The organism is Providencia sp. PROV267, assembly GCF_028477825.1.
Lineage (GTDB): Bacteria > Pseudomonadota > Gammaproteobacteria > Enterobacterales > Enterobacteriaceae > Providencia > Providencia stuartii.
Window position 1 is genome coordinate 115,344 of the sequence record NZ_JAMPLX010000007.1, and the last position, 57,671, is coordinate 173,014.

The 57,671-nt window shown below is 42.5% G+C and carries 43 protein-coding genes (1 of these 43 only partly in view); 12 read left to right on the top strand and 31 right to left on the bottom strand.

Annotated elements, in window-relative coordinates:
• Positions 1-38: 38 nt before the first annotated feature.
• Positions 39-1,112: a porin OmpA gene (gene ompA / locus PR709_RS05280; protein WP_121874529.1), complete on the top strand. Its 1,074-nt coding sequence runs from the start codon at positions 39-41 to the stop codon at positions 1,110-1,112.
• A gap of 215 nt (positions 1,113-1,327) precedes the next feature.
• On the opposite strand, the gene matP is transcribed toward ompA, so the two are convergent.
• Positions 1,328-1,792 (bottom strand): macrodomain Ter protein MatP, encoded by a 465-nt coding sequence (gene matP / locus PR709_RS05285; RefSeq protein ID WP_004918208.1) that lies wholly within the window; start codon positions 1,790-1,792, stop codon positions 1,328-1,330.
• A 162-nt stretch (positions 1,793-1,954) separates the two neighbouring features.
• Between matP and PR709_RS05290 the strand changes: the two genes are divergently transcribed.
• The 3 genes from PR709_RS05290 (at position 1,955) to fabA (ending at position 4,779) form a co-directional block, all read left to right on the top strand.
• On the top strand, positions 1,955-2,131 hold the full coding sequence (locus tag PR709_RS05290; RefSeq protein WP_014657945.1) for a GhoT/OrtT family toxin: 177 nt from the start codon (positions 1,955-1,957) through the stop codon (positions 2,129-2,131).
• 306 nt (positions 2,132-2,437) lie between these two features.
• Entirely contained in the window at positions 2,438-4,174 is a 1,737-nt protein-coding gene (locus PR709_RS05295; protein ID WP_272570793.1) for a Lon protease family protein, read from the top strand.
• A gap of 86 nt (positions 4,175-4,260) precedes the next feature.
• Positions 4,261-4,779, top strand: coding sequence for a bifunctional 3-hydroxydecanoyl-ACP dehydratase/trans-2-decenoyl-ACP isomerase (gene fabA / locus PR709_RS05300; RefSeq protein ID WP_004918201.1), 519 nt, complete (start codon positions 4,261-4,263; stop codon positions 4,777-4,779).
• A gap of 125 nt (positions 4,780-4,904) precedes the next feature.
• On the opposite strand, the gene rmf is transcribed toward fabA, so the two are convergent.
• From rmf to rlmKL, 6 genes are all read right to left on the bottom strand, one after another.
• Positions 4,905-5,075, bottom strand: a complete 171-nt coding sequence (rmf, locus tag PR709_RS05305) for a ribosome modulation factor (protein WP_014657943.1) — start codon at positions 5,073-5,075, stop codon at positions 4,905-4,907.
• A 433-nt stretch (positions 5,076-5,508) separates the two neighbouring features.
• Positions 5,509-6,066: a membrane integrity-associated transporter subunit PqiC gene (pqiC, locus tag PR709_RS05310; protein WP_004918199.1), complete on the bottom strand. Its 558-nt coding sequence runs from the start codon at positions 6,064-6,066 to the stop codon at positions 5,509-5,511.
• Complete coding sequence (pqiB, locus tag PR709_RS05315; protein WP_004918196.1) at positions 6,066-7,715, bottom strand: intermembrane transport protein PqiB; 1,650 nt, start codon at positions 7,713-7,715, stop codon at positions 6,066-6,068. The genes pqiC and pqiB overlap by 1 nt, the downstream gene beginning before the upstream one ends.
• Positions 7,712-8,986, bottom strand: a complete 1,275-nt coding sequence (pqiA, locus tag PR709_RS05320) for a membrane integrity-associated transporter subunit PqiA (protein ID WP_071599643.1) — start codon at positions 8,984-8,986, stop codon at positions 7,712-7,714. The genes pqiB and pqiA overlap by 4 nt, the downstream gene beginning before the upstream one ends.
• 35 nt (positions 8,987-9,021) lie before the next feature.
• Positions 9,022-10,929 carry an ABC transporter ATP-binding protein gene (locus tag PR709_RS05325; protein ID WP_004918188.1) on the bottom strand — a complete coding sequence of 636 codons (1,908 nt, stop codon included), beginning with the start codon at positions 10,927-10,929 and terminating at the stop codon, positions 9,022-9,024.
• Positions 10,930-10,941: 12 nt separating this feature from the next.
• Complete coding sequence (gene rlmKL / locus PR709_RS05330; protein ID WP_004918187.1) at positions 10,942-13,050, bottom strand: bifunctional 23S rRNA (guanine(2069)-N(7))-methyltransferase RlmK/23S rRNA (guanine(2445)-N(2))-methyltransferase RlmL; 2,109 nt, start codon at positions 13,048-13,050, stop codon at positions 10,942-10,944.
• Between the two features lie 99 nt (positions 13,051-13,149).
• Between rlmKL and PR709_RS05335 the strand changes: the two genes are divergently transcribed.
• The gene (locus PR709_RS05335; protein WP_040132970.1) at positions 13,150-14,265 is read left to right on the top strand and encodes a YcbX family protein; all 1,116 of its coding nucleotides are present in this window, start codon (positions 13,150-13,152) and stop codon (positions 14,263-14,265) included.
• 98 nt (positions 14,266-14,363) lie between these two features.
• Here the strand turns inward: PR709_RS05335 and PR709_RS05340 are convergent, their stop codons facing one another.
• From PR709_RS05340 to pepN, 3 genes are all read right to left on the bottom strand, one after another.
• On the bottom strand, positions 14,364-14,909 hold the full coding sequence (locus PR709_RS05340) for a cell division protein ZapC (protein ID WP_004918182.1): 546 nt from the start codon (positions 14,907-14,909) through the stop codon (positions 14,364-14,366).
• 297 nt (positions 14,910-15,206) lie between these two features.
• A complete protein-coding gene (gene pyrD / locus PR709_RS05345; protein WP_014657940.1) occupies positions 15,207-16,217 on the bottom strand; it encodes a quinone-dependent dihydroorotate dehydrogenase in 1,011 nt (336 codons plus the stop codon).
• A 405-nt stretch (positions 16,218-16,622) separates the two neighbouring features.
• Positions 16,623-19,241: an aminopeptidase N gene (gene pepN / locus PR709_RS05350; protein WP_272570795.1), complete on the bottom strand. Its 2,619-nt coding sequence runs from the start codon at positions 19,239-19,241 to the stop codon at positions 16,623-16,625.
• Between the two features lie 510 nt (positions 19,242-19,751).
• On the opposite strand from pepN, the gene pncB reads away from it, so the two are divergent.
• The 4 genes from pncB to PR709_RS05370 all read left to right on the top strand — a co-directional run bounded on the left by pncB (position 19,752) and on the right by PR709_RS05370 (position 25,891).
• A complete protein-coding gene (pncB, locus tag PR709_RS05355) occupies positions 19,752-20,966 on the top strand; it encodes a nicotinate phosphoribosyltransferase (protein WP_004918176.1) in 1,215 nt (404 codons plus the stop codon).
• 339 nt (positions 20,967-21,305) lie between these two features.
• Positions 21,306-22,706, top strand: coding sequence for an asparagine--tRNA ligase (gene asnS, locus PR709_RS05360; protein ID WP_004918174.1), 1,401 nt, complete (start codon positions 21,306-21,308; stop codon positions 22,704-22,706).
• A gap of 531 nt (positions 22,707-23,237) precedes the next feature.
• Positions 23,238-24,350, top strand: a complete 1,113-nt coding sequence (ompC, locus tag PR709_RS05365; protein ID WP_114143463.1) for a porin OmpC — start codon at positions 23,238-23,240, stop codon at positions 24,348-24,350.
• 350 nt (positions 24,351-24,700) lie between these two features.
• Positions 24,701-25,891 carry an amino acid aminotransferase gene (locus tag PR709_RS05370; RefSeq protein ID WP_076914384.1) on the top strand — a complete coding sequence of 397 codons (1,191 nt, stop codon included), beginning with the start codon at positions 24,701-24,703 and terminating at the stop codon, positions 25,889-25,891.
• 181 nt (positions 25,892-26,072) lie between these two features.
• Here PR709_RS05370 and PR709_RS05375 read toward each other — a convergent pair whose 3' ends face one another.
• The 8 genes from PR709_RS05375 to cmoM form a co-directional block, all read right to left on the bottom strand.
• Entirely contained in the window at positions 26,073-26,720 is a 648-nt protein-coding gene (locus PR709_RS05375) for an MBL fold metallo-hydrolase (protein ID WP_004918165.1), read from the bottom strand.
• Positions 26,721-26,836: 116 nt separating this feature from the next.
• Positions 26,837-27,385, bottom strand: a complete 549-nt coding sequence (locus PR709_RS05380) for a YcbK family protein (RefSeq protein WP_272570796.1) — start codon at positions 27,383-27,385, stop codon at positions 26,837-26,839.
• Positions 27,386-27,768: 383 nt separating this feature from the next.
• Entirely contained in the window at positions 27,769-29,496 is a 1,728-nt protein-coding gene (gene ldtD, locus PR709_RS05385; protein ID WP_076914383.1) for a L,D-transpeptidase, read from the bottom strand.
• Positions 29,497-29,890: 394 nt separating this feature from the next.
• Positions 29,891-30,604 (bottom strand): acid phosphatase AphA, encoded by a 714-nt coding sequence (aphA, locus tag PR709_RS05390; RefSeq protein WP_004918158.1) that lies wholly within the window; start codon positions 30,602-30,604, stop codon positions 29,891-29,893.
• 260 nt (positions 30,605-30,864) lie between these two features.
• Positions 30,865-35,310, bottom strand: coding sequence for a chromosome partition protein MukB (mukB, locus tag PR709_RS05395; RefSeq protein ID WP_004918156.1), 4,446 nt, complete (start codon positions 35,308-35,310; stop codon positions 30,865-30,867).
• Positions 35,307-36,035, bottom strand: coding sequence for a chromosome partition protein MukE (gene mukE, locus PR709_RS05400; RefSeq protein ID WP_004918154.1), 729 nt, complete (start codon positions 36,033-36,035; stop codon positions 35,307-35,309). The genes mukB and mukE overlap by 4 nt, the downstream gene beginning before the upstream one ends.
• On the bottom strand, positions 36,016-37,341 hold the full coding sequence (mukF, locus tag PR709_RS05405; protein ID WP_014657933.1) for a chromosome partition protein MukF: 1,326 nt from the start codon (positions 37,339-37,341) through the stop codon (positions 36,016-36,018). Before mukF ends, mukE begins: the two co-directional genes overlap by 20 nt.
• Positions 37,338-38,126 carry a tRNA uridine 5-oxyacetic acid(34) methyltransferase CmoM gene (cmoM, locus tag PR709_RS05410; protein ID WP_004918152.1) on the bottom strand — a complete coding sequence of 263 codons (789 nt, stop codon included), beginning with the start codon at positions 38,124-38,126 and terminating at the stop codon, positions 37,338-37,340. The genes mukF and cmoM overlap by 4 nt, the downstream gene beginning before the upstream one ends.
• A gap of 404 nt (positions 38,127-38,530) precedes the next feature.
• Between cmoM and elyC the strand changes: the two genes are divergently transcribed.
• On the top strand, positions 38,531-39,358 hold the full coding sequence (elyC, locus tag PR709_RS05415) for an envelope biogenesis factor ElyC (protein WP_004918150.1): 828 nt from the start codon (positions 38,531-38,533) through the stop codon (positions 39,356-39,358).
• Between the two features lie 71 nt (positions 39,359-39,429).
• Here elyC and kdsB read toward each other — a convergent pair whose 3' ends face one another.
• The 13 genes from kdsB to seqA form a co-directional block, all read right to left on the bottom strand.
• Positions 39,430-40,173: a 3-deoxy-manno-octulosonate cytidylyltransferase gene (kdsB, locus tag PR709_RS05420; RefSeq protein ID WP_014657931.1), complete on the bottom strand. Its 744-nt coding sequence runs from the start codon at positions 40,171-40,173 to the stop codon at positions 39,430-39,432.
• Positions 40,174-40,178: 5 nt separating this feature from the next.
• Positions 40,179-40,358 carry a Trm112 family protein gene (locus PR709_RS05425; protein WP_004918148.1) on the bottom strand — a complete coding sequence of 60 codons (180 nt, stop codon included), beginning with the start codon at positions 40,356-40,358 and terminating at the stop codon, positions 40,179-40,181.
• 145 nt (positions 40,359-40,503) lie between these two features.
• Entirely contained in the window at positions 40,504-40,719 is a 216-nt protein-coding gene (locus PR709_RS05430) for a cold-shock protein (protein ID WP_004918147.1), read from the bottom strand.
• A gap of 390 nt (positions 40,720-41,109) precedes the next feature.
• A complete protein-coding gene (lpxK, locus tag PR709_RS05435) occupies positions 41,110-42,108 on the bottom strand; it encodes a tetraacyldisaccharide 4'-kinase (RefSeq protein WP_004918145.1) in 999 nt (332 codons plus the stop codon).
• Positions 42,105-43,850 (bottom strand): lipid A ABC transporter ATP-binding protein/permease MsbA, encoded by a 1,746-nt coding sequence (msbA, locus tag PR709_RS05440; protein WP_004918144.1) that lies wholly within the window; start codon positions 43,848-43,850, stop codon positions 42,105-42,107. Before msbA ends, lpxK begins: the two co-directional genes overlap by 4 nt.
• A gap of 35 nt (positions 43,851-43,885) precedes the next feature.
• Positions 43,886-46,219 carry a DNA internalization-related competence protein ComEC/Rec2 gene (locus PR709_RS05445; RefSeq protein WP_004918143.1) on the bottom strand — a complete coding sequence of 778 codons (2,334 nt, stop codon included), beginning with the start codon at positions 46,217-46,219 and terminating at the stop codon, positions 43,886-43,888.
• Positions 46,220-46,831: 612 nt separating this feature from the next.
• Positions 46,832-47,119, bottom strand: a complete 288-nt coding sequence (gene ihfB, locus PR709_RS05450) for an integration host factor subunit beta (RefSeq protein ID WP_004918141.1) — start codon at positions 47,117-47,119, stop codon at positions 46,832-46,834.
• Positions 47,120-47,174: 55 nt separating this feature from the next.
• On the bottom strand, positions 47,175-48,848 hold the full coding sequence (gene rpsA, locus PR709_RS05455) for a 30S ribosomal protein S1 (protein WP_014657928.1): 1,674 nt from the start codon (positions 48,846-48,848) through the stop codon (positions 47,175-47,177).
• A gap of 176 nt (positions 48,849-49,024) precedes the next feature.
• The gene (gene cmk / locus PR709_RS05460; RefSeq protein ID WP_004918139.1) at positions 49,025-49,708 is read right to left on the bottom strand and encodes a (d)CMP kinase; all 684 of its coding nucleotides are present in this window, start codon (positions 49,706-49,708) and stop codon (positions 49,025-49,027) included.
• A gap of 202 nt (positions 49,709-49,910) precedes the next feature.
• On the bottom strand, positions 49,911-51,185 hold the full coding sequence (aroA, locus tag PR709_RS05465; RefSeq protein WP_004918138.1) for a 3-phosphoshikimate 1-carboxyvinyltransferase: 1,275 nt from the start codon (positions 51,183-51,185) through the stop codon (positions 49,911-49,913).
• Between the two features lie 104 nt (positions 51,186-51,289).
• On the bottom strand, positions 51,290-52,378 hold the full coding sequence (gene serC / locus PR709_RS05470; RefSeq protein WP_004918137.1) for a 3-phosphoserine/phosphohydroxythreonine transaminase: 1,089 nt from the start codon (positions 52,376-52,378) through the stop codon (positions 51,290-51,292).
• 322 nt (positions 52,379-52,700) lie between these two features.
• Positions 52,701-54,335, bottom strand: a complete 1,635-nt coding sequence (pgm, locus tag PR709_RS05475) for a phosphoglucomutase (alpha-D-glucose-1,6-bisphosphate-dependent) (RefSeq protein ID WP_004918135.1) — start codon at positions 54,333-54,335, stop codon at positions 52,701-52,703.
• Between the two features lie 61 nt (positions 54,336-54,396).
• Entirely contained in the window at positions 54,397-54,945 is a 549-nt protein-coding gene (gene seqA / locus PR709_RS05480; RefSeq protein WP_004918133.1) for a replication initiation negative regulator SeqA, read from the bottom strand.
• A gap of 310 nt (positions 54,946-55,255) precedes the next feature.
• On the opposite strand from seqA, the gene ybfF reads away from it, so the two are divergent.
• Complete coding sequence (gene ybfF, locus PR709_RS05485) at positions 55,256-56,038, top strand: esterase (RefSeq protein WP_272570798.1); 783 nt, start codon at positions 55,256-55,258, stop codon at positions 56,036-56,038.
• Positions 56,039-56,269: 231 nt separating this feature from the next.
• Positions 56,270-57,671, top strand: the 5' portion of a protein-coding gene (locus tag PR709_RS05490; protein ID WP_272570800.1) for a peptidase domain-containing ABC transporter. Its footprint extends 686 nt past the window's final position; 1,402 of the gene's 2,088 nt are visible here — the first part of the coding sequence; it begins with the start codon at positions 56,270-56,272; its stop codon lies beyond the right edge, outside the window.

The following is a 57,671-nucleotide window of genomic DNA, read 5'->3' on the forward strand; positions in this document are numbered from 1 at the left end:
AAGCCATGCCTATATTGGATGATAACGAGGCGTAAAAAATGAAAAAGACAGCTATCGCAGTAGCAGTGGCAGTAGCAGCTTTCGCAACTGTTGCGCAGGCAGCTCCAAAAGACAACACTTGGTATACCGGTGCTAAACTGGGTTGGTCTCACTATGAAGATACCAGCTTCACTCCAGTTGATCGTGAAAACACTGTAGGTAAAAGTACTGACCGTGATACTTTCGGTGCTGGTGCATACGCAGGTTACCAATACAACCAGTACATGGGCTTCGAGCTTGGTTATGACTGGTTTGGTAAAATGAAATACAAAGGTGCTGGTAACAACGGCGACCTGAAATCAATGGGTGTTTCTCTGACTACCAAACTGAGCTATCCAGTAATGGACGACTTAGACGTTTACACTCGTTTAGGTGGTATGGTATGGCGTACTGATGTTAAAGCACACCAAGCAGGTGAAGAGCGTTACAAAGAAAACGATACTGGTGTTTCTCCTGTATACGCACTGGGTGTTGAATATGCAATCACTCCAAACTGGGCAACTCGTTTAGATTACCAATGGGTTAGCAACATCGGTGATAACGACAACCTGGGCGTACGTCCTGACAACGGCATGCTGAGCGTTGGTCTGGCATACCGCTTCAACCAAGAAGCAGCACCAGTTGTTGAGCCAGCTCCAGTTGTTGAGCCAGCGCCAGTTGTTGAGAACAAGCGTTTCACTCTGCGTTCAGACGTTCTGTTCAACTTCAACAAAGCAACTCTGAAACCAGAAGGTCAGCAAGCACTGAACGAACTGTATAACGAACTGAGCAGCATCGACCCAACTCAAGGTCGCGTACTGGTAGTTGGTTTCACAGACCGTATCGGTTCACAAAACTACAACCTGCCACTGTCACAAAAACGTGCTCAGTCAGTTGTTGATTACTTAGTTGCTAAAGGCGTTCCAGCAAGCGCAATCGCTGCTGAAGGTCGTGGTAAAGAAGATCCAGTAACTGGTAACAAATGTGACAACGTTAAAGGCCGTGCAGCTCTGATCGAGTGTCTGGCTCCAGACCGTCGCGTTGAAATCGAAATTCAAGGTACAACTGAAGTTGTCACTCAACCAGGTGCTTAATTCTTAGCCCCTCGTTCGAATTTCGAACTGAATACAAAAAACCCCATTTCGATGGGGTTTTTTTTATGCTAAAAATCATCAGGTCACTAAACACAATCTGTCATTGTTACGATTAAATCAATCGTGGTCGAAAAATAATGGCGGGTTACAAAGCATTTCGTTGGGAATAAAACGATCGTGGTTGATCAACGGGCAACTTGAGATAATCGTCTCCCCTATTTCTTGGTACTTGAATTCCCTAGAATCGCCTGTAGGTCTTGCTTTAACGAACTCATTTGGCTCTCATACTTATCTTTATGCTCAGCATCTTCGATCAACTGAATGATCGTCTCTGATAATGTTTTATTGCGTTTCACTGCAAGGTTAGATAAACGCTGCCAAACAGAAAAGTTAAGGTCGATAGATTTTTTTCTGGTATGGGGATGCTCAGCATTGAAATGACGTTTACGTCTTGCTCGAATGCTTTGCTTCATACGGTTATCCAATTGTGGATTCATATGCAAAGCGATCCATTTTAAAACCTCTGTGGGCTGGTTTTCCATTTTGAGCAATAGCGCGATAGCCTCACTTTCGGCACTTCTTTCGATATACCGAGTAATTGGCTCACCACTTCGGGACTTCTTCACCAGATATTCCCATTTCCAGCCACATTCTAAATTTTCAAGCTGCTGATATTTCATATTTTTTCCTGACGAAGATCGAACCTGACCTATATTAGCAATTTTAGATGAAGATACGCAATTTAAGCACCACCGTCGACCTATTATTGACAAAGAAGATAACAACTAGGCACAAAATAGTGTACAATCAACGCTCATCTATTAACAATTTAATGAACAAGCATGTCCACATTTGAATGCATACTTCTCGTATATGGGATAGGCGGGGTGTGCTCAGCGCTTATAACACTACTCCTGACTAAAGACCCTAATATCTTTATGAGATTGCTCAGTGCGCTCTTAATTGGCTTAACATGGCCAATGTCTTTGCCTGTTGTGCTATTATTTTCTTTATTCTAACTGATTATACGACAATTATTGCTGCAAGATTGGCGCTCAAACGCTAATATAGCAACCTTGCCCTATGGGTAATAAATTGGCCTGAAAACAACATATACTCTAAATAGTTTGCAGTACAGCGAATTGCTCAAAAAATGAGCCGCCGCTAATGTACTAAAGTCTGTGAGTCGTACATATGTATGTCGTCAATAACGGGGCAGCCTACAATAAAAAGAGTATAAAATATCCAAACCAAATTCAGGCATACGCGCCCTGCTCACCGACAGGCATTTTACTTATAATCATATTAATAGCAGAAAAATTATAGTGATCAGTCAAGAACTAACATGGCAAGGCCTAATACCTGACCTAACGCCTTACCAGGCAAACTTTGTTTCTTCAGATACCCTGACTCCTGCTTCTTTGTCAGAAATCCAGCCAAGGCTATTTGATAGCATTGAGCGCTTTATCAAAGAGAATTCACGGACTCGATTTATGTTTATCAAGTCCGATGACAGTGAGCATTATCTAGCAACATTTGCTGAGGCGATCCGCCCTTTACTGACCCCATTTTCGCCCATTAATGGTGATTATCAACTCACTGAAAATAAACTTGCTTTCAAATGGTGTCCTGAAATTGAGGGGCGCTTCTCAAGCCGAGCAAATATTGCCTGTCGCCATTGGATTGAGCCGGAACAACTGTTTGGGTATATCACACCATCATTACATCCAGTGCCGGGTTTATTACATCACGTTAATGGTGGAGTATTGATATTATCGGCATCATCATTGGTCTCTCAACCCCTGATGTGGCAGCGGCTACAAAATATGATAGCTCGCCGCCAATTCGAATGGTTGCCTTTCTCCGATAATCAACCATTACCGATTGAAATTGAACCTCAGCCACTCGATATCAAGTTAATCATTGTTGGTGACCGGCTTGAGCTTGAAGAGTTTGAGTACACTCACGCAGATCTCTTTGAACATGCTATTTATGGGGAATATGAACCCATAATGTTCTTTGATAATGAAGAACAACTCGCCTTGTGGATGCGCTATATAAAATCAATTATTAATGCTAACCATCTCCCCGAAATCGCACCTGATGGTTGGCCTACGTTTATCACTCAGGCAACACGGTTTTGTGAAGATAAATTTAATCTGCCTCTTGATACACAGTGGCTAGCCCGCCGATTGACGGATGCCTCTCACTATCAGTCAGGCAACTTAATGGACGCCAATGCCTTTAATCAGGCTGTGGAAAACCGCCTATGGCGCCATAGTTTCCTGACAGAACGTTCACAAGACGATATTCTGCAAGAACAGGTTTTTATCAAAACCGAAGGCGAAGTGATAGGACAAATCAATGGATTGTCCGTCTTGCACTATCCTGGGCACCCAGAAGCGCAGGGAGAGCCTTCGCGCATTACCTGTGTCGCCCATTTAGGTGATGGGGAATTTGTCGATGTTGAACGGAAAGCCGAGCTTGGCGGCAACATTCATGCTAAAGGCATGATGATCATGCAAGCTTATTTAAATTATGAGCTAAAATTGGAGCAGCCTCAGCCATTCTCAGCCTCGATTGTTTTTGAGCAATCCTATGGTGAAGTTGATGGCGATAGCGCCTCTCTTGCCGAACTTTGTGCGTTAATTAGTGCATTAGCGCTCCAGCCTATCGATCAGCAAATCGCCGTCACCGGTGCTGTCGACCAGTTTGGTTATGTGCAGCCTATAGGTGGTGTAAACGAAAAAATCGAAGGCTTCTATGATATTTGTGCTCAGCGTGGTTTAACAGGGCAACAAGGGGTAATTATCCCAATGGCTAATGTGCGCCATCTCTGTGTCAAAGAGGCTGTTGTCAATGCCGTACAAGAGGGGCAATTCCATATTTGGCCTGTGGAGCATGTTGCTCAAGCGATCACATTACTCACTAAGCAGCCCTATTTTGAGCAGCAAGCTGAAGGTGATAACGTACACCTGTTAGCTTTAATTCAAGAACGCATCAATCAAGCAAATTCACCCGAAAAACCAAAAGTTCCATGGTTCCTAAAATGGCTTGGTTGAATAAAAAAATATCAGATCGGAGTTGTTCAGCGTACAAGTGTAAGCTATCCTGTATTCTTAAACTTAATTAAGGCTATCAGAAGAACATGGTTGATAAACGCAGTTCCTATACAAAAAGTGATTTAGAAGCTTCTGGAAGAGGCGAATTATTTGGCGAAAATGGGCCTCCATTACCTTCAGGTAATATGTTGATGATGGATCGTATCATCACCATGACTGAAGATGGTGGTACCTTCAATAAAGGCTATGTCGAAGCTGAATTGGATATCAATCCAGACTTATGGTTCTTCGGCTGCCATTTTGTTAATGACCCTGTTATGCCTGGCTGTTTAGGCCTAGATGCCATGTGGCAACTCGTTGGTTTCTACCTCGGGTGGCTCGGCGGGGAAGGCAAAGGTCGTGCTCTTGGTGTTGGTGAAGTAAAATTCACGGGCCAAGTACTTCCAACGGCTAAAAAAGTGACTTACCGTATCAATTTTAAACGTGTTATTAACCGTAAATTGATTATGGGTCTTGCCGATGGTGAGGTACTGGTTGATGGTAAAGTCATTTACGTGGCTAATGACCTAAAAGTGGGTCTATTTAAAGACACTAGTGCTTTCTGATCCCGCACCTAAGCGCTAAAAACTAAAACCTCCGCAATGGCGGAGGTTTAAAATTTGTTTGAAGTGAATTAAAAAACCGTTTATTTAGGTTCTCTAACGAATAAGTTAGGCTTTGTTCTGCCTGATTATGCAGAGAGAATCGCCCTGTCCTCCATGGCTTTACGCCAGCCTCCTAACCAGTGCGATCGTGCATCTACAGATTGGTAGGGGCACAATTCTTTGGAACGACCTGCTATACCTGCTTGATAACCTCTTGATAAAGCTCTTTCTAAACGGTCTCGCTTCTGTCTTTTCATGCCTTACTTCCCTCATTGTCTAAAATGGAAAAGAAAACAGCACCTAAGCCCTTCATAGCGTTAAGTTAAGTCACTAGTGGGATTCCGCTCACCGACCCTTTCTTGATACTTAGGGATAGCTTGCCTTGCCACTCACAGACAATTCAAACTATGTAGGGGATCATCTCATTTAGGTACACTATAGAAATACAGCCGACAGATTAGAAAATCAAGTAAAGAATTTCATATAAATGTCATAAATGCTATAAATGTGATTTATATTTTCAAATTATGACAACTCGTTGATTTTAAATAAATTAATATCAATTTTATTATATGTATTTATATTGAAATATTTTATAATTGAATGATATGCAACCAATTTTATAAAAAAATGCACCTTAGCCAATGACGGCGTAAGATGCACTTTATTGATGAAAATAGTGAATATTACTTAAGATTTATTGGCCTCTTTAGCAATCTCACTCGCAACTTGCTGCCATCCATCAGCTAGCGTACGGACTAATTCTGGATAGCCATCTTCTTTTTGTTCAAGCTGTATATCGAAGTTACGACGGATGATCTCTTTGCCACGCGACAAAGTCCAGAACCCTTGAACTAATACCTTGCCATCGTAGCGGCCATTAAAACTTGTTAGCGTAATATCCAATGTGTCCGGCGAATTCTGCAAAGGTTGTAATGAGACTAAACGCCCCGGCAACGCAGAAGACAATTCACTCACCATGGATTGTCCTAACTGTTGTTCTAATGGGCTAGCCCATAAATGGGAGCTAGCATTATTGTAACTGACATCTGACGTTTGGTAAGTAATACCATTTGATGTCAGAACATCCGCCAGCATGATGCGCTGTAACCAAATTTGATTTTGTTGCCCCATCACAACCGCACTTTGTGTTGCCGGCGATTTCACCGGCAATTGGTAATACACTTTTTCAGGGGTGCTGCTACAAGCCGCCAGCATTAAAACAAATATCGATATCAGATATCTCATTATTTTTTCACTCCTTTCGGTACAGGATCCTTAGACGGCTCAGCTTCGAATACCAAGGCATTACTCTTATTATTCAAAGTACGTAACAGTGGCTGGACTTCCCTAAGCACCTGATCTAAACGTTGCATATTATCGACCATCTTATTATATGCAGGAGACCCCGGCTGGAACCCTTGCATCGCACGGTTCATTTCATTCAACGTTTTTTGCAAGTCTTGAGGGAGTTTCTGGAACTCTTTACTTCCCATCACTTTATTTAGCTCAGCGAGCATAACTTGCGCTTCTTTGATCGTTTTTTGCCCTTCAGCCAACGTTTGAGTCGTTTGATTCAGCATAGGCTCAATCGGCATCGCATTGATTTTATCCAGCACAGAAATCACTTTTTGCTGAATTTGCGCTAAGCCACCGCTCGTCGTTGGGATGACTTTATAACCAGCCACCACAGTTGGCCCTTTATATTCAGGCACATTAGGCACAAAGTCGAGATCAACAAACAGTGCCCCTGTTAGCAAGTTCCCAGATTTTAACGATGCACGAAGCCCATCCTTCATCGCTAATTTCAACTCATTTTTCAAGTTAAAATCAGCACCAACATCTTTTGCAAAACGCTCAGGCTCAATATGAATTAATACAGGAATACGGAAATCGTTATCCAGTTTTTGGTCGAGGCCTTTGGTATAGAATGGCACTTGAGCGACCGTTCCTAGGCGAATACCACGGAACTCCACCGGTGCTCCAGGCTGTAGCCCACGTACTGAGTCAGAGAAGAACAGAACGAAATCTTGGTATTCAGTATACAGAGAGTTTTGAATACTACTTTGGTTATCAAAGAGTTTAAATTCTGTATTTTCTTTTACACCTTCCCCCGGCGCCCAGCCAGCAGGTACATCAAAGCTTACGCCTCCTGTCAGCAAGGTGGCAATAGAGCCAAGCTCAACATGGATCCCTTGCGATGACATATCAAATGCAATACCACTGTCCTTCCAAAAGCGCACATTCGTACTAATTAACTTATCATAAGGTGCGTTGATGAACAGTTGATAGCGCATATCACGCTTACTCATGTCGAAATTACTGGTTTCAACTGAGCCAACACGGTAACCTCTAAACAGTACAGGGTCGCCTGGATTGAGTTGCCCAGCGCGGTCACTCACCAAGATAACGCGGATCCCTTTCGCATCCGGTGAGGCTAAAGGCGGCGAATCAAGCAGTGTAAACTCGTTATGCTCCTTTTTAGAGTTACCCGGTTGTAATTCGATGAAAACTCCCGAAAGCAATGTGCCTAATCCTGTCACACCTTCACGGCCAATTGTCGGTTTTACGATCCAAAATGCAGAATCCGCACGTAGGAGATCTTTCATATCGCTATTTAAGCGTGCTTTGATAACAACTCGACTAAAGTTGTCATCCAGCGTCACGCTTTCAACAATACCAATATCCACACTACGGCTCTTGATTTTGGTTTTACCCGCTTCAATGCCTTCTGCATTGTAAGTAATTAATGTCACTTCAGGGCCTTGATGGCTGAAGTGATAAAATAGTATCCAAGCACCAATGAGAACAGTAACGATAGGGATCACCCAAACAGGTGACCAACTTTTCAATTTACTGATTTTGGCATTGGCCTGTGGTGTTTCTTGTTCACTCACCCGATGGCTCCTTCTTGTTCAACAACTTTTACCGCACTTTTCTTTTCACAACGATCCCATGTTAATCGAGGGTCGAAAGTCATCGCAGCAAACATCGTTAAAATCACAACGACACCAAAGAAAATAACGCCCTGTGCAGGGACGATACTCATTAATTGCCCCATTTGTACCAATGCGGCCAAAATAGTAATGACAAACACATCGATCATTGACCAACGCCCCACATACTCCACCAATTCATAAATAAAGTGCATTCGATGTGGGTCTCGGTTGCCATAACCTTGAGAGTCAAGACATAACCACGCGATACCTATCATTTTTAACGAGGGCACCATAATACTGGCGATAAAAATAATTAATGCGACAGGATAAGAGCCATCCCCCCACAATAATATCACGCCGTCCATAATCGTTGAGTCCATATCGCTACCCAACATATTGGTCGTCATCACCGGTAAGACATTCGCTGGAATATATAGGAAAAACGAGGTCAATAGCAGCGCAACTGTCCACTGTATACTTTGATGCTTACGTACGCTACCACGAGCGTAACAGCGCGGACATTGGGATTGTTCCGCCGGTAAGATAGCCGTGCACACTAGGCACAGCCTTACGTTCTGGCTGATCCCAGTTCGCCCTACTTCTAATTTATGGGCTAACTTAGGGGCTGCTTCAATTTTGTTCCACATCCAATGCCGGTCAAGGCATTGGAATGCCCTAACTTGCAAGAGGCAAAATAGACAATACGGCAAAAAGCTTAACCCAACACCAATGTCACCATAAGCAATCAGTTTTACAAAGCTAACCAGAACCCCTGCGAGGAAAATTTCCGCCATACACCAAGATTTCATTTGAAATAGGATACGGCTGATCCACACTTTGATTCTTTTTGGAACATACACTTGTAATCCCAATAGTATGATTGTCACCATACAAAAGGCAGGGATGACTAATGAAAATAACAGAAAAAAGAGGGCTAAGCTGCTGTAACGCGTTGTCGAAATAATCTCGATAATTTGAAATATAGAAATTTCATTTTCAATCCCAGCCGCACTCATTTTGACAAATGGAAACATACAAGCGACGAGCAGCATAATTAATGCGCTAAACGCATACGCTGCCGGCTGCTTGTATGGATAGCGCCACTTTGACACCAACACTGTATGACAGCGTGGGCAGGTTGCTTTAGTTCCCTGTTCTAATTCAGGTACCGCAACCAGCATGTCGCATTGTGTGCACAGCACATGTTCATGAGACTCATGAGAGCACAAGGTGATTCGCCCCTTCTTATTTCCTGAACGATAAACTAGCCATTTTTCAGTAGCTCAAGCTCTTGCCAGCGGTCGAACGCTTGCTCTAGCGCTTGTTCCTTTTCAGCTAATGTATTTAATGTTTTTTCGGTTATATCGTGAGGCTGGTTAAAGAAATCAGCATCACCAATCGCCGCTTGAAGTGCTTCAATTTCACCTTCTAGCTGTTCGAGCTTCGATGGTAATTGTTCTAATTCACGTAGTAAATGGTAGCTTATCTTATTATTTCGCTTTGTAGGTTCTTTTACCTTAGGCGATTTATCTTGCTCCGCTATTTTACTTTGTTGTGAATTTTTCAAGCTCACGGTTTGTGCTTTTTGCTGTTGGGCATCAAAATAGCCGCCAGCGTAACGGTTAATCACCCCGTTACCTTCAAAAATCCAACACTCTGTTACGCTATTATCAACAAACTCACGATCATGGCTAACCAATAAAACAGTGCCTTGATAGCTATCGACCAACTCTTCAAGCAGTTCTAGTGTTTCGACATCAAGGTCATTGGTCGGTTCATCGAGGATCAATAAGTTGCTTGGCTTTAAAAATAAGCGTGCAAGTAACAAACGATTACGCTCACCACCAGATAATGCTCGTACCGGTGTCATGGCGCGTTTGGGCGGGAACATAAAGTCTTGTAGATAACCGAGTACGTGGCGTGGTTTACCATTGACCATCACCTCTTGCTTCCCTTCTGCAAGGTTATCCATGACCGTCTTATCAGGATCGAGTGCGGCGCGGTGCTGATCAAAATAAGCGACTTCTAATTTAGTTCCACAGTGCACTCTGCCACTATCTGCTTTGAGATCACCCAACATCAATTTGAGCAGGGTTGTTTTACCGCAGCCGTTTGGCCCAACTAAAGCGATTTTGTCTCCACGTAACACTTGCGCACTAAAGTCTTTAACCAGTACTTTATCATTGATTTGGTAATTCACATTTTCCAGTTCAAAGACAATTTTCCCTGAGCGAGACGCTTCCTCAACCTGCATTTTCGCACTTCCCAGCACTTCACGGCGCTGAGAGCGTTCTACGCGCAAGGCCTTGAGTGCACGAACACGCCCTTCATTACGGGTACGTCTCGCTTTAATACCTTGTCTGATCCACGCTTCTTCTTGGGCCAGCTTGCGGTCAAATTCTGCATTTTGCATCTCTTCCACACGCAACGCTTCTTCTTTTGCCACCAAGTAATCATCATAATTGCCCGGCCATGACGACAACTTACCTCTATCCAGATCAACAATACGTGTTGCCATATTGCGAATAAATGAGCGGTCATGGGAAATAAATACGATACTACCTTGGAAATCTTTCAAAAAGTTTTCTAACCATAAAATGGTTTCGATATCCAAGTGGTTAGTCGGCTCATCAAGAAAGAGGACTTGTGGATTACTCACTAATGCACGACCAAGAGCCGCTTTACGTAGCCAGCCCCCAGACAGTGATGACAGTTGAGTATCCGCTGGCAAATCCAATTTTTTCAAGACATCACTGATACGGGCATCCAATAGCCATAAGTTACGGCTATCTAGTACTTCTTGTAATTCAGCTAATTTATTTAAATTCTTTTCACTCGGATCGGTTTCCACCAATTTAGAAACATGGTGATACTCTTTGAGGTATTCTGCCTGCTCTGCTACGCCTTCGGCAACAAAGTCAAAAATCGTCCCTTCAATATTACGGGGTGGGTCTTGCTGTAAACGAGCAACCACGAGATCTTGTTGGTAAAGCAGTTGCCCATCATCAAGAGGCTGCTCTTTAGTTAGGACGCGCATGAGTGTCGATTTACCCGCACCGTTGCGTCCAACTAAACAGACACGCTCATTTTCTTCGATATGAAGTTCCGTGTTATCCAATAAAGGGGCATCACTAAACGAAAGGTATGCACCCGATAAATTAATTAAAGCCATTGATGTTATCCTTTATGCTGCATGGCGGATCAGCCAGCAGTTATGAATCTGACGATTACGAGCAAAATCTTCTGAACGCGTTTTGGCGGTAATTTCTTCTGCTTGTAGTCCTAACGCATTCAGAGCTTCGATATCCATTTTAAAGCCACGCTTATTGTTAGAGAACATGATGGTACCACCACGACGTAACATGCGTTTTAGGTGAGTGATCAACTGAACATGGTCGCGCTGTACATCAAAAGTACCATCCATTCGCTTTGAGTTTGAGAATGTTGGCGGATCAATAAAAATCAAATCAAATTGTTCTGGGCTATTCGCCAACCAGTTTAAGCAGTCAGCTTGGATCAAGCGATGTTGGCGCCCCGTTAAGCCGTTAGCCTGTAAGTTTTTCTCTGCCCACTCAAGATAGGTACGCGACATATCAACTGACGTGGTGCTTTTCGCGCCTCCAAGCCCTGCATGAACTGTTGCGGAGCCGGTGTAGCAGAAGAGATTAAGAAAATCTGCACCACGACTCATTTGTCCTAACATGCGCCGAGCAATGCGGTGGTCTAAAAACAGCCCTGTATCAAGATAGTCGGTTAAGTTCACCAGCATCTTAGCGTTGTATTCTTGCACTAAAAAGAAATCCTCTTTTTGTGCTAGCTTTTCATATTGCTGTTTACCTTTCTGACGTTGGCGTGTTTTTAATACCAACTGGTTAGATGACAGCTGCAATACATTCATCGTCGCCGTGATCACATCAAATAAACGTTGGCGCGCTTTGCGTTCATCCACCGTTTTCGGTGGTGCATACTCCTGTACGACCACTTTGTCACGATAAACATCGATAGCCACATTATATTCTGGCAAATCTGCATCATAGATGCGGTAGCAATCAATCCCTTGCTGTTTAGCCCACTTGCTGAGTTTTTTATGGTTCTTACGTAAGCGATTAGCAAAATCAGGGGAGATTTCACCGACCGTTTCCGACGGTGTTTCTGCCAATAAATAATTTTTCTGTACGCAATCCAATGGGCCATTTTTGGCCTTAAATTCACGTTCAGAGCGTAGTTGTAAGCAACTTAACAGTTCAGGAGAGGCACTAAAAATAGATAAACGCCAACCAGGGAAACGCGCCTTCACAATACGGCCTAATTGGCTATGTAAAGCAATCAATGCAGGCTCACTTTCAAGACGTTCGCCATAAGGCGGGTTACTTAAAATGGTTCCCTTAATGCCTGTTTCAACAGGGTTTTCAAGCATAGCAGCATCGCCATGATTGAAACTCACTAATGTTTGAACGCCCGCCCTACGTGCATTAGAGCGCGCCATATCAAGCACTCGTTTATCGATATCAAAACCATAAAAACGCGATGTTGTCTCTTTTAGGCCTTGACGAAAACGCACTTGCGCTTCCGTGATCAGCTCTCGCCATAATGCAGGGTTATATTTTGACCAAGCATAGAACCCCCAGTGTTCACGGTACAAGCCAGGCGCTCTGTCTGCTGCAATCATAGCCGCTTCAATCAATAGTGTGCCGGAGCCACACATAGGATCGACCAGGGGGGTGCCCTGCTGCCAGCCTGAGCGATTGATAATCGCAGCGGCTAACGTCTCTTTTAATGGCGCTTGCCCTGCCAAATCACGATAACCACGGATATGAAGTGCATCACCACTTAAATCAAGCGCTACGCTAGCTTTCTCTTTATTCAAGTAAACATTGATACGAATATCAGGCTGCTGGCGTGCAACATCAGGCCGCTGATCTAATTTACGTACGAAGCAATCGACAATGGCATCTTTAACTTTTAAAGCACCATATTGGCTATTGCGGATCTCTTCGTTTGTACCACTAAAGTGAACTGAAAATGTGTCCTCAACTGAGAATACCTCAGTCCAATCGATAGCTTGTACACCAAGGTATAAATCTAAGTCGCTATAAACATCAAATTCATTCAATGGTAATAAGATACGGGATGCCAGCCTACTCCAGAGTAGACTCTGATACATCACCCGTTCATCAGCCTGAAAATAGACGCCCCCTTGTGCAACTCGGCACTGACTAGCGCCCAGAGCTTCCAATTCCGATTTCAATAGTTCTTCTAGGCCACGAGCTGTGCTGGCAAACAGAGAATTCATAGTATTTTTTACCAATTTGGATGAAAAATTGTTGCGCATTATAGCTAATCTTATGGACTTGTCATAAAGTTGCTCAGCAACAATTATAAGGATTAAATAATGATTACGCTTTCACGCCTTTATACGCACCCAGTCAAATCAATGAGAGGGATACGCCTGTCTCATGCATACGCCGATACCAGTGGGCTAATATTTGATCGCAATTTTATGGTAACAACGCTGGAAGGTAAATTTATCACGGCAAGAAAATACCCTCAGATGTTACTATTTACACCAGCAATGTTAAATAATGGGCTTTATCTCAAAGCACCCGATGGTGAAAGTGTGACGGTATTGTATCAGGACTTTGATGAGAATCAGAGTCCAACTGAAGTCTGGGGCAATCATTTTCATGCACTCATTGCGCCTGAATCAGTCAATACTTGGCTAAGTCGTTATTTTGATGAGCCTGTTCAACTACGCTGGTTAAGTCCTCACTTGTCACGTCGCGTCAAAACCATGCCCGATGTGCCTATGTCGTTTGCCGATGGCTACCCCTTCTTATTAATTAATGAAGCTTCGGTACAAGAGCTACAAAGGCGTTGCCCCGCCAGCATTAAGCTCGAGCAATTTCGCGGTAATTTGATTATCACCGGTGCCCAACCTTTCGAAGAAGATACATGGAAAACGATTCAGATTGGCGATGTCGTTTTTAGCTTAGACAGACCATGTAGCCGCTGTATTCTAACGACTGTTAGCCCTGAAAAAGGCATTAAACATCCACACAGCGAACCATTAGCAACCCTACAAACCTTCCGTACCACGGAAAGTGGTGATGTGGATTTCGGGCAAAATGTCGTTATCCATAATACTGGAATTATACGAGTGGGTGATACCGTGACGGTTCTTGAAAAGAAACAACCTAATCAGTATATCCCAAAAGAGCGAGAAACGGATAATAAAGCGAAAAGTCCTTCTACGCCATTAAGTACGGTCACAGTCACTTTTGAAAATCATGATTATGAAGGAAATAACCAAGAAGTGATCCTTGAACAATTGGAATCAAAAGGGATCACTTTACCTTATTCCTGCCGTGCTGGTATTTGTGGTCAATGCAAAATAAAGTTGATTGAAGGGGAAGTCACGCCATTAAAACAAAGTGCAATTAAAGCGGATGGTTATATCTTAGCCTGTAGTTGCATTCCCAAAAGTGCGATTAAATTAGCTTTAAGCTAATTTTCTAACACCATCATCTCATAATAACGATTATTTTATTGATGGTGTTATTGGCGAATATTAAAGAATATCCATATTAATAGATCATGGACGATCAATTAAATGACATTCTCATACAGTAAGCGATTAGACTTGCGTTTATATTGCCTCATGCGATCATTCATGATCTTAATTGGATCACAAAAGCGTAATTTACGATCAGGCAATTCTAATTGTGCCTCCGCTAATAAACACAAACTTGCCGACGTACCAGCCTCAGCAATAATAAATGTCGCTATATGATGGCTATTTTCTAAACACACTTGAATAAGCTGACCTTGCGCAGGTACTTGAATATCGTGAAAAGGAGAAAAATACCAACTTTTCGGCATTTGCGGTTTTAAAAAGCGAAATGCCACTAAACTGTTCAGTACTAATTCAGCCCGTTCTTCATGAGATAGATTTAATTTTTTAGCCTGCTCATCAAATATATAAAACTCCGCAGCATCTTCAATGCTAAAAGGCATTTCATCACGTGCGAATGCTGTCAGCATTTTTGCGGGAAAACATGAGCGAAATATCATGCCGTTGGCGAGATCTAGCATCACCCTATCATGGTCATGATCAAAATACCAACGCCAATGATCATCGGGTTTTATTATCATAAACGATCCCTTAGCGATTTACCGGTATACTCACCATACTTTAAGTTGCCAATTGAGTCGTGCTCAATTACCCTAGCTGTTGCATTATTTTGCTCTAAGGATTTTTTAAACGAATAATTCGCTTACTGCCTAAAAGCAACTCAAATGAGTTAGAGTATAAATATATTTTTAAGATACTAGCTCAAAATAATTCGATCTTAAAAATGCAAAACAAAATGATTTAAAAATAGACAGCCAACTCAATATAGATTAAAAGGGAGCATAAATAAAGCCCCCTTTAGGTAAATTTACAGTTAACTATATATGGTTCACAATATCTTTTATTAATTTTGGCCCATTATATATAAAACCAGAATAAATTTGGATTAATGATGCACCCGCGTCCATTTTTTCTCTCGCAGCAGTTAATGAGTCTATACCACCCACTCCAATAATAGGTAACTGCCCTTTTAATTCACGAGAAATGATCCGAATAACCTCTGTGCTTTTTAGTTGCACTGGGCGTCCACTTAAACCGCCAGCTTCATTACAATGATTTAAACCTTGAACTAAAGAACGATCTAACGTGGTATTGGTTGCAATCACACCATCAATATTATGTCGAACTAAGCTATCGGTAACTTGGATTATTTCTGCTTCGGTCAGATCCGGTGCAACTTTAACCGCAACAGGAACATATTTTTGATATTTCGATTGTAATTCCAGTTGCTTGGCTTTTATGCCACTTAATAAATCATCCAACGCTTCGCCATATTGCAAAGTGCGTAAACCTGGCGTATTTGGTGATGAAATATTAATAGCAATATAACCGGCATGTGCATAAACTTTATCCATGCAAATTAAATAGTCATCCTTGCCTTGTTCCACTGGGGTGTCTTTATTTTTACCGATATTAATGCCAATAACCCCACCGTAAGTTGATTTTTTGACATTTTCAACAAGGTTATCAACGCCTTTATTGTTGAACCCCATACGATTAATCAGTGCTTCCGCTTCCACTAATCTAAACAATCTAGGCTTATCATTACCTGATTGCGGCCGTGGCGTCACCGTTCCAATCTCAACAAAACCAAAGCCCATTGCTCCAAAAGCATCAATACATTCACCGTCTTTATCTAAACCCGCAGCTAGGCCAAGTGGATTTTTAAAAGACAGTCCCATACATTGAACAGGTTTAGTAGCAACAGATTGGCGGAGAAGGAATTTAAGCGGGGAATTATTTAAACATTGAAGCTGCCGAAACGTCAGTTCATGGGCTTTTTCTGGGTCGAACTGGAATAGAGCCTTGCGGGCAAGGTGATATAACATATCCAATAACCTATTTCTGTCTATACCCACCATATTTTAAGTTGTAAGCACTGCGATAACACTTGCTGCCGACACCTCAAACTATTTTGTGTATAAAGCGATTAAAAGACACAATGTTCCGCGCGTCAAAACACTCAACAAATGAAATTTGCTGAGGCCATTTTTAACAGGGATACATTTTCATCCGATAAAACGCGACATAGATTACCCTATTTTACGCCTTTTTTTCTATAAAAAATTCATTTATTCGCTACTTGCAAACCAAAGTTGCCTTAATCGGCAATTGAACCGTTGCTGTCAATGGAATAACACCGCATACAACCTAATATGATTGCCTGATTTAAAAGAAAAAGCCCTTGAAACGACGTTCAAGGGCTAACAACACAGCTAATATCAGTAAAGAACTTAGCTTTCGAGCGCTTTCGTCACTTTTTCGAACAGATCACCTGAAAGGTTATCCAACGCTTTGAGTTGCTCTAACGTATTGCGCATCAGGCCTTGGCGTTTATCGTCAAAACGTTTCAAACGGATCAACGGTTCAATCAATCGCGATGCGACCTGTGGGTTACGTGTATTTAAATCCACGAGGATCTCATACAGGAATTGATAGCCGCTACCATCTTTCGCATGGAAAGCTGACGGGTTACCGGAGGTAAACGACCCAACCAAAGAACGCACACGATTTGGGTTGCTCATACTAAATGAACGGTGATTCAGCAAGCTACGTACTTTCTGCAAGACATCCGGAGCAGGGCTAGTACCTTGCAATGTAAACCATTTATCCATCACTAGGCCATCGTGGTGCCAACGCTCATCAAAGGCCGTCATTAATGACTCTAGGCACGGTAACTGAGACTCACTCGCCGCCGTTAATGCGGCTAAAGAGTCGGTCATATTATCGGCCGATTTGAATTGTTCTGACACTAATTTGTCTGCGAGTGCTTGATCATCGCCTGCTGCAATATACTGTAAACACACGTTACGTAATGAACGTTTCGCAATATCGCTGTGGTCAACACGGTAGCCATCAATTTTAATCGATTGATAAACCGCGAGGAATTCATCAGCCATTGCTGTCGCCAGTTGATGAGCGATAAAGTTAGCAACATGATGGATGGCATCAGGGTCGATAGTTTGGAAAAATTCTGCCATCTCATTTTCAGAAGGCAGAGTCAAAATCAGTGCCGCGAGTGCCGGATCGATGGTGTCATTAAGTAACACTGCTCGGAATGCATCAATCACATGCTCAGGGAGAACGAGCGCGTTGCCCGCCTGATAGTTCGCAACGTTGATCTTCACATAGTTACCAATCAGTTGCTGAGCCGCATCCCAACGTGAGAACTCATTACTTGCATACTGCATCAGAAAAGCGAGTTGCTCATCACTGTATGGATAGTCCAATTTAACTGGCGCAGAAAATTCACGTAGTAATGATGGCACAGGGCGGCTTGGCACATTATCAAAAGTGAATGTTTGTGATGCTTGCGTAACATTCAATACAGCGTTTACGCTACTGCCAAGATATTGCAGAGGAATAACGGCCCCATCTTCACCATACAACTCAATATCGAGTGGAATGTGTAACGGCTGCTTTTCTGACTGATCCGCGGTCGGAGGTGTCATTTGGCTCACATGCAGCACATACTGTTGCTTTTCAGGGAAGTACTCATCACGAACCGTTAATACAGGTGTCCCTGATTGACTGTACCAACGACGGAATAACGAAAGATCCACATTCGAAGCATCTTCCATCGCTTGCACAAAGTCGTCACAGGTTGCGGCGCTGCCATCATGACGATGAATATACAGTTGCATACCCGCTTGGAACATTTCTTCCCCTAGCAGAGTATGGATCATACGAATAACTTCAGCCCCTTTTTCATAGACCGTTAGCGTATAGAAGTTATTCATCTCGATCACTTTTTCAGGGCGAATTGGATGAGCCATTGGGCTTGCATCTTCAGCAAACTGAGCCGCACGCATCACTTTGACATTATTAATGCGATTGACAGAGCGAGAGCCAAGATCTGAACTGAACTCCTGATCACGGAAAACGGTCAAACCTTCTTTTAGGCTCAGTTGGAACCAATCGCGGCAAGTGATACGGTTACCTGTCCAGTTATGGAAATATTCATGACCGATAACAGATTCTATATTTAAGTAGTCTTTATCGGTTGCGGTTTCATTTTTAGCGAGCACATATTTTGAGTTAAAGACATTCAGCCCTTTATTCTCCATCGCGCCCATATTAAAGAAATCAACCGCCACTATCATGTAGATATCAAGGTCATATTCAAGACCAAAGCGATCTTCATCCCATTTCATGGCATTTTTTAGGGATTGCATCGCCCATGGTGCACGATCAAGGTTGCCTTTATCAACAAACAACTCTAATGCGACCTCGCGGCCTGTGCGCGTCACGAAAGTGTCGCGAAGAACATCAAAATCCCCCGCAACTAACGCAAATAGGTAACTTGGTTTAGGGAACGGATCTTGCCATTTCACCCAATGGCGCCCATCATCGAGTGCCCCTTCGGCAATACGGTTACCATTCGATAGCAAGTAAGGATAGCGCTGTTTATCGGCGGTAATTGTCGTCGTATAACGCGCTAACACATCCGGCCTATCCTGATAATAAGTAATATGGCGGAAACCTTCTGCTTCACATTGAGTGCATAATGCATCCCCTGAAACATATAAGCCTTCTAATGCTGTGTTTTTTTCAGGGCTGATTTCATTCACTATGCGTAATGTGAAAGCCTCAGGCAATGATGCCAATATCAGCTTACCATCTTGCTCTTTATAATCAGTCCAAGGCTGACCATCCACTTCAATAGAGACCAATTTAAGGTCTTCACCATGCAGTTCCAGTGTAGATGAGGCTGGGTTAAGGCGTTTGACTTGGCTAATTGCCGTCACGACGGTTTTTGCGGGATCGAGGATAAAATCAAGATCAATTTCAGAGATAGTATAATCAGGTGCTTGGTAGTCCTGACGATATTTCGCTTGTCGCAATTGGGTCATATGAAACCTTTTTTATTCGTTAATTCGATATAGTCGTTTACCAATTCTTCTTTATATTACTATACGCTGCTGCAACATAAATGCTATATGAGAAACACTCTCATCATACTATGTTAACGATTTATGACTATCAGTATCGATAAATGTTAACAATTGGTTTGTTCGTTGATGCTATAACGCTGTTAAATAGAAAATTACGTGTTAGTATCGTTTCATGCTCAATGACTGGCAATGAGTATATTAACGCTTGTTAATCAACTCTAATCGCTAATGTGCCATTCTGGTCAATGACGTATACTCTAAATCATTCGAGAGCCATGGCAAATAGGCCATAACCGTCACCGATAAGGCGACAACTCGAAATGTGATGAGTATAAATAAATATTGGAAATGCTCACAGACACAAGAGTGATGCAATAAGGCTTCTATCTTCTGTCAAAGTGAGTATACTTTTCCAACTTTAACGATTTAGCTAATAAGTAGATAGCTCCGCGAGGACGCCTGCGCGCCATGAATTTAGACGCTACCCCTATTATTACATCACTGCTTGACACTGATGCTTATAAGCTTCATATGCAGCAGGCCGTATTTCACCATTACAGCCAAGTACCGGTTGTCGCCGAGTTCCGCTGTCGTAGTCGTGAAATTCTAGGTGCCTATGCCGATGAAATCCGCCAGCAAGTCCAATTGATGGCTCACCTTTCACTCACCGATGATGAGGCCAACTATTTAAAAGAGCTTCCTTTTTTCAAAGACGATTATCTTGCATGGCTAAAAACGTTTCGCTTTAAACCTGAACAGGTCAATATCACCACTGCGGATGATGGGCAGCTCGCAATTCGTATTAGTGGCCCATGGTGCGAAGTGATTATGTGGGAAGTTCCCCTCCTCGCCTTGATCAGTGAAATAGTTCAACGCGATAGGCATCCACAGGTGACCCAAGAAGATGCCGTTACTCAGTTGAAAAAATTACTGACGGTATTTTATGATCAAGCGGCCGAAAACCATATCGACCTTAGCCGCTTTAAACTCATGGATTTCGGCACGCGCCGCCGTTTTTCCTATGATGTCCAATCTGCTATCGTCTCCTTGCTTAAAGAGGAGTTCCCTTACCTTGTGGGCACAAGTAATTACAAACTGGCACATAAATTAGGGCTAGCCCCCGTCGGCACCCAAGCCCATGAATGGTTCCAAGCGCACCAACAAATTAGCCCTGAGTTAGCCAATAGCCAACGTGCTGCACTCCAAAGTTGGCTTGACGAATACCCCGACCAACTTGGCATTGCATTAACGGACTGTATCACGATGGATGCATTTTTGCGTGATTTCGATGATAACTTTGCGAAGCGCTACCAAGGATTACGCCACGATTCAGGGGATCCTATTGAATGGGGAGAGAAGGCCATTGCGCACTATGAGAAATTAGGCATTGACCCAATGACTAAGACGCTCGTGTTCTCAGATAGTCTCGACTTACAAAAATCATTAGAGCTGTATCGCTATTTCCATAAACGCATTAACCTTGTGTTTGGGATTGGCACAAGGCTCACTTGCAATATTCCCGGTGTCGTACCTCTGAATATTGTGATCAAATTGGTTGAATGCAACGGCAAACCCGTCGCGAAATTATCCGATAGTCCGGGTAAAACCATTTGTGAAGACGATGAGTTCGTTAATCAGCTTCGCAAAGCGTTCGATCTTCCTAAAATGGAAAAGGCTTGCTAATTTGGCGATGCACTGTGTGATACCTTAATGGGAATAGGTATCACACCAATTCCCCTTTCAGCGTACGCAATAACACGATAACTTGTCGCTTAATAATATATTTGCTTGCTATTCTAACCCCAACTAGGTTATAGCTAGAGGCTATTGCACTTTTTGGTACAAAAGTATCGATTTTTTACTTGTTTCCTGCCTCACGGCAAGTAACATAGAACTTTAACCTTGAAATAGAGAATTTCGGGAAAACAAATACTTTCACTGGTCTATAAGATGAAAAATGGCTTATTTAGCCCAGTGAAAATGTCATCGTTAATTTCGTTTATATAAAAGAGAGTAATTTTTATGATCGTAGCGCCTGTAGTCGATGTACTGCAAGGCCGTGTGGCGGTTGGCTCTGAAGTCACCGTTCAAGGCTGGGTACGTACAAGGAGAGATTCAAATGCTGGTTTTTCTTTCCTCGCCGTTTATGACGGTTCCTGCTTTAACCCATTACAGGCTGTCATCAATAATAATTTACCTAATTATAACGACGAAGTCCTGCATTTGACGACAGGCTGTTCTGTTGAAGTCACGGGGATCGTGAAAGAGTCACCGGGCCAAGGCCAATCTTTCGAATTAGAAGCAACAGCCGTTAACGTTGTTGGTTGGGTTGAAGATCCGGATACTTACCCTATGGCTGCAAAACGTCATAGCGTTGAGTACTTACGTGAAGTCGCACACTTGCGTCCTCGTACCAACTTAATTGGTGCAGTAGCTCGTGTTCGCCATACCCTCGCCCAAGCGCTGCATCGTTTCTTTGATGAGCAAGGCTATTTTTGGGTTTCTACCCCAATTATTACAGCTTCAGATACCGAGGGTGCAGGTGAAATGTTCCGTGTTTCTACACTGGATTACAACAACCTGCCACGTAACGACAAAGGCGAAGTGGATTTCAGTGAAGACTTCTTTGGTCGTGAATCCTTCTTAACCGTATCCGGTCAATTAAACGGCGAAGCTTATGCCACCGCATTAAGCAAAGTCTATACCTTTGGCCCAACATTCCGTGCAGAGAACTCAAACACCAGCCGCCACTTAGCGGAGTTCTGGATGGTAGAGCCAGAAGTGGCCTTTGCTAGCCTAGACGATGTTGCGGGTCTTGCTGAGCAAATGTTGAAGTTTGTCTTTAAAGCTGCGCTGGATGAGCGCCGCGATGACCTTGAGTTCTTCGCTCAACGTGTCGACAAAGAGGTTATCAACCGCCTTGAAAGCTTCGTTAATTCAGATTTCGCTCAAGTTGATTACACTGACGCAATCAAGATCCTTGAAACCTGCGGTAAGAAATTTGAAAACCCCGTTTACTGGGGGGTTGATATGTCTTCTGAGCATGAGCGCTATTTGGCTGAGCAACATTTCAAAGCACCTGTGGTTGTTAAAAACTATCCTAAGGACATTAAAGCTTTCTATATGCGCCTTAACGAAGATGGCAAGACAGTGGCAGCAATGGATGTACTCGCCCCCGGTATTGGTGAAATCATCGGTGGTTCACAACGTGAAGAGCGCCTTGATATGTTAGACGCGCGTCTTGAAGAGCTTGGAATGAACAAAGAAGATTACTGGTGGTATCGTGACCTACGTCGTTACGGCACCGTGCCTCACTCAGGCTTTGGCCTCGGGTTCGAGCGCTTAGTGGCTTATGTAACAGGTGTCGGTAACGTCCGTGAAGTGATCCCATTCCCACGTACACCACGCAATGCGGCATTCTAATCACTACAGCTTTTCCAAATAAGCTTCCAATATCGAGCCTATCATGGCTCGATATTTTTTATCACCGTCATTCTTTTTAGTCGATTTGCGAAATACATCACAGCGTTACCAACTGAGCACAATTTCTGCACCCTTTTTAAATTGATTTAGCTTAGATCGGAAAATTCCGCTTTTTTCATCGTTTTTTGTTTTCTCTATAAGCAAATCTATCACTTATATTTATCTAAGCTGTTCAAAAAAAGTTCAATTTGACCTTTAAAAAAGTTCCCTAAATTTTGTAATTATTTTTAAACTGGTCATACCTGTGGTTATTTTCCACTCTATTTTTTACATTTTGAAACACCTTGTTACCATTTGTTTCAGAATCTTTATTTTTGTAGCACTTTGAGGGTAGATAAATTTATTTACCAATGGAACACTGGACGCCGACATAGACGACACTAATCTCTCATAAATAGTTCCAAATTTTTTTGAGAATTATTTTTGGCAGTGGCAGGTGTCCGAATAACACCAATGAGGGTAATAATAATGATGAAACGCAATATTCTTGCAATGGTTATCCCAGCTCTGTTGGCTGCAGGCGCAGCAAACGCAGCTGAAGTATACAACAAAGACGGCAACAAACTAGACGTTTACGGTAAAGTTGACGTTCGTCACTATTTTGCTGACGCTGATAAAGGTAAGAAAAGTGAAGATGGCGACGACTCACGCGTTCGTTTAGGTGTTAAAGGTGATACTCAAATCACTGACCAACTGACTGGTTTTGGTCGTTTCGAGTGGGAAACTAAGACTAACAAAGCTGAAAATGAAGGTGAAAACAAAAACCGTCTGGCTTACGCGGGTCTGAAATTTGCTGACTTCGGTTCAATCGACTACGGCCGTAACTACGGTGTAGTATACGACACGAACGCATGGACCGACGTGTTCCCACTGTGGGGCGCGGACACTATGGCTCAGTCTGACAACTTCATGACTAGCCGTAACCGTAACCTGTTAACTTACCGTAACAACAACGCGTTCGGTTATGTTGATGGCCTGAGCTTCGCTCTGCAATACCAAGGTAAAAACGGTGACAACAACAAGTCATCAGCAGGTGAAGCTGCTAAAGACAACGGTGACGGCTACGGTTTCTCAGCAGCGTATGATTTAGGTTGGGGCGTATCACTGGGTGGTGGTTACTCTAACTCTTCTCGTACTCCTAATCAGCAACATAACACAACTGCTGGTGGTCAAAAAGCACAAGCATGGAACGTTGGTGGTAAATTCGACGCTAACAACGTTTACTTAGCCGCTATGTACGGTCAAACATTGAACACTACTCGTTATGGTTCAAAGGACAGTATCGCTAACAAAACTGAAAACGTTGAATTAGTTGCTCAATACCTGTTCGACTTCGGTCTGAAACCATCTATTGGTTATAACCAATCTAAAGGTAAAGACTTAGGCCGTGCTTATAATGGTAAAACTTACAACAACCAAGATCTGGTTAAATACATCTCTGTAGGTTCTTACTACTACTTCAACAAAAACATGTCTGCAGTTGTTGATTACAAAATCAACCTGCTGAAAGACAACGACTTCACTCGTGAAAACGGTATCAACACTGATAACGTTCTGGGTCTGGGTCTGGTTTACCAGTTCTAATTATTGTTTAAACAATAATTCAGACAACAGTGAAATCTGTTTTGAAAAGCAACGCTTCGGCGTTGCTTTTTTCGTCTGTATAGCGAGCTTGCACAACCTATTGTCTTTCCACCTTTTAGTTACCGCTAAGCCATTAAATCTCGCATAAAAATCAATTCTTAAGTTAATCTGTGGGGAAGTAAGTGAAAACCGCTGTATTTTGTGCGATTAATGGTCATATCCCATGCAATTTATACCTGCATCACAAGATCTTGCCAATTTTTAGTAAAACGGTTGGCAAATTGTTTTCTGCGCGTTAACCTGAGCACTCAACATTTTCGGCTTAACAACTGAGCTTTGGAATCGACAACATGTTTGAAAAAATTACTGCTGCCCCTGCTGACCCTATTTTAGGCCTTGCTGATAGTTTCCGTGCTGATCCTCGTGAAAACAAAATTAACCTCGGTATCGGCGTCTACAAAGACGAGTCTGGTAAAACCCCTGTTTTAGACACTGTAAAAAAAGCAGAGAAATTCCTGCTTGAAAACGAAAATACCAAAAACTATCTTGCCATCAGTGGGATGCCAGAATTTGGTCGTGTCACCCAAGAGCTGTTATTTGGTAAAGAACATGAAATTGTCACCTCTAAACGCGCTCGTACTGCACAAGCGCCTGGAGGTACGGGTGCCCTACGTATTGCCGCTGACTTTATCGCTAGTCAAACCAATGCTAAACGTGTTTGGATAAGCAATCCAACATGGCCAAACCACAAAAATATTTTTGAAGCCGCTGGCTTAGAAGTGTTGACTTACAACTACTATGATGCCGCAAGTCATGGTATGGACTTTGATGGTATGCTCAACAGCTTATCTTCTGCGGTAGCCGGTGATGTTATCGTTCTGCATGGCTGCTGCCATAACCCAACAGGTATCGACCCAACAGCTGAGCAATGGGCTAAACTCTCTTCCCTATGCGCGGAGAAAGGTTTACTGCCAGTATTTGACTTCGCTTATCAAGGCTTTGCTAAAGGGTTAGATGAAGATGCTGAAGGGCTGCGTATCTTTACCCAACAAAATCCAGAAATGATCGTCGCCAGCTCTTACTCTAAGAACTTCGGCTTATATAATGAGCGTGTCGGTGCCTGCACCATTATTGCGAAAGATAGCGATAATGCAGAGCGTGCGTTTAGCCAAGCAAAAGCGGTTATCCGTGCTAACTACTCAAACCCACCAGCACACGGTGCAGCCGTGGTTACGACCATTCTTTCTGATGACGCACTAAAAGCAGAGTGGATCCAAGAGCTGACCTCAATGCGTGAGCGTATTAAACGTATGCGTCAGTTGCTGGTGAATACACTGGAAGAAAAAGGCGCTAAACAGGACTTCAGCTTCATTATCAACCAAAATGGTATGTTCTCCTTCAGTGGCCTCAATAAAGAGCAGGTAGAGCGCTTACGTAGCGAATTTGGTATCTATGCAGTTAGCTCTGGGCGTATCAACGTCGCAGGTTTAACGCTGGAAAACATGGTACCACTGTGTGAAGCCATCGTAAAAGTACTGTAATGGCTTAACACGATAAAGTTTTTACAATAATAGAACGCCTCTCAATAAATTATGAGAGGCGTTTTTTCTTTTTAAATAACAGAAAACTAGCTCGATAAAATCACAGAAATAGCCATGTCCCAACAGGTTGGGGCATGGCTTCATAGGGTGAAAGCAAGCTTAGATGGTGATTAAGTCGTCATCACCAAACAGGAAGATCATCCTGCAAAAATGGATTGGTTTTGCGCTCATGACCAAGATCTGACATTGGCCCGTGGCCTGGGATAAACTGATAGTCATCCCCTAAAGGCAGAACCTTGTTTTTGATTGAAGCAATCAACGCCTGATGGTCTCCACGAGGGAAATCACTGCGCCCTACCCCCCCTTTAAACAGCACATCCCCCATTGAGATAAGTTTATCTGCATGGTTAACAAAAATAATGTGACCAGGGGTATGACCGGGGCAATGCAATACATCAAAGGCCATCGTTCCACAATGAACAGTCTGCCCCTCTTCTAACCAATAGTCAGGGGTGAAGCTAGGACCACCTTCAATATTAAACATCGCATGTTGCTCTGCTAGCGCTTCAATCCAAAAAGCATCTTCTTTTTGTGGGCCATAAATAGGGGCTGAGAAGTGCTTAGAAATGATAGCCGTTGCACCGATATGATCAGCATGCCCATGCGTGAGCAGAATTTTAGTGAGTTTTAAACCACGCTCTTCGATAGCGGCAATGAGTTTTTCAGCTTCACCACCGGGATCGACTATCACTGCTTCCATCGTATTTTCATCCCAAATCACCTGACAATTTTGCTGAAAAGGGGTGACTGGGATAATCATATAGTTCATTAAGCAATCGCTCCGTAATCTGTTTTATTTATACCCTAAATACTTCAAGAAACAGCGCAAGGCAAAGTAATCCCTGCGAGTGCGGTGACTTGAAGTACGCTGAGCATAGGTACAGATTACCATGTTCTTGCCGGACCTGTATCAATATGGATGAAATTACTTTTTGGATAATAACCAACGCCGCCAGCTCTCATTTTCAGTGCCGCTTTACGGATATGGCTCAATTGTATCCCTTCGATATGGAAGTCCATTGCTTGTCCACGAGTATGGTAACTCTTTTTCGCCACCCCCGAGCTGCTACTGCGCAAGGCATTATTTGTTTCAAGTGAACGGTAACCTGAAATCAATTGAATAGGCTTATTCGACCCTAACATAACCTGTAACATATAAATTTGGTCGAATAACTTAGGATCAATGGTTTTGACTTTATCGCAACGGTAATCACGGAATAAGTGATTTAATCGAGCTAACTCAGATTTGTTATAATGGCGTCCATCAAAAAACTCTGTTTTTAAAAATTCCCCAGTATTGAGGTTTTGAAAACGCAAAATTTTTGGTTTAGGCGTCGTCATAGCAGCAAAAACATGGCTAGGCAATAAACTCAGCCCAAAAGCGGCTGCACCAGCACCTAACCACTTGCGGCGATTTTGGTCGATAATATCCATAGATGGTAACTCAAATTTCAATGGGTTAAACATACCCAGCCGTTCGAGCTACAACTTAGCGGCTAACTTCTTTCGAATCACTTCATTGCGCGCCTAGCTGCATCTCGAATGAGAGAGTATAGGAACAAAATTTATACTATTGTTCAGTCTAACAAATGATATTTAACTTTAATGTATAAAAATGTAAAGAAATAAGTAAATAAGCGCAAATTTGGCATATTTACGCCAAAAGAGTGAACTTGGTCACTCATAATAAACAGAATATCTTCTTGTTATTGAGTAATCATTGAAAATATAGGTTTTGATACTTAAGTGTAACCCACTATCAACTAATTATTAGTGATAATAGAAATATCAGGGAGGAAACCTCCCTGATATCACATTTAATGTAAGATGTTTTTTATTGCGGGTAAATATTTTTCAGCATTATTGATACTATTATCATATTGGTAAATATCAGCGCGGTACTGAGGCTGTTGCTCTTTGTCTACCCACGCCGTTTGATAATAAAGATAAACGGGGATCCTATCCGGAATATTCACATAACGCGTACTTCCTGCTTTTACTGCACCATCAATACGCTTTTGCTCCCACCCTGCATCACCTAACAAGATACTGGCTAATTCGCTAGCTTTATTTACCCGTACGCACCCTGAACTGATAGCACGTGCACTCCGATTAAATAAGCTGTGGTTCGGTGTATCATGCAGGTAGATTGCATCCGAACTTGGCATATTAAATTTATAGCGGCCTAATGAGTTGGTTGGCCCCGGTGCTTGGCGGATCCGATAAGGGAAATTCGCTGGAGTGATCACATCCCAATTGATGGAGTAGGGATCAATCTCAAAGGAGTCTTCCCCCCATCCGGAATAGACCGTGTAACCTTTGCGGCTAAAATAGCTAGGATCCTGCTTCCCTCTTGGTGCAATGTCTTTACGAGCCATGCTGGTAGGCACGCTCCAAGGTGGATTGATCACCACATTATTTAATGCACTGCTCATTATTGGCGTTTTACGATCAGGCCGGCCAACAATCACTTTCGAATCTAAAATCACTTCATCATTTAGGAAGAAATTTAATGAAAATGCAGGAATATTCACCAAGATCCCAGTGCCATTATTTTCAGGAATAATACGTAAGCGTTGAATATTCAACGCCATTAGCCCTGCTTTTTGCTGAGGTTTCATATTCAGCCAAACTTTGGTGCCTTTCCCCACCATACCGTCAGCTTCCAAGCCGTAGCGCTGTTGAAATTTTTTGACAGCTTCAACTAGCTCATCACTGTACAAACGCGCTTGTGCGGTCGCTTTGGCGATTTCTGCATCTGGCGCTGCGGCATCTAACTCTGTATTAATCGCCGTTTCATCAAGTAGCCCTTGGCGATACAAGATCTCACGTAAAGCGATAACATCATCACTCGATTGACCCGGTTTTAGGGTTTTGGTATCCACTAAAGCCAACCCATCGTCATCCATTTTTAGTTGCCTCAACATTTCTTCGCGCATAGGCTGATACAGGGAATGTTGAGGCGCTTGTAATTTGACCCATTCATTAAGGCGGTTTTCGGCGGCGGCATCCAACCATGGCTTCATTTGCTCTGCCGTAGGTGCCGCTATTTTGTAAGGCTGTTTCCGGTATAGCCAAAATTGTCCATTAGCTGAAACACCAGAAAGATATTGTAGATAACCCAACATGGCATCAGACAAAATCACATCACGGCCTAATTCGCTCAACTGAACATGTTCAAGGGCGGCTAACCACTCATTAAATTGAGGTTGTACCCCTGAAAGTGCCAGCTCCGCCAGTTGTTGCTGAAACTGTTCGATAGCCGTTTCATCTTGCCATAACAGTTTCATCTGCCGATCTGCATAAATCTTCGCGAGTTGTGAAGAAAAAACAGGTTTTATATCGGCAGGTAATGCTCCCGTAATTTGCGCTAAACTTTCAGTTGGTGTGATAGTCGCCACAGGGGCTGCCACCACCTCTTGCTGCAATGGCGCTTCTTCTGTCAAAATTAGCCCATTGTCTTGCGCTGAAAATACAGGAAGTTGTATCGACAACAGCCCACAAATTACCGAAAGTTGCAGAGCTTTCACTCTTTTCTTTGCCATAAATCCACCTTAAGTAACCACATGGATAACAATCATTTTTTATTATATTGAATATTAATTGTATTTAATTTCGAAAAGAATGTTATAGGAATTGGCTAATTTTGTCTTTAAATAACGCGAAACGATTTTACGCTTAACCATTAAAACAGAATAAATACAACCAATGAAAAATAGACGTATTTACTGCTAAAATACCTAAAAACAAATCATAAAAATGAAATAATAACTAGGTTGTCAAATTAAATATGACTTAAGTGTGATAATTTCCTCTTTACACCTCTTTTGACTATTTCATGGCGAATGATACATTTACCTCTTATGAGTTAATCTTTGTGAGATACTAAAAAAGGCGCTAGGCGCCTTTATATTATTCATGTTATGTCGATTAACCTAATTAATATTCAGAGTTAATCACAACCTCTTCACCAAATTGCCCTGCTTTAGGTAATGGTTGGTAGGAGGAGTTTGCGGCACGTAAAATACGAATACCACGGATATTTAATTCACGAGCTGCGGCAATATCGGCATCAGCATCACCATAATAAATTTTTAATTTATGGTCACGCATCCAACTGACTTTATTATTTTGTCCCGGTTCATCCCCCGCAAAAATGACTGGGTTCATTTTATCTGCCGGGATACCAAGCCCTTCTTGTACATATTGGCTAACGGTTTCTGTTTTTGTCTTCGTGCGGCCAGTAATAAAGTAAACAGTATCACCACGTTTTAGATGCATTTGGACTAACTCGATGCCGACTTTTTTAGGCATGCTGAATTTATCCCATTCATTATTCATCTTTTCCCAAAATTCCCTATTTTTGAGATAACTAAAATCATTTGGAGAATATTCTAGTTTACCGCGATAAAAACCAGGACTGGAAAAAAGTACGGTATCATCAATATCAAAACCAACAGCCATAGGAGCTTGGCCTTCAAGGCTATTTTTAATTTGCTCAACAGAAACCCAATGAATTGGTTTCTGTTCAGCTAACTCTGCCACAGTTACCCCTGGGCTAACAACGTCTGGCATTAATACTTTTGCCTGTGACGTTGCCGTAAAGCTGAATACTAACGCGATGGCACTTAGGGTCAATGTCGTTTTTTTCATGTTGGATCCTTACTGATTTATTGACGATGCAGGCATCATGAAAGCAAGCCATAATTATACGAAATATAATTTATTTGGAATGCATCACAAGAATTCAGATAATAATGTCTTTTCTCTCATAAAAATGAGATTAATGTCTCATAGTGACTTTCTTATTCCGATCCAATTAACCACTATTCAGTAAATTTAACTTATGCGGATTTTTATTAAAAAAAACGGCATTATTTCTAACGCCGTTTTTAGTGACTTAAATAGGCTAATTACCCTTGAGGCAATTGTGCTTGTGAACTTGGGTTATCTTGACCAAACCCTTTTAATCCAACAACGTGTACGTGCTCTCGATTATCAAACACTTTACGAACCAATTTATAGGTCGTTCCTTTTTCAGGACTGATATTCTCAGGTGCTGCAATAATCAGCTGCATTTCTAACCGTTCACACAGCTCAAACAAGGTGGCGATAGATTTTGCATCCAGTCGAGCGGCCTCATCAAGGAACAGTAAACGGCAAGGAATGATATCTTTTGCACGTAAGCGACGTGACTCCTCTTCCCAGCTTTGCACCACCATAACCAATATCGACATCCCTGTACCAATCGCTTCACCTGTCGATAATGCACCACTTTCCGCCTTCAACCACCCATCAGATCCGCGGTTAACTTCAACTTCAAGTTCAAGGTAATTACGATAATCAAGTAACTCCTCACCGATAGTTTGCGGTAAGCGTTGCCCCATATCGATTTGTGGGTTCAAGCGTTGATAGAGCTTAGCCATCGCCTCAGAGAAGGTTAAACGCTGGCTGGTGAACAGGTCTTGATGCAATTCGCTCTCTTCTGAGAGCACCGTCAATAACAGAGAATGGCTTTCTCGAATATTGACATTCAAGCGTACCCCTTTCACCTGACCAAACGCAACGGCCTGCAAGCCTTGGTTCAACATGCGAATACGGTTCTGTTCACGCTGAATGGTCTTACGAATAATGTTAGCCACACTCTTCGAACTGATCGCCAGTTTTTGCTCACGAGCCGTTAGCTCTTCTGTTAATCGAGCCAACTCAATTTCCATTTGCTCAATTGCATCGATGGGGTCATCAGTACGAATGATATCTTGACGAATACGCTCGCGAAGATGCTGATAAACAGCAATAAAGAATTGGATCTTACGCTCTGGGCGTTTCGGATCTTCAGATAAACGCAGTACATCACGTAAATGTTCATTATCTGCTACCGCTAAACGTAACGCCCCCAAAGCCTTATCCGACATTGAGCGTAAACTATCACCGTCGGTATAAGCCAATTCTCGACGGTGTAAACGCCGCTCAACACCATTGTCTTTCACCAAGCGCATGACAGCACACCAGCCAGCCTTAGCCGATACCACTTGTTCGCGCAATAGATAATAATCTTTCTCTAACTTGCGAATACGTTTTTGCAAGTTTTCCATTTCCGCTTCACATAAGGTCTGCTGTTTTTCTAGCTGGTTAATTCGGCTACGATTCGCCATGACAGATTGATGTAGCTCATCACGACGAATACGTGCACGCTCTTGCGCATCAGGATCTGCTTTAACACCAATATCCTGCATTTCTGCTTCTAGCTCTTTTAACATCTCTTGTTTGGTATCAAACGAGCTGCGAAGCGACGCTAAAACTTGATTGAATTGTGCTGATTGTGATTGCTGCTGACGTAACTGCTCACGAGCGCGGCTTCTTTCATTTTCAGCTTGCTCTAAGCGTTGGCGGAGTTTTTCGTTAAGGTCGGCATTCTCATTCACCATCCCCGTCGAATCACTGTAGCTAAAGTGGGCGCGACGCTGCACCACTTCCACCAAGGCAAAGGCCTGTTGTTTCGCGATTTGCTGACTATGTTTCGCGTTCTCATAGTCTTGACGTAGCTGATCATGTTGCTCAGGGTCGCTCAATAACGCGGTAACGATAGGCTCTAGTTTTGCTAACGCCTGACCATGTTTATTTAAGAAATGGGCAGCTTCTTCTGCTTCTGAAAGCTCATCTCGAATTTCGTCAGCGCGATCCGCTAGCGTTTCATCCATCAATAATCCAACTAAAGGTAATAGTCGGTTTAATGCAGATAGAGACTCTTTACCCATTGCAAACTGTTGGCGCTGTTGCTGAGTTTGCTCTTCAAACTGAGCCAAATTACGCTCTATCTCAGTACGTTTTTGGTTTAAGGTGCGGATTTCGGCTTCGGGGTCGGCTTCAAAAGCTACCGAAATATGTTGACCAATAAAACGACTAAAAGCTTGATGTGCACGTTGAATTTTTTGTACGTCAAACGAGAGCGTTGCGTAGCGCTCAGCTAAGTTATCACGCTCTAGTGTCAATGCTTCTAAGCGTGTTTCACGGGCTGCTCGGCCAAATAAGGGCACTTCCGGATAACGAGAAAAACGCCATTGCCTATCTGACGAGCGTACTAATACCGCATTTTCAAACTCTTCTGCATCGAAAACACTGTCATCGAAGGATTGGGGATCCCCTTCAATAAAGTAAACATCTTCTGGGCAATCTTGCAACGTTTCTAATTGGCTGCGCACCACCGAAAGGTCTTGAACAACAATCCCATTTCGAGCAGGACCATACAGCGCCGAGAAATAAGGGGCATCTTCAATGGTGATATCGTCGTAGATTTCCGATAACAACACCCCACCAAAACGTTCTGCAAGGGCAAGTAAACGGCTATCTTCCGCACCACTAGGTTGACTGAGGCGCTCAATTTGTTTCTCTAATTCGCGACGTTGGCTCGCCACCTCGTCACGCTCAACGGTGATTTCCCTTTCCTGTTCAAGCAGTTGCTGCATGTACTCTGTAACAGCACCACTTGATTCAAATGATTGTTTGGCTTGTTCGTTAAGCTGAGTCAACGCTTCTTGTGCCATTAACCATGCAGGCGCTTTAGCCGTTAATACTTGAATGCGTTGACGAATTTGCTCAAGCTCTTGGCGCATCTGCATACGACGTTCGCCGCTTTCGTTGACACCAACACTTAATTCTTCTTGCTGCGCTTCCAATTCGGCCATTAGGCCATCTAATTCATCTGGCTCATAGCTTTTGTTATGTCGCTTACAAAATTCGTTTAATAAGCGCTCTGCATTTTGCTGACTGTCTAAGCGTTGTTGTAATTCAGCGAGTTGCATGCGTAATGGTTGCACTCGCTCTGCCAAATGTTGCTGTGAAGACCAATCGCGTAATAGCGCCCTTGCTTGCTGGTAAGCCTCGCTACGACTGACTTCACCTACCATACTTTTAACAAGTTGGTACGCTTGCTCAAACTGACTGTGTGCCGCATCCGCAACACTGATTTTTTGCTCTAATGTCAGTAACGCTTCTGTGGCCTGCTGCTCGCGAGCTTCAAAGGTTTCTAACCACTCGTCTGCATTTTCTATTGATAAGTCAGGTAATTGGCACAATTCACGCGCCCGAGTCAGTGCCTGCAATGCTTGCTGATATTGAATAGCTCGGGTTTGCTGGACATCAAGCGCCTGCTGATAATCAGCCAACTGGCTTTTTAATTCATCAACTTCAATTTCAGCCGCTTCAGCACGTGCTTCAAACTCTTCTTGGCGCTCTGTCGCCTCAGCAACCACTTCCGACTGCTCTTCAAGACGGAAAGTCAGCTCTTCAATATCGGCTTGGTAGCGATCGATTTTCTCTTGCTGACGCAATGCCGTCTGAACAAGGTTTAAATGGTCATTTGCAGCCTGATAATCAGCCTCTAAATCAGACGATGCATTATTTTGTTCGTTCAATTCGCGGGCAATTTCAACGCTACGAACTTGCTCTTGCCTCAACTGCTTACGGCTCGCCAATAGTTCACTACGCGCTGCCATTGCTGAATCAAGGTGAATACGTCGTTCATTGGAGTGACGCATATAATCGGCTGACACATAATCTGTAGCTTGGCTGATCAGATGTTTGAATAAATCACGATCCGATTGGGTTACGCGGATGGCTTCTAGTGTCAGGCGGTTTTCACGTAGCGCAGCTTCCATGTCTTGGAAAGCCTTACGTACTCCACTGTTTTCTGGCAATAAATAATCACGTAGCGAGCGAGTGATGGCACTAGAGATCCCGCCATACAATGACGCTTCAATCAGACGATAATATTTGCTACGGTCACTGGCTGAACGTAAACGCTTCGGTAAAACACCGAGTTCAAACAGGACTGAATGGTAATCCGTGATTGAGTTGAATTGCTTAAAGTGGAGGCCTTCTTGCTGTTCTAAACGCTCTTTTAATTCGTTGAGAGCGATAACTTTTGCTTGGCGCCCATCCACTATTTCGGTCAAAACTTCGGTCGGTACTGTCGCGATTGGCACACCTTGGATCATGAAAGGTTTAATATCGACTTTCTTATCACGACCCGCAACCTGTTGCAGCCTCACCCCAACAATGACGCGCTGATGTTTAGAGTTCAGAACATCCAAAACAGCATAACAGACACCTGGGCGTAGCTTACCGTGTAAGCCTTTATCACGTGAACCTGTTGTTGCCCCTGCTTCGGTGGTATTACGGAAGTGCAGCAAGGTGAGATCGGGGATCATTGCGGTAATAAATGCCGCCATCGTTGTTGATTTACCTGCACCATTTCCCCCTGACAGCGTGGTCACCAGCTCATCAAGGTCAAAAGTACGCGCAAAAAAACCGTTCCAGTTAATCAGCGTCAGTGAGCGAAACTTCCCGCGTTCAATCATACTTGTTCATCCTCATCACTCTCAGCCGCATCTTGGTCTTCGTCTGTCTCTTCATCTTCACTATCCTGTAAGGATAACCCTTCTTCGAGGGAGATGGCCTCACCGTCACGGATCATACGTAATTGGGCTTCTTGAACGTTATCACCACTACGAACGTCAGCACCGAAACGGAATACCGATTCAGAAATAATAAATCTGTTCGAGTCGTTTTGAATAAAATGTACCATGCCTAAACGACGTAAGCGGTTCAGGGAGGTTCTCAGCTTTTCTTGTAGCTTTTGCTTATCCAAATCGGAACCGGTTGAGCGTTGATTAACAAATTTCAATAATTTGCTTTCATCCGCCAACGATAGTAGCTCTTCAAATAGCTCTTGGGCGGTAAAAATGCCTTGGTTAGTCAATCGTTCAGGACTTAAGTAGAGATAGCAAAGAATTTTCCCTACCATCATATCCAGCTCAGATAATACCGAGCGTGGGATCAAAGTTGTTGAACGGGGACGTAAATAGAAAAAGCCTTCCGGTGCCCGAATCAGTTCCACATTGTAGCGTGCATAAAATTGCTCTAACACCTCTTGAAAGTCCATCAAGAAGGCATGGTTATCAAGGTCATCAATACTAATATGACGCCCTGAACGCAATTGACTATCTAGCTCTGGGAAAATGGGGTTGGCCAATGCCTGAGCCAGTTTAACTGGCATAAATTGTTCAATATTTGTCGATGACATGTGCCTGCACCTTGGCTCCGTAATCATTAATTGCTAGCCACTCTGACGGCAATCCCGCCAAATCAGCCTCTGCGATACCTAATTTAACAGCCTGATCAATAATAATGCGTGTCACATCAAAGTGACGTTTCTGTGGATACTGCGTTAAGTACTCTTGTACGACTCGGGCAACATCCAGTGGCTGTTTTTCGCGTTTATAGAATGCCAGTTCCGCTTCCATAAGCTCGGCTAACCGATCGTTCACCTCGCTAAACTCTTCAAATTCAAGGTCTGGAGGCAATTCCCCCATCACCTCTTCATCGTTCAAGGCCAACTCTTCGTCACGCATATCAAATAGACGGTCCGCATTCGCGTAAGTCAGCGCCCATGGGCTATCAAGATATTGTTGAACGGATTGGCGTAAACGCTGCGAGAAAATACGGTTTTTATCCATATCAATTGCAGTACGGATAAATTTATGGACATGGCGGTCGTAACCAATCCAGAGATCGATAGATTGTTGACCCCAACTAACAATGCGGTCTAATTTGTTTTGCAAATCGTAAACTAGCCTATCCACCATATCGGAAAAGACTGGCGCATTCATATTCGCTTCTTGAATACGTAATAAATTCGCCTGTAATTTATCTCCGGCGGCTTCTAACGTATCCTGAAGCTCTCGCAATGTACCGGATGTCTCTGATAACAACTGTTCACAGTTTGCGATAGCGGCCTGCCAATCTTGGTTGAGTAATGCAGCAATATCTTCTTTGATACTATTTTGCTGCTCATCCATCACGCGCTGAGATAAATCAATGCTGTCGAATATTTCAGCCACTGAATATTTCAGGGGGGCGAATACAAAACGGTGCCAATAAAATTCATCGCCGCCTTCTTCGGCTGCCTCTGCTGCCCTTTGTAGCTCACCTGCCACAATGGATAGCTGCATAGACAACCTTAATGTAGAAAACTCACGCTGACGAATGTAGTAGTCGCTTATTCCAATACCAAGTGATGTCAAACGGTAAATGGCGTTACCTTCTGTAATATCACTGGTAAAACGGTTAAATATTTTCTGGCGAACCATATCATTGATGGCGTTGTTCGCCCTGACAGATAATGATTCCGTGGTCTGTTCAAAACCTTTACACACTTCACGGAATGCATCAATCAACTCCCCTTCATTCATTTCACCGTTAACGCGTTCGCTGTTTAATACCGCAACCGCCAGCAAGAAAGCTAAGCGCTCTGGAGGCAGTGAAATCGAAAAATCATTTTTTCGTGCCCAGGACACGAGTTCAGGGACGGTCTGGGAAAAATCACTCATAAATCGTCCTTTATTATTGGTTTTCGTGCCATGACATGAATATAACGCCCCATGCTGATGTAGGGTTCCTGACGACAATATTGTTGTTCTAAAGCCAAAAGCGCCGGAAAATCTTTTTGCTGTAACTGCCGACTTTGCAGGTAGTCATGAAAGACTCTGACACCACTTTTGCCAATAATCTCCATTTTGCAATCAGACAACCATTCATCGACTTGTTGTGGTAGTAATGGATTTTGTGGCGATAATGAACGTTTACGTCGACGTTGGATATGCGGTGTAGCAAGATGAAAATTACCTAAAATCGCGTTTCGCATTACTAAACCATTTGCATTATAGAACATGACAGAAAATACGCCTTCTGGCCTAATTATATCTACCAACTGTTCAATTGCATATTTCTGTTCACTAATCCATTCAAGTACCGCATGAAATAGCACTAAATCAACCGTACCTTCAATATGTTGGCGAATATCTTGAACGGCACAATGAATAAAACGCATATTTTCGCTAATCCCTTGTTCTTCGGCAAGTTCATTAGCGCGTTCAAGCATTTCTTCGGATAAATCGCAAAGTATGACCTGATGTCCCATTGCCGCCAGTTTGCGCGAAAAGTGACCTTCGCCACCGCCTGCATCTAAGATACGCAATGTTTGCCCATTAAACTGAGATAAAATCAATTGGGTTAGATCTTGCCAAACAACCGCTTCGCGTATTTTACCTTTTGTCGTGCCATAGATATTTTTTGCAAATTTATCAGCAATATCATCAAAGTTGCGGTCTACCATGTATTATCCGGTACTCTTTAAATTAGCCATTCATGCCTGTTAACACAACGCCACCTTCCCAGCAAATGTTAAAATCAGCCAGTTCTTATTTCGCCGTTAATGAAATAAGATCAAATCCAGAATATGATTCAATATTAATTCGGCTAAAATAACGCTGTACATCTGCTTGATGTTTAAGGCTGCTGAAACCTAAATGATATACGCTCAATAACTCGATGTGCAGGGTTTGAACCGCTAGGAGCATCGATAGCTCTGTGACTCGTGCGAATGAGTGTAGTCAAAAATACAGCAACTTGAAGTATGACGATTATAACAGATAACGGCCTTATTTTGGCATAGTGCGGTCCTGAATTCAGCAATCAGAACAATTAATTGACGATAAACTCCAAAAAATAGGTTCACTTATGCTATTTCTTTTAAAAAAATACTTGGGCGCCTTACTTATGCCGCTCCCTCTACTGCTGCTGATCGGGTTTATCGGCCTTATATTGCTGTGGTTTACACGCTGGCAAAAGAGTGGCAAGGCCTGTGTATCCATGAGCCTTATTGTTATTGCCCTTTTAGGGTTGCAGCCTATTTCCGACAGTCTACTTGCCCCTGTTGAAGGGAATTTCGATAAACGCTATGAACTGATCACAGAAAATCCCCCCGAGGATGTTCACTATATTGTCGTGCTCGGTGGTGGGTTTACCTATAATCCAGATTGGAGCCCGAGTTCTAACTTGCTCAACAATAGCCTGCCTCGCGTCACTGAAGGTGTCCGTTTATACCTAAAATACCCAGGAAGTAAGCTTATTTTTACAGGAAGCAAAGCGAATAGCACTATCAGTAGTGCAGAAGTTGCGGCCATGGTTGCTCAGTCACTTGGTGTACCTGCTAGCGATACGATTGCATTAACAGAGCCAAAGGATACGCAAGAAGAAGCATTTGAAGTGGAAAAAATAATTGGGAAAGAGCCGTTTTTGCTGGTGACCTCGGCGAACCACTTACCAAGAGCCATTTCCATGTTTACAGCACGCGGCATGCAGCCTATTCCTGCCCCTGCAAACCAATTGGCCATCAAAAGTGCACTCAATCCGTGGGAAAAATATTTCCCTTCCGCATTCTATTTTAGCCATAGCGAACGGGCTTGGTATGAATTAATCGGCTCTATTTGGTTTTATTTAAAGCCAGATAACACCGAAGCACTAGAAACCCCCATTTTAACGCCTGAGGCCATAGAAGCAGAATAAATAGAACAATAAAAAAGGTGTGGCTCAGAAATGAGTACACACCTTATATGGCTACCGATATTTATCGTTGCTTATTTAAATTGCTTTCTTACTAGCTCGAGATCTTCTGGAGTATCCACACCAGCACCCGGTGCTTTTTCAGCCACTGCCACATGTATTTTTTCGCCATACCAAAGCACTCTTAACTGCTCTAGCATTTCGATTTTCTCTAATGGGCTGGCTTCCCATTTAATATAACGACGAATAAACCCTGCGCGATAAGCGTAGATCCCAATATGACGTAAGAAATGATCACCGATAGCATTTTGGCTAACGGCGAATTTATCTCTATCCCATGGAATGGTCGCTCGAGAAAAGTAGAGCGCATAACCTTCGTGATCTGTCACTACTTTTACCGCATTTGGATTAAAGGCTTCTTGAGCATCATGAATAGGCACTGCCAATGTTCCCATCTGCGCTTGGCTACCTTGAAGGTTCCTTGCAACTTGGCTAATGATTTCAGGTGGGATCAAAGGCTCATCACCTTGTACATTCACAATGATTTCGTCGTCCGCAAAGCCATAGGTGTCAATGACCTCTGCTAAACGCTCTGTTCCTGATTGGTGGTTAGGATCAGTCATACAAGCTTCACCGCCTGCTTGGATAACTGCATTCGCAACGTCAGGGTGATCGGTCGCCACAACGACACGTGACGCCCCTGACTTAATGGCTTGCTCCATGACTCTGACAACCATCGGTTTGCCATGGATATCAGCAAGGGGTTTCCCCGGCAGTCGAGTAGAAGCATAACGAGCAGGAATAATAACAGTAAACATAATGATTACTGCCCTTCGTCTAATGCAACTTTGCGAGCTTCACTTTCCAACAAAACAGGAATGCCATCACGGATAGGATAGGCAAGGTGATCGAATTTGCAAATCAGTTCAAGGTTTTCTTTGTTGTAACTTAATTTGCCATGACAGATAGGGCATGCAATGATTTCAAGTAAACGGTGATCCATGTTTTCTCCCAAATGGATTTAACTCACTTCGGGTCAGGATAACACAAGCCGATATCACCGTTAACTTTAATCTTTTTGAATACGCTCTCCTGCGAGAAATTGAGAGGATAGAGGTGCAGGAGAAACGGTACTGTTAATGATTTAATTAATAAGCAATAACGTCAGCAGCCGTTATGCCATCTGAATTGCGAGTAACAGAAAACTCGACATTTTGACCTTCAAATAATGATTTGATTTTTTTATTTGCAATTGATTTACGTGTAACAAAGATATCATCACCGCCATTTATTGGTGAAATGAATCCATAACCCTTATTTGCATCAAACCATTTAACTCGACCCATATGTAATTGAAAATTCATATTAAAACTCCTTTTGTTCTGAGAACAATAATTCTATTTATTGTTGTACTATTACTCTTTACACGTTATACCCCATGATAAATTGCCGATTTATTAAAACGCTTTAAGAGCAAGTAAACGATTACTACCGGATGTACTGTTGTTATTAATCTGTACACACTATTAAATTAACGGTCTTTCGCATACCAATCATCCACTGTAACTTAACAGCCTATTTTGACATTGAGATGACAAAACTGATGAATAAACGTGGAAACTGCGAGGAAATAGAGACGAACTCAGTTGACCGTGAATAAATCAAATATAGATACTCATTATTAATGAATTACATTTATATACATAATAAAGAGATCTACATCACGTTGGAGATATTATTATCACAGTAAATGTTTAAAGACAAGTTTTTTTATAGCGTTCTACCGTGTTTTTGATCTCACTGAGGATTTTTGCTTCCCCTGACGCATCGAAAGAAGCGTCCACAGGCAGATACCACCAATTGGCTTGGGCGAAGGATTGGCATTTTACTGCGTCTTTTTCGGTCATTAGCAGGGGTTCATTATTAGGTGTTAATGCTAACAGAGAGTGTTGTTGATACGGCTGATGATCTGCAAAAGCATGCGTTTGCACCAATTCTAACCCTTTTTTTTCTAAGGAGGCGAAAAAGCGAGGAGGATGACCTATGCCAGCCATAGCAACCACCGTTTTAAGTTCACTCACTGCACACTTTTCACCACTGAGTAAATTAACGGCAATATCCCCTTCTAATGCCATAGCAACTTCATTAGCGTTTGCTTGCCCACCATTAACGATAACAGCATTCACACTCGTTAAACGCCCCGCTCTTTCACGCATTGGCCCAGCGGGTAACCACCAGCCATTGCCAAAACGGCGTTGACCATCAATCACAACGATTTCGTAGTCTCTCGCTAACGCATAATGTTGCAAACCATCATCGGTGATGATCACGTCCAACTCATGGTTTTCCAATAATGCTCTCACCGCCTCACTGCGTTTGGGGGCCACCGCGACAGGCGCTTTGGTTCGGTAGTGAATTAAAATAGGTTCATCACCGGCTTCAGCCGTTGTCGTCGTTGATGAAATCACTAGTGGATAGTGATCTGCTTTTCCACCATATCCCCGAGAAACCACACCAACGCGGTAACCTTCCCGAGTTAATGCTTCTACTAGCCAAATAACGACAGGCGTTTTACCATTCCCCCCTGCCGTTAAATTGCCAACAACGATTACTGGAACTGGTGCCTTCCAAGAACGGAATAACCCAGCTTGATAACTTATACGCCTAACTAACGCGATCGCCCCATACAGCAGCGAGAACGGCAGTAGTAAGATATAAAGCCATGACTGACCAGCCCAGATTTTTTCTATCATTGGCTAAACTGTATTTTATGTAGTTGAGCATAGGCCCCCTCTAGCGCTAATAACGCTTTATGGTTGCCACGTTCGATAATGCGACCATCTTGAACAACTAAAATTTCATCCGCATTTTCAATGGTTGATAAGCGGTGAGCAATCACAAGAGACGTTCTATTTTTTTGCAGTTCGTCCAGTGCTGCTTGAATAGCTCTTTCTGATTCAGTATCCAATGCAGACGTTGCTTCATCTAGGATCAAGATAGGGGCGTCACGCAACAGTGCGCGAGCAATGGCAATACGTTGGCGTTGCCCCCCCGAGAGCATCACACCATTTTCCCCAATCACCGTATCTAAACCTTTATCCAGTTTCGCGATAAAGTCCATCGCATAAGCCATTTCTGCGGCTTTCTCAATTTGCTCGCGGCTAAAACGCCCATCCGTTGCATAAGCAATATTGTTTGCAATGGTATCATTAAACAAATACACATGCTGTGAAACCAGAGCCACTTGGTTACGCAATGACTCAAGGGTATATTCCCTAATATCATGCCCATCAATACGGATAGAGCCTTTATCGATGTCATAGAAACGTGTAATCAAATTGGCAATGGTTGATTTCCCTGAGCCTGAACGCCCAACCAAGGCCACCGATTTGCCTGCTGGTAAAGTAAATGAAATATCATCTAATGCAGGATGTTCTTTAGTTGCATAAGTAAACGTGACATTTTCAAATTCAATATCACCTTTCACATTAGATAATACTTTGGTTCCCTCGTCTTTTTCTTGTTCAGTATCGAGAATAGAGAATAGTGTTTGGCATGCTGCCATCCCACGTTGGAACTGAGAGTTAACGTTAGTGAGCGATTTCAATGGACGCATTAAAGCAAACATAGAAGAGAAAACAACGGCGATTGTCCCCGGTGATAACTGTTCACGAATTTCAGGGAAACTTGCCGCATACAGAACGAACGCTAATGCAAAAGAAGCAATCAATTGAATAATCGGGTCTGAAATTGCCGAAGCAGTGACCATTTTCATTGATTGGCTACGCATATTATTGCTGACTTTATTAAAGCGCTCAGTTTCAACTTTTTGTCCGCCAAAAATTAAAACTTCTTTGTGCCCTTTTAACATTTGTTCAGCACTAGCCGTAACATGCCCCATCCCCGTTTGCATATTTTTACTGATCTTGCGAAAACGCTTAGAGACGATGCGGATTGTAATAGAGACGATTGGCGCGATAACAATCAAAATAAGGGAGAGTTGCCAGCTATAGTAGAACATCATCGCAAACAAACCGATGATATAGGCACCTTCACGAATAATGGTAATTAATGCACCTGACGATGATGCCGCCACTTGCTCTGAGTCATAAGTGATACGTGATAAGAGTGTCCCTGTAGATTGCTGATCAAAAAAGCTGACAGGCATTCCCATCATATGGCCAAATAGCTTACGGCGCATACTCATTACAACTTGCCCAGAAACCCACGAAACACAGTAGGTTGAAACAAAGCTAGATGCACCACGAACAATAATTAGACCTAACATAGCGAGAGGAAGCCATTTTAAAACGTCATTATCCGCTTTCTCAAACCCTTCATCGAGTAAAGGCTTTAATAAAGAAATCATAAACGCATCCCCTGCTGCGTTGATGACTAGAGCGATAGCTGCAACAAATAAGCCTGCTTTAAACGGCGAAATAGTAGGCCATAACCGGCGAAACGTTTGTCGTGTCGAAAGGTCTTTATCAATCATGTTTTTATTACCAAACTTAATGTAAGCGCACTATTCTACTCGGGAAATGGCGGATCACCAAACCAGAGATGATACCATCTAGGGTACATTTCGATTCGATAGCGCAAAATATTTAACTTTTCTTTTTTAAACCAGATAGTTACCTGACCTGACTCCGCTGTATTAATCCATTTAATATTATTATTTTTGTACCGTAAGTACACTTTATCTGACGGTATTTTCCAAGGACTGTATCTTGCTGAAGAGACTAATACCGTTGTTGGTGAAATTGTTCTAATGAATAGTGACGTTGATGACGTATTGCTGCCATGATGTGGCGCAAAAACAATGTCCGCATTTAATCGATGTTTATATAGTGCGGTAATTGCTTGCTCACCCTGCTTTTCGATATCACCTGTTAGTAAGATTTTATGGTAGCCATCGGTTAACATGATCACACAAGAATCATCATTATGAGACTTTTCAGCAAGCTTTTCAGGCCAAAGCACTTCAAAGTGCAGCTCTCCCCATTGCCAACGTTGACCTTTAGAGCAAGGAAGATGTTGCCCCCCTCCAAAACTGCTTCGCACATTTAACCAAGGGTATTGTTTTTTTAGAAATGGCACTCCGCCTATATGGTCAAGGTGCTTATGGCTTAGAATAAGGCCTATCGGGATAATCCCTTTTCGTTTTAAGTATGGAATGATCTGTTTTTGGGCGTTACTTCCTCCTTGCCAACGATTACCTGTATCATATAAATAGGAGACGCCTTTTTGCTGTATTACAACGGCTAAACCATGACCAACATCCAGAGTGGTTAAGCTCCATCCTTGCTCTACTGATTTATCAACCGCACTTTCAGTGCCGATGCACAATGCACTAAAACAGCCTAATAACCCAATATAGGTTCGATGCCAGCCAAATGAAATAAATACACCAATCAACCAGCAGAATAAAGAAACCCACAATGAAACGGACTGTAGCTCCATCCAAAAATCACTGAGATACGCTAATGGCTTTATTCCTATTGAAATAATGCTATCAATTAACTGCAAAATAAAATGATGGATTGCAGCACTTGGAAACAGATATAGCAGAAATGAGAGTAAGATAAGCGGTACAACCAACCAAGAAACAATAGGAACCAACCAGAGGTTTGCCCAAAAGCTCATAAAATTGATCCCTTGAAATAATCCCATTTGTATTGGTGCTAATAAGATCAATAAACCCGTTTGTAAATGCACGAAAGGAATTAACCAACCAAGGACTTTTGTATGCTGTGTAGAAGATGATACAGAAAATAACTTGAACCAATACAGTATCGCCAATACCGCAAAACTGGATAACCAAAAGCTGTCAGATAGCATAGCTAAAGGGTCTGCAAGCACAATCAAACCAATGCTCCATACCGCCCATTGCCATGAAAAATAGAGGCTCTTTTGCTGTTTGATATAGATCCACAACCCCAATGCAATTAAAGCACGTGTTGCTGGAATAGCGAAACCAGAGACCCATCCATACAGAAAAGCAAAAATGCCTCCAAATATAATAGGTATTTTGGGGCTAATAACGTAGCTGGGAAGCAAATACAGTAAGCACCGAGCAAGCCAATAGCCTAGTAAATAAGATAGCCCGATGTGCAAACCGGATATGGCGATAAGGTGGCTCACACCTGTACTTTGTAATAGTGCGGATAACTCAGGCGTTAATAATGTGCGCTCACCAAACATTAAAGCATAAGTAATCGCAGCATTTTTTAATGAAAGAATTTCTTCCTTATAAAAATCTATTACCCTCTGCCGCACAGAGCAGCGAGAGTCGATCATTGTTGTTTGGGTGTTTTTTAATTTACCAATAATACGTTGTGATAGGCTATAACGTTGTTGGTCAAAGCCCCCTTCATTTAAGGATGCATGTAACGGTTTTAATAGGCTATTAAGTTGCCAAGTTTGCCCCGCACAAATAGTAACACCTGACCGATGTTTCACTTGCCATACCGCATATAATGGCGGAAACACGGTGACCCCAGCAACTTTATTAATTCTGACTTTAATGTTTTCTTTTTCTTTATTAAATAGTGGTACGCTGATAATAGTAACGTCTAATAATTGGTACTTTTTTGACAGTAGGTTTATTTTCTCAATAACATCATTAGCGTGCCAACATGCCCACAAAAATGCGATAGCTATTAATAGAAAAAACTTCAGATAACGATGTGCTTTTATAAATAACAAAAATAGAAACAAGATACCTGAAATAATGAATGAATTATTTATTGTGGGGATATGATGAATAAATAAAATCGGTAATGTGCCAATAAATATCGCGATCGCCGCTAAAGTATAGGAAAGTGATCCTCCCCGAAATAGTGTCAGTATACTGCCATACATTTCCTCACCTCTTAGCGCGCCACATGAATGAGCACCATAACGAGGCTTACCCTTTTTTGGAAAACATGAATATCAGCGATACGAGCTGCTTCCTAATACTTGATGATATCACTCAATCATATTTTTTTATTTAGGAGGGGCTTCGCAAAACTATTTTGTTTTTATTGTTAATTTAAATAATTATTGAGAGAGAGTATCGCCGCTTGGATTAAATTAAAAGTGAGTGATATCGTTGTCTATATAGCTTCGTCTATCTCGATTTTAGCTAAGCTAAATATCAACAGCCTATATAATCTAATTACCTAAGTGAGTCATTCATGTTCAGGTAACTTGTGTCTGCATTCCAAGCCATTGCTATACCATAACCAGTTTTATTACGCTCCTAATCTATGGTGCTCTATTTTTTAGCCATTAGCAGATTGCTCCAGCCCTACGACAATACTTAAACGATTTCCTGCGAGTCAGATAAGCAATTAAGCAGCTCACGGTCCCCTTTACTGAGCGTGTCGTTTTAGCCAGAAACGCTATCAATACGTTAAAGACCCCCAATAAAAAAACGGTGCTGTGAAACACAAGCACCGTTTTGAACTAATAATTAAGATTTACAATCAATTATTGACCATAAATATTTACACGGTCACGTAATTCCTTACCTGGTTTAAAGTGAGGAACGTATTTACCTTCCAACTCCACTTTGTCTCCAGTTTTTGGGTTACGCCCAACACGCGGAGCACGGTAGTGAAGAGAAAAACTGCCGAATCCGCGGACTTCTATACGTTCACCACCAGCCAGAGTATCTGCCATATGTTCGAGAATTTCTTTAACAGCATCCTCGACCGTTTTTGCTGACAGATGAGATTGCTGGCTAGCCAGTCTTTCGATTAACTCAGACTTGGTCATAGTACCTCCCTAAACTACCGTTACGAAGGGGTAACGCCTGTTACCCCTACCTTAATTATTCGCCTTTAGCTGCTTTGAAAGCTTCAGCCATTGCGTTGTTACCGAAGCTAGTATCTTCTTGCTTGTTCACAGTAGCGATAGCGTCTTTTTCATCAGCTTCGTCTTTTGCACGAACAGACAGGTTGATTACACGGTTTTTACGGTCAACACCAGTGTATTTAGCTTCAACATCATCACCAACTTTCAGAACCTGTGTTGCATCTTCAACACGGTCACGAGAAGCTTCTGATGCACGTAGGTAACCTTCAACGCCCAGAGTCAGCTCAACAGTTGCACCTTTAGCATCAACTGCGATAACTTTACCAGTTACGATTGCGCCTTTCTTGGTTGCTGCTAAGTAGTTATTGAATGGATCTTCAGCTAACTGCTTAACGCCCAGAGAGATACGCTCACGTTCTGCGTCGACTTGCAGAACAACGGCTGCGATTTCGTCACCTTTTTTGTATTCACGAACTGCTTCTTCGCCTGCAACGTTCCAGGAGATGTCAGACAGGTGAACCAGGCCATCGATGCCGCCTTCCAGACCGATGAAGATACCGAAGTCAGTGATTGACTTGATTTTACCTTCAACACGGTCACCTTTGTTGTGAGTTTCTGCAAATTGCTGCCATGGGTTCGCTTTGCATTGTTTCAGGCCTAGAGAGATACGACGACGTTCTTCATCGATATCCAGAACCATAACTTCAACAACGTCACCAACGTTAACAACTTTAGATGGGTGGATGTTTTTGTTAGTCCAATCCATTTCTGAAACGTGAACCAGACCTTCAACGCCTTCTTCGATTTCGACGAAGCAACCATAGTCAGTCAGGTTAGTTACGCGACCAGTCAGTTTAGTACCTTCTGGATAACGTTTAGCGATTGCAACCCAAGGATCTTCGCCCAGTTGTTTCAGACCCAGAGAAACACGGGTACGCTCACGGTCGAATTTCAGAACTTTAACTGTGATTTCATCACCAACATTGACGATTTCGCTTGGGTGTTTAACACGTTTCCAAGCCATATCAGTGATGTGCAGCAGGCCATCAACACCGCCCAGATCAACGAATGCACCGTAGTCAGTAAGGTTCTTAACGATACCTTTAACTTCCATGCCTTCTTGCAGATTTTCGAGCAGTTGATCGCGTTCTGCGCTGCTTTCAGATTCAATTACAGCACGGCGAGAAACAACAACGTTGTTGCGTTTCTGATCCAGCTTAATAACTTTGAACTCTAGCTCTTTGCCTTCCAAGTGGGTTGTGTCACGAACTGGACGAACGTCAACCAGTGAACCTGGTAAGAACGCACGGATACCGTTCAGTTCTACAGTGAAACCACCTTTTACTTTACCGTTGATAACACCGGTTACAGTCTCAGCTTCTTCGTAAGCTTTTTCCAGCATCAGCCATGCTTCGTGGCGTTTCGCTTTCTCACGAGAAAGGATAGTTTCACCGAAACCATCTTCAACTGCATCCAGAGCTACGTCGATTTCGTCGCCAACTTGGATTTCTAGCTCACCCTGAGCATTTTTGAATTGTTCTACTGGGATAGCAGATTCAGATTTCAGACCTGCGTCAACCAGAACAACGTCTTTATCGATGGCAACAACAGTACCACGGACGATAGAACCAGGACGGGTTTCAATATTCTGCAGGGATTCTTCAAAGAGTTGAGCAAAAGATTCTGTCATATTAATGATCTTCAAGAGTTTTAAATTAACGTCCATTCAGCTTCCGGCCAAATGGGGTTGTTTTACATACCCCACAACTTTCCTTGTCATAAGGTGATTACCATGTTAAGCGAAAAAATCAACATAGTATTAGATGCGTATACTATCTACATTATAAGCTAAAATACAGCCAATTATTAAGATAATTGCAGAATTTTTTTCGCGTAGGCTTGTGCTTTTTCAATGACTTCCTCAATTGACATACTTGTGGAGTCCAAAATCAAAGCATCCTTCGCGGCAACTAAAGGTGCAACCGAACGGTTACGATCACGATAGTCGCGTTCTTGTATTTCGGTTAAAAGTCGTTCAAAGTTAACATCAAACCCTTTTTCCTGCAACTGCTTCATGCGCCGATGAGCGCGCTCTTCGGCGGAAGCGTCAAGAAAAATTTTGACGGGAGCGTCAGGAAAAACAACGGTTCCCATATCACGACCATCTGCAATCAAACCAGGCATCGCTCTAAATGCGCGTTGCCGGCGTAATAGCGCTTCCCTTACACGCGGAAAAGCCGCTATTTGCGAGGCGGTTTTACCCACATCTTCCGTGCGAATTTGATTTGAAACATCTTCGCCTTCTAAAATCACTTTTAACTGGTTTTCTTCTGGCACAAAGCGTACATCTAGGTTTGCCGCTAAAGGTACTAACGCATCTTCAGACTGAATGTCTACATGATGATGTAAAGCCGCTAATGCGAGAACACGATAAATCGCACCAGAATCTAAGAGTTGCCATCCAAACTGGTTTGCCAGCGCTTGGCATAATGTACCTTTACCAGCACCACTTGGTCCATCAACGGTTATTACAGGGGCAATTGCCACCATAAAAGGTCTCCTTCTCTGCACGTGGTTTCACCACCTGCAATTAAAATCTGTAGTGGTATTATACCTACTCGACGATTTTGTGAAATAAGCAGGTTCTGATGAGTCGCAGAAAAATGGTTATGCAGATATATAAATGGCGGCTAATTATGGATACTGACTGACATTGCCTCAATGCAAAGTCAGTCAGTCGAATGATTAAAATTTAGCTCAGACGGGCTAATTGTTGGAAGTAATCTGGGAATGTTTTTGCCGTGCACCCTGGATCTAAAATCGTAACAGGGGTATCAGACAAGGCAACGAGCGAAAAACACATAGCAATTCGGTGATCGTTATAGGTTTCAATTTCAGCATGCTGTAATTGCGCTGGCGGAACAATACGGATGAAATCGTGCCCCTCTTCGACTTCAGCACCGACCTTACGCAGTTCAGTCGCCATAGCATACAGTCTATCCGTCTCTTTCACGCGCCAATTATAGATATTACGGATCACCGTTTCCCCTTGCGCAAACAGTGCCACAGTACCAATGGTCATCGCCGCATCTGGGATAGCGTTCATGTCCATATCGATTCCGTTTAACGTACCTCGTTGGCATTCAATAAAGTCATCCCCCCAACGAATTGTTGCCCCCATTTTCTCCAGTACATTGGCAAACTTGGTATCGCCTTGGAGACTATTACGACCAATACCTGTCACTCTGACAGTACCACCTTTAATAGCTGCCGCGGCAAGAAAATAGGATGCTGATGACGCATCACCTTCGACTAAGTATTCACCGGGTGATTGATACTGCTGTTGCCCTTTAATAACAAAGCGTTGATATTGGTGATTATCCACTTCAACGCCAAACGTGGCCATCAAGGCTAAGGTGATATCGATATAAGGTTTTGAAACCAATTCACCTGAGATAGTAATGATTGTCTCTTTCTCAGCCAACGGCGCGGCCATCAAAAGTGCGGTCAAAAATTGGCTAGAAACAGAGCCATCAACCGATATTTCACCACCAGAAAAACCACCACGTAAGCGAAGGGGCGGATAATTTTCTTGTTCTAGGTAATCAATCGTAGCGCCACCTTCACGTAAAGCATCAACTAAATGCCCTATTGGGCGCTCTTTCATGCGAGGCTCGCCTGTTAACACAATATTGTTATTCGCTAACGACAATGCTGCGGTCAATGGGCGCATTGCCGTACCCGCATTACCCAGAAAAATTTCCAGTTCGTCAGTATGGCATAACCGCCCACCGACTCCTTGAACACGGCAACGTGTTTTATCTTCAGACAATTGGTAATTAACACCAAGCTGGCTTAATGCATTCAGCATATGGCGAATATCATCACTATCCAGTAAGTTTGTCAGTAACGTTGTGCCATTAGCCATAGCCGCTAATAACAGCGCTCGGTTCGATACACTTTTAGACCCTGGCAGGTTGATCGTTCCGTTAATTGAAGAGATAGGTTGTAATGTCAGGGATTGCATAAAGCGCAGGTTCTCCAGTACTGTTTGCCTAATTATTTATTATCGTTTTCAAAAATGAAGATAGTTAAACCCGACCCAATGCGCGGATTAGGTCGGGAAGATGATTATGCGTGGCGACGTTCAAAGTCTGCCATGAAATCAACAAGTGCTTGGACACCGGCTAATGGCATCGCATTGTATATTGATGCACGCATCCCACCTGAAACGCGGTGACCTTTTAGTGACAATAGCCCTTGTGCTTTCGCTTCTTCAAGGAATTTGTCATCCAACGCAGGATTTTGCATTTGGAAAGGTACGTTCATCCAAGAACGGTTTTCGACCGCAACGCGGTTAATATAAAATTCACTATCATCGATTGCGTTATACAACAATTGTGATTTTTCATAGTTGCGTTTTGCCATTTCCTGCAAGCCGCCCTGCTCTTTCAACCACTTAAATACCATACCTGACAAATACCAAGCAAAAGTCGGCGGTGTATTAAACATCGAGTCATATTTTGCTAGGGTTGTATAATCAAATATTGAGGGTGTCTGCTTTGAAGCTTTGCCCAAGAGATCTTCACGGATAATAACAATGGTAAGACCCGCTGGACCAATATTCTTTTGTGCTCCTGCATAAATCACGCCATAACGGCTAATATCAATAGGTTTAGACAGAATCGAAGATGAATAGTCCGCAATGATCACTTTGTCTTTCGGGAAATCAGGTTCTTCATGGATAGCTAGGCCATCAATAGTTTCATTAGGGCAATAGTGAACATAAGCCGCATCTGAGCTTAATTGCCATTCGCTCATCGGTTTCACACCCACAACACCGTCTTTTTCTTGTTTGACTTGGATAATGTTAGGAGTGCAATATTTTTGTGCTTCTTCTGCCGCAGATTCCGCCCAATAGCCACCAACAATATAGTCTGCCGTGGTTTTATCGCCCAACAGGTTCAGCGGTAATGCAGCGAAATGACCGCGAGCACCACCATGGCAAAATAGTACTTTATAATTTTGCGGAATATTTAATAAATCACGTAAATTTTGCTCTGCTTCCTCCGCTATCGCAATAAAATCCTTGCCGCGATGGCTAACTTCCATAACAGAAACGCCTAAGCCTTTCCAGTTACAAAATTCCTGTTCAGCACGACGCATGACTTCAACAGGTAGCATGGCAGGACCCGCACTGAAATTATAAACCTGACTCATTGATTTCACCCTATCTTCAATTTCAACAATGTTTGTTAAATTAACTCAGTAACTATGGTTGTATCATCACCTGTCACTTGCTGCAACGGTTATTGTCGAGTTGATGGGAAATACGATAAGTTGAATTTATTGATAAAAAAGAGAGGAATTTTGTTAATCCCGTCACAACAAATACCACCACAATATTATGAAGCGATAGTGGACGAATAAAAAATATAATCCCGATTATGGCCTGTTTTGCATAATCGGGATTTGAAAATATTTTGCTCTAGCCAGTTAGGCAATAATGATACGGCTGATTAAGCAATAATGATACGGCTGATTAAGCAATAACCTTATTCACAATCTCTATTGCTTCTTGTTCAATTTGGCGTAAATGCTCTTCGCCACGGAAACTTTCACAATAGATTTTGTACGCTTCTTCCGTGCCGGATGGACGAGCGGCAAACCAACCATAATCGGTCATGATTTTTAGCCCGCCAATAGAAGCGCCATTACCCGGTGCCGTCGTTAAACGTTGAGTGATCTTATCGCCCGCTAAAGAGTCCGCAGTGACCATCTCTGGCGACAACTTACTGAGTTTCGCTTTTTGCTCATGGGTGGCTTTGGCTTGAATACGACTATAAATAGGCGCACCAAATTTTTCGGCGAGTTTGTTATAACGTTGCTGAGGGTTTTCCCCTGTCACCGCAGTAATTTCTGCCGCTAGCAAACATAAAATGATACCATCTTTATCTGTCGACCAAGGTGTGCCATCAAATTTAAGGAAAGACGCTCCGGCACTCTCTTCGCCGCCGAAACCCAATTTTCCGTTAAACAAGCCATCGACGAACCATTTAAAACCAACGGGTACTTCGACAAGTTCACGTCCAATATCGGCAACAACACGGTCAATCATGGCACTTGAAACGAGTGTTTTCCCGACAGCGACCTCTTTCCCCCATTGTGGGCGATGCTGGAATAGGTAATCGATCGCGACCGCAAGGTAGTGGTTTGGATTCATTAACCCTGCTGGGGTGACAATACCATGACGGTCATAATCAGGGTCGTTGGCGAATGCTAAGTCAAACTTTTCTTTCATCCCTAATAGGCCAGCCATCGCCCAACGCGATGAGCAATCCATGCGGATCACGCCATCATGATCAAGCGGCATAAAACGGAATGTTTGATCTAATTGATCATTCACCAGTTCAAGATCTAATTGATAATATTCAGCAATCTTGCGCCAATATTCGATGCCAGAACCACCGAGTGGGTCGACACCTAATTTTAAACCTGCTTTTTGAATCGCCTTCATATCCACCACTTCACCCAGTGCGGCGACATAAGGCATGACTAAATCTTGTTCGGTGACATAACCACTGACCAGCGCATCTTCAAAAGAAATACGCTTAACACCCGTAAGGCCGTTTGCGAGTAATTGATTTGCTTGCTTTTCGATAACCGATGTTAAATCGGTATCAGCAGGGCCACCATTCGAGGGATTATATTTTATACCGCCATCTTCTGGTGGGTTATGAGAAGGTGTAATGACAATTCCATCCGCAACATCTTGATGGGATTGATTATAACTGATAATCGCATGGGATATGGCAGGCGTCGGAGTAAACCCGTTATCGGCTTGGATAACCACATTGACTTGGTTTGCAGCTAACACCTCAATAACCGTAATAAATGCCGCTTCAGACAACGCGTGGGTGTCTTTGCCGACAAAGCATGGCCCTGTTAGCCCTTGCTTTTTACGTAAATCAGCAACCGCTTGAGCAATAGCAAGAATATGATTTTCGTTGAAATTTTTCCTACTTGCACTGCCTCGATGCCCCGATGTTCCAAACTTCACTGCATGTTCAGGGTTACCGACTTGTGGTTTTAGTTGATAATATTGAGCGGTTAGTTGTGCAACATTAATCAAATCTTTCTGAAACGGAAGCTGCCCTGCGCGTTCATGTATTGTCACTTGTTATCTCCCAATGCACTGGTGCCCTATTTGTGACACCAGCGATGCCTCAATTTTTCGATTAGATAGTATTACAAACTTTCTCAATCACATTGGCAGGGAACTGCATTTCCTGCATGATTGCTTCAACCATGCTGCGTTTGCGATTGGTATTTGTGTTGGTGATCACCCAAAATGGCGTTCCCGGAATATGCCGTGGTTTTGACTGCTTACCTGCGGCTAACAGTGTTTGCTCATCGCCAGCAAAATAGACACGCGTACGACCATGCATTGACTCTGTCGCATTAGCAAAAACAGTGGCGTCTAAGCTATAGAGTGTCGATAAAATTAGCATAAAGCGGTCGATGGCTTTGCTTTTTTCTGCATAAGCATCAGAGAGTAAAAGCTCCCTCATCACCCTAACTGGATTTTGCGGCGTAATGGCTGTTTTTTTTGTCTCGACCGCCTGCTGCGGCGGCTGTTCGTTGCCGAGTTCTTTAACGACTTGTACTGGCTGACCGGACTTTAAATTTAACATACGGCGCAAAATATCCGATGCACTTTCACCGATATGCAGTGTGTGGCTGGCAATATAGCGGTAAAGCTCTTCATCAACTTCTATCGTTTTCATTTTTTCCCAGTACTTTTTTAACTAAAATTTGCGTTGGGATTATAAGATAGATTTCAAGAAAACAAAACAATTAAAATTTCAATAACTTAAAGTAAACAGCACACTAAGTTCAACGATATTTCAGTAAGTTATCATCTGATTGGTGGTTTTATGTTTAATCAGAAAAAAATACAATAATGAGAAGAATGAGACCTTAATATTCCATTTATTCTTTTATTGATAGCATTGAATAATTAATCGACCCGTTTGGATTTTGCTAATGTACATGCCATCATATCGTTAAAGAAGATAAATAAGCTGAAAATGAACTATGACAAACCTGCTAAACCATACTATTCATAAACCTGAAACTCCGGTATCGTCTACCCCTGTCGTGCTGATCCACGGATTATTTGGTGATCTCAATAATCTCGGTGTATTAGCCCGCGATTTACAAAAATATTTTGTCACCATCCAAATTGATGTCAGAAACCATGGCGACTCATTCCGTGCCACGACAATGGAATATCGCCAAATGGCACAAGATGTCATGACACTCTTACAATCCCTTGGATATGAAAACGCCATTTTGATTGGTCACTCCATGGGCGGGAAAATTGCGATGGCAGCAACCGAAATTGCCCCTCATTTCGTAGAAAAAGTTGTGGCTATTGATATGGCGCCTGTCGCTTATCAAGTTCGCCGCCACGATACCATTATTGCGGCTCTCGAAGCGGTGACCCACGCTGGCGTCAAAAGCCGCCAAGACGCGACGGTAGTCATGCGCGAATACCTTGATGAAGAGAGTGTCATTCAGTTTTTACTCAAATCATTCCGCCAAGGCGAGTGGAAATTTAACCTGCCTGCCATCAAAGAAAACTATGAGTCTATTATTGGCTGGGAAACCGTTCCGGCTTGGAATAAACCTGTTCTATTAATCCCCGGCGGTAACTCCCCTTATGTGCAAGCCGAATATAGAGAAGAGATTGCCGCACAGTTCCCAAATGCGAAAGCATGGGTCGTCGCGGATGCAGGGCATTGGGTTCATGCAGAGAAACCAGATCATGTACTTAGAGCCATACACCGTTTCTTAGACTTGCCCGAATACCAATAAATTCAAGCTTTATTTATAATGAAGGGAATATATAACCCTTCATTATAAACCAAATAAGAACCAATAATATATAAGACAAACTTCAATACACTGATAACTATTATTTCTGTATTATCTCTGTGAAAACTATCCATACTATTTCATCTATTATTGCTAACATTATTTTATCAGCAATAAATATCAACCATCCTATATGACAAGCAATAACCCAAAGGAATATTCACAGAAAAAATGGAAAGTGAAAATACTCAGTCAACACTCTACTTTATTGGCATCATCATTAAGTTAACAAGTGATATTAGTCAAAACGAGTTTAATACCATCACCACAGAGAAAGAAAGTTTCCGTGATACATTAAAAGCGCTTCAAAACAAGCTTAATATAAAGTGTAAATATAAAAATCAAACCAATAAAAACATTAGTAAGATAGATTCTCCTTCTATTATTTATGATAATGATAACGTAGCTTATCTATTAGCTAATTTTAATCATGAACAAGTTCTTATTCAGCGATTTGGTAACCATCCTCCAGAATTATGGAGTATGGATAAGTTTATCCAAATGTGGAGTGGTAAATGGCTACAGGTTAAAACCAAACAAAGCCAATTTGATATTACTTGGTTTAAAACAGAATTTTTGAAATATAAATATATTATCGCTAGCGTTTTATTATTTTCATTTATTTTGCAAATACTCGCATTAGTGACACCAATTATTATCCAAGTCATTATGGATAAAGTGTTAGTGCATAATAGTATGATGACATTGGATCTGCTGATCTTTGGTCTTATTATTGCCGCCATCCTTGAAGTGACGCTTAAAGGGCTGCGTGAGTATGTTTATAACCATACCGTTAACCGTATCGATATGACTTTAGGGTTAAAGTTGGTCAATCATTTACTACATCTGCCCCTTTCGTTTTTTAAAACTCGGCAAATTGGTGCAATCGTTACACGCGTTAAAGAGCTAGAGACTATTCGCGAATTTTTGACAGGAAGTTTTTTTACACTCTGTGTTGATGTGCTCTTTTTATTTGTTTTTCTTTATGTCATGAGCCTATTATCCTCAACCTTAATGTTGGTTTTTTTATGCTCAATTCCCTTCTATTTATTAGTTGCTTGGTGGCTGACGCCTAAAATTGAGGCCGCGGCCCATAAGCAATTTGCAAATATTGCCATCAACACCTCATTTTTAACCGAAAGTATTAATGGTATTGAAACAGCCAAAAGCCTCTCAATAGAGCCCAATTTTACTCGCCGCTGGGATCAGCAAACTTCTGATATGAGTCATACGACATTTGCGGCAGGCCAAATCAACTCCCGCTCTGAACATATTGTGATGGTGATTGAGAAATTAACCAGCGCCGTTATTTTGTGGATTGGTGCCTCTGAAGTCTTAGCCTTACAGCTTACTATTGGTCAATTTATTGCATTTCATATGATGGTCAATCATGCAAGCCAGCCTCTTGTTAAGTTGGTTAAGCTCTGGGGGGATTATATTAGAACCAAAGTTGCCATCGAAAAATTAGCGCAAATTATCAATTTGCCGACAGAGCAAACAAAACAAGCGGATAATAATACCTTAAAAGGCCATATCCATTTGCGTAATATCTCTTTTCGCTATCAACCTGACA

What these genes read in the sequence shown, in the direction of transcription:
- elyC (WP_004918150.1), top strand. Translation starts at nt 38,531, where the DNA reads ATGCTATTTCTTTTAAAAAAATACTTGGGCGCCTTACTTATGCCGCTC.
- fabA (WP_004918201.1), top strand. Translation starts at nt 4,261, where the DNA reads ATGGTTGATAAACGCAGTTCCTATACAAAAAGTGATTTAGAAGCTTCT.
- PR709_RS05325 (WP_004918188.1), bottom strand. Translation starts at nt 10,929, where the DNA reads ATGGCTTTAATTAATTTATCGGGTGCATACCTTTCGTTTAGTGATGCC.
- seqA (WP_004918133.1), bottom strand. Translation starts at nt 54,945, where the DNA reads ATGAAAACGATAGAAGTTGATGAAGAGCTTTACCGCTATATTGCCAGC.
- asnS (WP_004918174.1), top strand. Translation starts at nt 21,306, where the DNA reads ATGATCGTAGCGCCTGTAGTCGATGTACTGCAAGGCCGTGTGGCGGTT.
- ihfB (WP_004918141.1), bottom strand. Translation starts at nt 47,119, where the DNA reads ATGACCAAGTCTGAGTTAATCGAAAGACTGGCTAGCCAGCAATCTCAT.
- aphA (WP_004918158.1), bottom strand. Translation starts at nt 30,604, where the DNA reads ATGAAAAAAACGACATTGACCCTAAGTGCCATCGCGTTAGTATTCAGC.
- ompC (WP_114143463.1), top strand. Translation starts at nt 23,238, where the DNA reads ATGAAACGCAATATTCTTGCAATGGTTATCCCAGCTCTGTTGGCTGCA.
- mukF (WP_014657933.1), bottom strand. Translation starts at nt 37,341, where the DNA reads ATGAGTGATTTTTCCCAGACCGTCCCTGAACTCGTGTCCTGGGCACGA.
- PR709_RS05340 (WP_004918182.1), bottom strand. Translation starts at nt 14,909, where the DNA reads ATGATAATAAAACCCGATGATCATTGGCGTTGGTATTTTGATCATGAC.
- msbA (WP_004918144.1), bottom strand. Translation starts at nt 43,850, where the DNA reads ATGATTGATAAAGACCTTTCGACACGACAAACGTTTCGCCGGTTATGG.
- matP (WP_004918208.1), bottom strand. Translation starts at nt 1,792, where the DNA reads ATGAAATATCAGCAGCTTGAAAATTTAGAATGTGGCTGGAAATGGGAA.
- rmf (WP_014657943.1), bottom strand. Translation starts at nt 5,075, where the DNA reads ATGAAAAGACAGAAGCGAGACCGTTTAGAAAGAGCTTTATCAAGAGGT.
- pyrD (WP_014657940.1), bottom strand. Translation starts at nt 16,217, where the DNA reads ATGTTATATCACCTTGCCCGCAAGGCTCTATTCCAGTTCGACCCAGAA.
- ldtD (WP_076914383.1), bottom strand. Translation starts at nt 29,496, where the DNA reads ATGGCAAAGAAAAGAGTGAAAGCTCTGCAACTTTCGGTAATTTGTGGG.
- pqiC (WP_004918199.1), bottom strand. Translation starts at nt 6,066, where the DNA reads ATGAGATATCTGATATCGATATTTGTTTTAATGCTGGCGGCTTGTAGC.
- pncB (WP_004918176.1), top strand. Translation starts at nt 19,752, where the DNA reads ATGAATTTAGACGCTACCCCTATTATTACATCACTGCTTGACACTGAT.
- ybfF (WP_272570798.1), top strand. Translation starts at nt 55,256, where the DNA reads ATGACAAACCTGCTAAACCATACTATTCATAAACCTGAAACTCCGGTA.
- rpsA (WP_014657928.1), bottom strand. Translation starts at nt 48,848, where the DNA reads ATGACAGAATCTTTTGCTCAACTCTTTGAAGAATCCCTGCAGAATATT.
- mukE (WP_004918154.1), bottom strand. Translation starts at nt 36,035, where the DNA reads ATGTCATCGACAAATATTGAACAATTTATGCCAGTTAAACTGGCTCAG.
- rlmKL (WP_004918187.1), bottom strand. Translation starts at nt 13,050, where the DNA reads ATGAATTCTCTGTTTGCCAGCACAGCTCGTGGCCTAGAAGAACTATTG.
- pepN (WP_272570795.1), bottom strand. Translation starts at nt 19,241, where the DNA reads ATGACCCAATTGCGACAAGCGAAATATCGTCAGGACTACCAAGCACCT.
- PR709_RS05335 (WP_040132970.1), top strand. Translation starts at nt 13,150, where the DNA reads ATGATTACGCTTTCACGCCTTTATACGCACCCAGTCAAATCAATGAGA.
- serC (WP_004918137.1), bottom strand. Translation starts at nt 52,378, where the DNA reads ATGAGTCAGGTTTATAATTTCAGTGCGGGTCCTGCCATGCTACCTGTT.
- lpxK (WP_004918145.1), bottom strand. Translation starts at nt 42,108, where the DNA reads ATGATAGAAAAAATCTGGGCTGGTCAGTCATGGCTTTATATCTTACTA.
- PR709_RS05430 (WP_004918147.1), bottom strand. Translation starts at nt 40,719, where the DNA reads ATGAATTTTCAATTACATATGGGTCGAGTTAAATGGTTTGATGCAAAT.
- mukB (WP_004918156.1), bottom strand. Translation starts at nt 35,310, where the DNA reads ATGATTGAACGCGGGAAGTTTCGCTCACTGACGCTGATTAACTGGAAC.
- aroA (WP_004918138.1), bottom strand. Translation starts at nt 51,185, where the DNA reads ATGCAATCCCTGACATTACAACCTATCTCTTCAATTAACGGAACGATC.
- ompA (WP_121874529.1), top strand. Translation starts at nt 39, where the DNA reads ATGAAAAAGACAGCTATCGCAGTAGCAGTGGCAGTAGCAGCTTTCGCA.
- kdsB (WP_014657931.1), bottom strand. Translation starts at nt 40,173, where the DNA reads ATGTTTACTGTTATTATTCCTGCTCGTTATGCTTCTACTCGACTGCCG.
- PR709_RS05370 (WP_076914384.1), top strand. Translation starts at nt 24,701, where the DNA reads ATGTTTGAAAAAATTACTGCTGCCCCTGCTGACCCTATTTTAGGCCTT.
- PR709_RS05445 (WP_004918143.1), bottom strand. Translation starts at nt 46,219, where the DNA reads ATGTATGGCAGTATACTGACACTATTTCGGGGAGGATCACTTTCCTAT.
- PR709_RS05290 (WP_014657945.1), top strand. Translation starts at nt 1,955, where the DNA reads ATGTCCACATTTGAATGCATACTTCTCGTATATGGGATAGGCGGGGTG.
- PR709_RS05425 (WP_004918148.1), bottom strand. Translation starts at nt 40,358, where the DNA reads ATGGATCACCGTTTACTTGAAATCATTGCATGCCCTATCTGTCATGGC.
- cmoM (WP_004918152.1), bottom strand. Translation starts at nt 38,126, where the DNA reads ATGGTAGACCGCAACTTTGATGATATTGCTGATAAATTTGCAAAAAAT.
- PR709_RS05375 (WP_004918165.1), bottom strand. Translation starts at nt 26,720, where the DNA reads ATGAACTATATGATTATCCCAGTCACCCCTTTTCAGCAAAATTGTCAG.
- PR709_RS05380 (WP_272570796.1), bottom strand. Translation starts at nt 27,385, where the DNA reads ATGGATATTATCGACCAAAATCGCCGCAAGTGGTTAGGTGCTGGTGCA.
- cmk (WP_004918139.1), bottom strand. Translation starts at nt 49,708, where the DNA reads ATGGTGGCAATTGCCCCTGTAATAACCGTTGATGGACCAAGTGGTGCT.